The sequence below is a fragment of the Tangfeifania diversioriginum genome (genome assembly GCF_900141875.1).
GTDB lineage: Bacteria > Bacteroidota > Bacteroidia > Bacteroidales > Prolixibacteraceae > Tangfeifania > Tangfeifania diversioriginum.
In genome coordinates, this window is the sequence record NZ_FQZE01000016.1 from 1 (window position 1) to 57671 (window position 57671).

The 57671-nt window shown below is 40.7% G+C and carries 50 protein-coding genes, 1 pseudogene and 1 CRISPR repeat array (1 of these 52 running past the window's edge); of the genes and pseudogenes, 17 read left to right on the top strand and 34 right to left on the bottom strand.

Annotated features, from left to right (window positions below; genetic code table 11):
- Positions 1-90: 90 nt before the first annotated feature.
- Genes BUC07_RS11115 through BUC07_RS11130 form a run of 4 tightly spaced genes read right to left on the bottom strand, consistent with a single transcriptional unit; the run spans position 91 to position 5834 of the window.
- Complete coding sequence (locus tag BUC07_RS11115) at positions 91-933, bottom strand: sugar phosphate isomerase/epimerase family protein (RefSeq protein WP_073169383.1); 843 nt, start codon at positions 931-933, stop codon at positions 91-93.
- Between the two features lie 41 nt (positions 934-974).
- Positions 975-2303: a Gfo/Idh/MocA family protein gene (locus BUC07_RS11120; RefSeq protein ID WP_073169384.1), complete on the bottom strand. Its 1329-nt coding sequence runs from the start codon at positions 2301-2303 to the stop codon at positions 975-977.
- Positions 2304-2333: 30 nt separating this feature from the next.
- Positions 2334-4688 carry a glycoside hydrolase family 127 protein gene (locus tag BUC07_RS11125; protein WP_083578213.1) on the bottom strand — a complete coding sequence of 785 codons (2355 nt, stop codon included), beginning with the start codon at positions 4686-4688 and terminating at the stop codon, positions 2334-2336.
- Between the two features lie 15 nt (positions 4689-4703).
- Complete coding sequence (locus BUC07_RS11130; RefSeq protein WP_073169386.1) at positions 4704-5834, bottom strand: HU domain-containing protein; 1131 nt, start codon at positions 5832-5834, stop codon at positions 4704-4706.
- Positions 5835-5971: 137 nt separating this feature from the next.
- Here BUC07_RS11130 and galE point away from each other — a divergent pair, with 137 nt between their 5' ends.
- From galE to nadA, 6 genes are all read left to right on the top strand, one after another.
- Positions 5972-6997, top strand: coding sequence for a UDP-glucose 4-epimerase GalE (gene galE, locus BUC07_RS11135; protein ID WP_073169388.1), 1026 nt, complete (start codon positions 5972-5974; stop codon positions 6995-6997).
- Between the two features lie 131 nt (positions 6998-7128).
- The gene (locus tag BUC07_RS11140) at positions 7129-8052 is read left to right on the top strand and encodes an RluA family pseudouridine synthase (RefSeq protein ID WP_073169390.1); all 924 of its coding nucleotides are present in this window, start codon (positions 7129-7131) and stop codon (positions 8050-8052) included.
- A 94-nt stretch (positions 8053-8146) separates the two neighbouring features.
- Positions 8147-9199, top strand: coding sequence for a dTDP-glucose 4,6-dehydratase (gene rfbB, locus BUC07_RS11145; RefSeq protein WP_073169553.1), 1053 nt, complete (start codon positions 8147-8149; stop codon positions 9197-9199).
- Positions 9200-9604: 405 nt separating this feature from the next.
- On the top strand, positions 9605-12940 hold the full coding sequence (locus BUC07_RS11150; RefSeq protein ID WP_073169392.1) for a TonB-dependent receptor: 3336 nt from the start codon (positions 9605-9607) through the stop codon (positions 12938-12940).
- A gap of 18 nt (positions 12941-12958) precedes the next feature.
- Complete coding sequence (locus BUC07_RS11155; RefSeq protein ID WP_073169394.1) at positions 12959-14452, top strand: BACON domain-containing protein; 1494 nt, start codon at positions 12959-12961, stop codon at positions 14450-14452.
- Positions 14453-14616: 164 nt separating this feature from the next.
- Positions 14617-15609: a quinolinate synthase NadA gene (gene nadA / locus BUC07_RS11160; RefSeq protein WP_073169396.1), complete on the top strand. Its 993-nt coding sequence runs from the start codon at positions 14617-14619 to the stop codon at positions 15607-15609.
- 4 nt (positions 15610-15613) lie between these two features.
- On the opposite strand, the gene BUC07_RS11165 is transcribed toward nadA, so the two are convergent.
- From BUC07_RS11165 to BUC07_RS11180, 4 genes are all read right to left on the bottom strand, one after another.
- Positions 15614-17254 carry a S41 family peptidase gene (locus BUC07_RS11165; RefSeq protein ID WP_073169398.1) on the bottom strand — a complete coding sequence of 547 codons (1641 nt, stop codon included), beginning with the start codon at positions 17252-17254 and terminating at the stop codon, positions 15614-15616.
- Positions 17247-17699: a deoxycytidylate deaminase gene (locus BUC07_RS11170; RefSeq protein ID WP_073169400.1), complete on the bottom strand. Its 453-nt coding sequence runs from the start codon at positions 17697-17699 to the stop codon at positions 17247-17249. The genes BUC07_RS11165 and BUC07_RS11170 overlap by 8 nt, the downstream gene beginning before the upstream one ends.
- Positions 17700-17891: 192 nt before the next feature.
- Positions 17892-18392 (bottom strand): SPOR domain-containing protein, encoded by a 501-nt coding sequence (locus BUC07_RS11175; protein WP_073169555.1) that lies wholly within the window; start codon positions 18390-18392, stop codon positions 17892-17894.
- Positions 18393-18561: 169 nt separating this feature from the next.
- Complete coding sequence (locus tag BUC07_RS11180) at positions 18562-18849, bottom strand: hypothetical protein (RefSeq protein ID WP_073169402.1); 288 nt, start codon at positions 18847-18849, stop codon at positions 18562-18564.
- A 225-nt stretch (positions 18850-19074) separates the two neighbouring features.
- Between BUC07_RS11180 and amrB the strand changes: the two genes are divergently transcribed.
- On the top strand, positions 19075-20499 hold the full coding sequence (gene amrB, locus BUC07_RS11185) for an AmmeMemoRadiSam system protein B (protein WP_073169403.1): 1425 nt from the start codon (positions 19075-19077) through the stop codon (positions 20497-20499).
- Here the strand turns inward: amrB and recO are convergent.
- The 14 genes from recO to BUC07_RS11255 all read right to left on the bottom strand — a co-directional run bounded on the left by recO (position 20489) and on the right by BUC07_RS11255 (position 36548).
- Positions 20489-21217: a DNA repair protein RecO gene (recO, locus tag BUC07_RS11190; protein WP_073169405.1), complete on the bottom strand. Its 729-nt coding sequence runs from the start codon at positions 21215-21217 to the stop codon at positions 20489-20491. The genes amrB and recO overlap by 11 nt on opposite strands.
- A gap of 24 nt (positions 21218-21241) precedes the next feature.
- Entirely contained in the window at positions 21242-23572 is a 2331-nt protein-coding gene (gene porZ, locus BUC07_RS11195) for a type IX secretion system anionic LPS delivery protein PorZ (protein WP_139279546.1), read from the bottom strand.
- Positions 23573-23579: 7 nt separating this feature from the next.
- Entirely contained in the window at positions 23580-24170 is a 591-nt protein-coding gene (locus BUC07_RS11200; RefSeq protein ID WP_073169409.1) for a non-canonical purine NTP diphosphatase, read from the bottom strand.
- An 80-nt stretch (positions 24171-24250) separates the two neighbouring features.
- Positions 24251-24991, bottom strand: a complete 741-nt coding sequence (locus BUC07_RS11205; protein WP_073169411.1) for a DUF6398 domain-containing protein — start codon at positions 24989-24991, stop codon at positions 24251-24253.
- 145 nt (positions 24992-25136) lie between these two features.
- Positions 25137-26986: direct repeats of the CRISPR family, unit length 37 nt; unit sequence GTTTCAATCCTTGTTTTGCTGGAATCGGAATCTGAAC.
- A 194-nt stretch (positions 26987-27180) separates the two neighbouring features.
- On the bottom strand, positions 27181-27753 hold the full coding sequence (cas4, locus tag BUC07_RS11210; protein ID WP_073169414.1) for a CRISPR-associated protein Cas4: 573 nt from the start codon (positions 27751-27753) through the stop codon (positions 27181-27183).
- 3 nt (positions 27754-27756) lie between these two features.
- On the bottom strand, positions 27757-28047 hold the full coding sequence (gene cas2, locus BUC07_RS11215; RefSeq protein ID WP_073169416.1) for a CRISPR-associated endonuclease Cas2: 291 nt from the start codon (positions 28045-28047) through the stop codon (positions 27757-27759).
- 3 nt (positions 28048-28050) lie between these two features.
- Positions 28051-29043: a CRISPR-associated endonuclease Cas1 gene (gene cas1, locus BUC07_RS11220; protein WP_073169418.1), complete on the bottom strand. Its 993-nt coding sequence runs from the start codon at positions 29041-29043 to the stop codon at positions 28051-28053.
- Positions 29044-29053: 10 nt separating this feature from the next.
- Positions 29054-29713: a CRISPR-associated endonuclease Cas6 gene (locus BUC07_RS11225; RefSeq protein WP_073169420.1), complete on the bottom strand. Its 660-nt coding sequence runs from the start codon at positions 29711-29713 to the stop codon at positions 29054-29056.
- Positions 29704-29880, bottom strand: a complete 177-nt coding sequence (locus BUC07_RS20930) for a hypothetical protein (RefSeq protein WP_175552520.1) — start codon at positions 29878-29880, stop codon at positions 29704-29706. The genes BUC07_RS11225 and BUC07_RS20930 overlap by 10 nt, the downstream gene beginning before the upstream one ends.
- Positions 29873-30331 carry an IS200/IS605 family transposase gene (gene tnpA, locus BUC07_RS11230; protein WP_073169422.1) on the bottom strand — a complete coding sequence of 153 codons (459 nt, stop codon included), beginning with the start codon at positions 30329-30331 and terminating at the stop codon, positions 29873-29875. Before tnpA ends, BUC07_RS20930 begins: the two co-directional genes overlap by 8 nt.
- 606 nt (positions 30332-30937) lie before the next feature.
- Positions 30938-33172: a CRISPR-associated helicase/endonuclease Cas3 gene (locus BUC07_RS11240; RefSeq protein WP_073169426.1), complete on the bottom strand. Its 2235-nt coding sequence runs from the start codon at positions 33170-33172 to the stop codon at positions 30938-30940.
- Positions 33173-33174: 2 nt separating this feature from the next.
- On the bottom strand, positions 33175-33885 hold the full coding sequence (gene cas5, locus BUC07_RS11245) for a CRISPR-associated protein Cas5 (protein WP_073169428.1): 711 nt from the start codon (positions 33883-33885) through the stop codon (positions 33175-33177).
- Positions 33886-33888: 3 nt separating this feature from the next.
- Complete coding sequence (cas7i, locus tag BUC07_RS11250) at positions 33889-34806, bottom strand: type I-B CRISPR-associated protein Cas7/Cst2/DevR (protein ID WP_073169430.1); 918 nt, start codon at positions 34804-34806, stop codon at positions 33889-33891.
- Positions 34807-34808: 2 nt separating this feature from the next.
- Positions 34809-36548, bottom strand: a complete 1740-nt coding sequence (locus BUC07_RS11255; RefSeq protein ID WP_073169432.1) for a hypothetical protein — start codon at positions 36546-36548, stop codon at positions 34809-34811.
- Positions 36549-36895: 347 nt separating this feature from the next.
- On the opposite strand from BUC07_RS11255, the pseudogene BUC07_RS11260 reads away from it, so the two are divergent.
- Positions 36896-37054: pseudogene (locus tag BUC07_RS11260) on the top strand (DNA alkylation repair protein); the annotation flags it as partial.
- 44 nt (positions 37055-37098) lie between these two features.
- Here the strand turns inward: BUC07_RS11260 and BUC07_RS11265 are convergent.
- Positions 37099-37401, bottom strand: coding sequence for an ArsR/SmtB family transcription factor (locus BUC07_RS11265; protein ID WP_073169434.1), 303 nt, complete (start codon positions 37399-37401; stop codon positions 37099-37101).
- Between the two features lie 179 nt (positions 37402-37580).
- On the opposite strand from BUC07_RS11265, the gene BUC07_RS11270 reads away from it, so the two are divergent.
- Positions 37581-38555 (top strand): polyprenyl synthetase family protein, encoded by a 975-nt coding sequence (locus BUC07_RS11270; protein WP_073169436.1) that lies wholly within the window; start codon positions 37581-37583, stop codon positions 38553-38555.
- Positions 38556-38557: 2 nt separating this feature from the next.
- Here BUC07_RS11270 and BUC07_RS11275 read toward each other — a convergent pair whose 3' ends face one another.
- The 3 genes from BUC07_RS11275 to dtd all read right to left on the bottom strand — a co-directional run bounded on the left by BUC07_RS11275 (position 38558) and on the right by dtd (position 40578).
- On the bottom strand, positions 38558-38902 hold the full coding sequence (locus tag BUC07_RS11275; protein ID WP_073169438.1) for a nucleotide pyrophosphohydrolase: 345 nt from the start codon (positions 38900-38902) through the stop codon (positions 38558-38560).
- Positions 38895-40025, bottom strand: coding sequence for an ATP-binding protein (locus tag BUC07_RS11280; protein ID WP_073169440.1), 1131 nt, complete (start codon positions 40023-40025; stop codon positions 38895-38897). Before BUC07_RS11280 ends, BUC07_RS11275 begins: the two co-directional genes overlap by 8 nt.
- 97 nt (positions 40026-40122) lie before the next feature.
- Positions 40123-40578 (bottom strand): D-aminoacyl-tRNA deacylase, encoded by a 456-nt coding sequence (gene dtd, locus BUC07_RS11285; protein WP_073169442.1) that lies wholly within the window; start codon positions 40576-40578, stop codon positions 40123-40125.
- Between the two features lie 114 nt (positions 40579-40692).
- Between dtd and BUC07_RS11290 the strand changes: the two genes are divergently transcribed.
- A complete protein-coding gene (locus BUC07_RS11290; RefSeq protein WP_139279548.1) occupies positions 40693-41430 on the top strand; it encodes a hypothetical protein in 738 nt (245 codons plus the stop codon).
- A gap of 9 nt (positions 41431-41439) precedes the next feature.
- Positions 41440-43824, top strand: a complete 2385-nt coding sequence (locus BUC07_RS11295; protein WP_073169446.1) for a TonB-dependent receptor — start codon at positions 41440-41442, stop codon at positions 43822-43824.
- A 97-nt stretch (positions 43825-43921) separates the two neighbouring features.
- Here the strand turns inward: BUC07_RS11295 and BUC07_RS11300 are convergent, their stop codons facing one another.
- The 3 genes from BUC07_RS11300 to BUC07_RS11310 all read right to left on the bottom strand — a co-directional run bounded on the left by BUC07_RS11300 (position 43922) and on the right by BUC07_RS11310 (position 46685).
- Positions 43922-44851, bottom strand: a complete 930-nt coding sequence (locus tag BUC07_RS11300) for an outer membrane beta-barrel protein (protein WP_073169448.1) — start codon at positions 44849-44851, stop codon at positions 43922-43924.
- Between the two features lie 266 nt (positions 44852-45117).
- Positions 45118-46185 carry a hypothetical protein gene (locus BUC07_RS11305; protein ID WP_139279549.1) on the bottom strand — a complete coding sequence of 356 codons (1068 nt, stop codon included), beginning with the start codon at positions 46183-46185 and terminating at the stop codon, positions 45118-45120.
- Between the two features lie 14 nt (positions 46186-46199).
- On the bottom strand, positions 46200-46685 hold the full coding sequence (locus BUC07_RS11310; RefSeq protein ID WP_073169453.1) for an RNA polymerase sigma factor: 486 nt from the start codon (positions 46683-46685) through the stop codon (positions 46200-46202).
- Between the two features lie 138 nt (positions 46686-46823).
- On the opposite strand from BUC07_RS11310, the gene BUC07_RS11315 reads away from it, so the two are divergent.
- Both BUC07_RS11315 and BUC07_RS21645 read left to right on the top strand, forming a co-directional pair.
- Positions 46824-47048 carry a type II toxin-antitoxin system HicB family antitoxin gene (locus tag BUC07_RS11315; protein ID WP_073169454.1) on the top strand — a complete coding sequence of 75 codons (225 nt, stop codon included), beginning with the start codon at positions 46824-46826 and terminating at the stop codon, positions 47046-47048.
- Positions 47048-47233 carry a type II toxin-antitoxin system HicA family toxin gene (locus BUC07_RS21645; protein WP_073169456.1) on the top strand — a complete coding sequence of 62 codons (186 nt, stop codon included), beginning with the start codon at positions 47048-47050 and terminating at the stop codon, positions 47231-47233. Before BUC07_RS11315 ends, BUC07_RS21645 begins: the two co-directional genes overlap by 1 nt.
- A gap of 107 nt (positions 47234-47340) precedes the next feature.
- Here BUC07_RS21645 and BUC07_RS11325 read toward each other — a convergent pair whose 3' ends face one another.
- The 3 genes from BUC07_RS11325 to BUC07_RS11335 all read right to left on the bottom strand — a co-directional run bounded on the left by BUC07_RS11325 (position 47341) and on the right by BUC07_RS11335 (position 50447).
- A complete protein-coding gene (locus BUC07_RS11325) occupies positions 47341-48357 on the bottom strand; it encodes a branched-chain amino acid aminotransferase (protein WP_073169458.1) in 1017 nt (338 codons plus the stop codon).
- 156 nt (positions 48358-48513) lie between these two features.
- A complete protein-coding gene (locus tag BUC07_RS11330; RefSeq protein WP_073169460.1) occupies positions 48514-49320 on the bottom strand; it encodes a DUF2797 domain-containing protein in 807 nt (268 codons plus the stop codon).
- An 8-nt stretch (positions 49321-49328) separates the two neighbouring features.
- Positions 49329-50447 (bottom strand): AAA family ATPase, encoded by a 1119-nt coding sequence (locus BUC07_RS11335; RefSeq protein ID WP_139279550.1) that lies wholly within the window; start codon positions 50445-50447, stop codon positions 49329-49331.
- Positions 50448-50699: 252 nt separating this feature from the next.
- On the opposite strand from BUC07_RS11335, the gene BUC07_RS21530 reads away from it, so the two are divergent.
- Together BUC07_RS21530 and BUC07_RS11345 are read left to right on the top strand one after the other, a co-directional pair.
- Positions 50700-52922: an AAA family ATPase gene (locus BUC07_RS21530; RefSeq protein WP_073169464.1), complete on the top strand. Its 2223-nt coding sequence runs from the start codon at positions 50700-50702 to the stop codon at positions 52920-52922.
- 14 nt (positions 52923-52936) lie between these two features.
- Entirely contained in the window at positions 52937-54259 is a 1323-nt protein-coding gene (locus tag BUC07_RS11345; RefSeq protein WP_073169467.1) for an McrC family protein, read from the top strand.
- Here the strand turns inward: BUC07_RS11345 and BUC07_RS11350 are convergent.
- Complete coding sequence (locus BUC07_RS11350) at positions 54251-55723, bottom strand: M28 family peptidase (protein ID WP_073169469.1); 1473 nt, start codon at positions 55721-55723, stop codon at positions 54251-54253. The genes BUC07_RS11345 and BUC07_RS11350 overlap by 9 nt on opposite strands.
- A 165-nt stretch (positions 55724-55888) precedes the next feature.
- Here BUC07_RS11350 and BUC07_RS11355 point away from each other — a divergent pair, with 165 nt between their 5' ends.
- Both BUC07_RS11355 and BUC07_RS11360 read left to right on the top strand, forming a co-directional pair.
- Positions 55889-56278: a hypothetical protein gene (locus tag BUC07_RS11355; RefSeq protein ID WP_073169471.1), complete on the top strand. Its 390-nt coding sequence runs from the start codon at positions 55889-55891 to the stop codon at positions 56276-56278.
- A gap of 221 nt (positions 56279-56499) precedes the next feature.
- Positions 56500-57525: a TQO small subunit DoxD gene (locus BUC07_RS11360; protein ID WP_073169473.1), complete on the top strand. Its 1026-nt coding sequence runs from the start codon at positions 56500-56502 to the stop codon at positions 57523-57525.
- 75 nt (positions 57526-57600) lie between these two features.
- Here the strand turns inward: BUC07_RS11360 and BUC07_RS11365 are convergent, their stop codons facing one another.
- Positions 57601-57671, bottom strand: partial view of a glycyl-radical enzyme activating protein gene (locus BUC07_RS11365; RefSeq protein ID WP_073169476.1) — the final stretch only. Its footprint extends 835 nt past the window's final position; only the last 71 of its 906 coding nucleotides appear in the window; its start codon lies beyond the right edge, outside the window; it ends in the stop codon at positions 57601-57603.

A 57671-nucleotide genomic window follows, 5' to 3' on the forward strand; every position in this document is an offset into this window, starting at 1 on the left:
CAACTTTCGAAAGTTAGCAATGAGTCTTTTATAGGCAAACCCGTAAAACGACTCTGACCACGTTCAGAGAACGTGGGTTTCTAATTTGAACTAAAACCTTAAATTTTTCAAAAACTCTGCACTCGATTGCAAACAGCCCAACCCGTCGGGTTCGTTGTCGCGTTCCACAATGTAATGTTCGATTCCTTGTTTTTTTGCTTCTTTGAAAATGGGACCAAAATCGATGATTCCCCTGCCCGGACAGATGAAATCTTCGTCGGGTGCCATGTCTTTTACATGAAGGATTGGAACTCTGCCGGTGTATTTTTTCAGCACACCAAGTGGATCTCCACCGCCTTTTTTCACCCAGTAAATGTCCATTTCGCAATTCACCAGCTTCGGGTCGGTATTTTCCATCAGGTAATCAAAAGGCAAGCCTTCTTCCATTTCACGGAATTCATTGTCGTGATTGTGCCACAAAAATTTCAATCCATGATTTTTTGCCAGAGCACCCACTTCATTCAGCCGCTCCGCTGATTTTTTGCAATCTTCAAAACTGAATGGAACATCGCCGTACCACGGCCAGTAATCCAGCACATATTCCTGCCCATGAGCCTTTATCTTGTCGAAACTTTTTTTAAGCTCCTCGTTGGACGAACGAAAACTGACACTCCCGGCAATGGGTTGTATTCCGATTTCTTTGCAAAAACTGACAAATTCCTGAGGTGATGAGGCAAAATTGGTTCCCCCTTCCAGTTCTGAAAAACCGAACTCCACTGCTTTTTTCAGCGTGCCTTTCCAGTCGGCTTTCATGGCTTCGCCGGCAATTCCGGAGATAAAACCAAACTTTTTGAGTTTTGCACTTCCCTCTGAAGCCAGCATGTTGAGCGGATTTAAAGCCATTGCTCCGGCTCCGGCAATGCTTGTTTTTATAAAATTTCTTCTGGTATTCATTTTTTCAAATTTTACGATTCAACACACAATTTCTAAAATCTCTAAACCTCCGGTAATTTCCATGGTTTGCGGTACTCCGGGGTAATCAGCTCGTTGGCCTTTTCGCAGTTGGTAAACCTGCTCTGTTCATCGTCCCATTCCAAAACGGGTTGCCCCACGCGGGCGGCAATGTTTGGAATGTGAGCATGTAAAGCGGCGGCCCTTCCCACTTCCGGCGGGCACGAAGTTTTTTCGCGGGTTTTAATACATTCCAGGAAATTATCCACATGTTGCCGGTGCGATTCATGCCCTTTGGTATATGAAACTTCTTCGGCTTTCGGAGCGTCTTTCGCGCCATCCCATTCGGGCGAGAGATGATATTTGTAGCGGTCGGCCACGATGGTTGCCTTTTCGCCAATAAACTGCACGCCGTAAGACGAATCGAACGGGCCCTGCTGAATGCCGGCAGTCATGTCCCAATTGATCACGTAGTCTTTTTTCGGAAAAATCACATTCATAGTATCGAACGAATCTCGGTGCATGGTTTTCCGTGAAAGATTTTCAGCATAAGTAATTACTGTTTCAGGCCCTTCAGTCAGGTCTTTTGCCCAAATACCCATGTCGAGCAAATGCACACCCCAGTCAGACATCAGGCCTCCGCCGTAGTCCCAGAAATGGCGCCAACTGCCGTGAAAACGATTTTCGTTAAACGGTCGTTTGGGAGCCGGCCCCAGCCAAAAGTCATAATCTACTCCTTCGGGCACGGGGCTGTCGGGTTTTGGTGTGGAACCCAGGCCATAATTGAAGTTGGCCCAGATATTCACCTTACGAAGCGTACCAATTTCGCCCGATTTAATCAACCCCATCACATCTTTAAACACCTTGTTGTCGCGCTGCTGCTGGCCCACCTGAACCACGCGGTTGTAGCGTTTGGCAGCCTTCACCATAATATTGCATTCGCCAATGGTATTGGCCATGGGTTTTTCCACGTAAACATCCTTGCCTGCCTGGGCAGCTTCCACCATAATCAGGCAGTGCCAGTGGTCGGGAGTGCCAATAATTACGGCATCAATGTCAATTCTTTCCAGCAGTTTTCGGTAATCACTGTACAATTGGGATTCCTGCCCGTAATCGTTTTTTACCGTTTGTGCCCGTTCGTTCAGGATATTTTTATCCACATCGCAAAGCGCCAGGCAGTTTACCATTCCGGTGTCGAGGTGGTGCCGTAAAATTCCGAACCCCATGTTGCGGCAGCCAATAAGCGCCACATTCACTTTGTCGGAAGGAGCAAACTCTGATGACCAAACATTTTCAGGAACCACAGACAATGAGCTTATTGCCGATGCTGCAATAGCCGATTTTTTGAGAAAATTTCTTCGTGAAGGATTCATTTTATTTTCATTTAGTTATTACTATTTCCTTTACCTGATTGTCCGGACGCCAAACACCGGCCCGGCGCGGTGCCCTTCATGAGGGACAAACTTCACTGTAATGCTTTCTTTCCCGGAAATGAGTTGTTCCGGTATTTCGTAAACCACATCGATAAATTCACCGGGGTTTTTGTTTGAGATGTTTTCGGTGGCAATTTTTTGGTCTTCCACCAAAATATCGAACGTTTTGCCGCCGGTGTAACCGCCCCAATATTCCACAACCAGACTGGCCGGTTCATTTTGGTCCACATTCATTTTACACGAAAACCAACCTCCGCGATCCACTTCCCTGAATTTACGGTTTTTATTTTCGCCCACCCAGGTTTTCTTACCCTGAAAATGATGGTCGCGCTCGGGCTGCATTTCTCCGGGTTGAAAAAAGTCGATGGTTTTTTCTTCCAGTTCCTTTTTTCGGGCCATTTTATCCTGATAATCTGCCTGGTATTCTTTCCATGAAGCTTCATCGAACATATCGAAATAGACCGAATAGCGGCGCTCATGTGTTTTGTAAAAAGGTTTGAAAACAATATCGCGGGGCTGACCCACATTTTGTGTCATGAATGTGTTGGCCTTATTCGCAACCGGCTTCAACCACTCCGAAGGATTGCGGTTTTCGGTCATTATTACCGGCACATACATTGGGTCGTAAGCATCCGGATCATCTTCCGGTCCCAAATCGCCTGCCAGCACAAACGGACCATGAAAAACAGCCACGCGGGTTGAATCGTCGGGCATAGTTTCCAGCCGCAACGAAAATGGAAATTCTACTTCAACTTCATCTCCGGTTTTCCATTTTTTGGCGAGTTCCACAAAACTACCCTGCTGGCTTTTTACCTTTTGGGTTTTGCCGTTCAGTTTAACCGTCATTCCGTTTTCAGCCCACGATGGATACCTGATTTTTACAGTGAACTTCACCGGTTCTTCGCACTCAAATTTCAACGTTGTGCCCTGCTCTTCAGGAAATTGAGTCAGCTGTGTAATCTTTACATTTTTTTCTTCCCAGCTTACTTCTGCCGCAATAAACTGGGTTACATAAAACTCGTTTTCATTGTGATAAAAAATATTCCGGCCATATTTCGAATGGTTTTCCATTCCGGTGCCCACACAGCAGGTAAACCACAGCGGATCCTGGTACTCTTTGTGTCCGCCCATTTCAAGCGAGAGGTTGTAAATCACGCGACCGTCGTGAGGGTGCTGAGAGGAATGAATGTGATTGAACAGTGCCCGCTCGTAAAAATCGGCCACTTCGGGCGAAGCTTCCCACTGGAAAAGATGACGCGAAAGTTTGAGCATGTTATACACATTGCAGGTTTCGGTGGTTTCGTCGCTGAGCCGGTCGCGCAATGTGTCGGGCGGACCGAAATATTCGTGATTCCCATGTCCGCCGGTGACATAAGAATGGTGGTCCACCACTGTTTTCCAGAAGAATTCAGCAGTGCGCCTATCTTTTTCATTGCCGGTCAGTTCGTAACGGCGGGCCAGGCCAATTAGTTTGGGTATTTGCGTGTTCCCGTGTTTTCCCGGTAAAATGTCTTTTCCTTCTGAAAGCGGTTCCAAAATGGCTTTGTGATGAAAAACCCGCGACATTTCGAGGTATTTTTCGTTGCCGGTTTGGGCATACAGTTCAGCCAGCGATTCGTTGATTCCGCCGTGCTCGCAGTGCAGCATTTCCTGAATTTCTTCTTCTGAAAGATCATCGATAATGGTGTTCAGCCAGTCGGCAAACCGGATGTTGATTTCCAGCGCTTTTTCGTTTCCACAAAGATCGTAAGCTTCGAAAAGACCCGCCATTACTTTGTGCTGCGTGTAATAGGGAACCCAAATGCCATTCAAATCAAATCCCTGAGCACGGATTTCGCCCTTGGCCACTTCTTCTTCCAGGATTCGTTTTCCATCGGGGAAAGCTCCGATATACCCGTCGCCGTCGGCCTGCTGGCATTCATACAGCTCATCAACAATATAGTTTACGCGCTCCAGAAATCGTTCGTCGCCGGTAGTTTGGAACATCATGGCGCAGGCACTAAGGTAATGGCCCAGACTGTGGCCGGCAATAGTGTTGTCTTCCCAGCCGTGGTAATGTTCTGCCTTGGGTTCCAGCCCGGCTTCGCTTCTGAATTTTGCCAGAAACCGGTCGGGTTCGTAATTCAGCAACGATTGCACATTCAGTTCGGTAGCCTTTTTAAACGGACCATCCAGAAGTTTTACTTCAGACAATTCAAACGGGAGTACTTTAAAAGTAACTACCTCGGGGCCGCCGGTTTCAATGCGGCTTTCCTGCCGGGTGCATGCACTGGCAAATAGTAAACTGAAAATTAAAATAAAGGTTGGTTTAGTTAGTTTTGCCATGGTAGTGATTTTAAATTATTCCGGAATAAAAACCCAGACCCCCGAATCGGGATATTTGTCTAAAAAATTATACTGAGCGCCGTAAGCTTCAATTTCATTATCAAAGATGTCGATTCCTACTATATAAAAACTGCCCTGTTTTCCGAGATGGAAAGGTTCGTGACCTTCATTTTCCAGCTTCCTGAAATATTTATTGGCATTTTTTGCCTCTTTAAAACTTCCGCCCACCAGATAGAACATTGACGTATCGGGTTTTACGTAATGAGCAGAGTCAATCGTTATTTCCTGAATTTGTAAACTATCTGCCTGAGCAGCCTCAACCGAATCTGTTTGAATTGAATCCGTTTGAACTGAATCCACCCCGGCAACCGGAAGTGGTTCAGATGCTTCTTCTTCAGCAGGAATTTCTTCTGCCGGGGGTTCGTTTTCAGCAACTTCGGCCACCGGAGGTTGTTCTTTCACACCATCATTTTTAAGCAGAATAAAAATTCCGGCAGCAACTATCGGAATCAAAATCAATAAGAACCACAACCAGCCTTTTTTCTTTTTTTCGGTTGTTTCGGGTTCATCAGATAATGAACCGGGAGCAGTTTTGGGCTCAGGCTTTTCTTCAGGTTCCTGTTCAGTACTTTCGGCTTCGGCTTCGGGAATTTGTTCTTCAAAAGGTTCCTCTACGCTTGTAGTTTCAGTTATCTCTTTTTCCTCTGGAATTTCTTCGGGTACCGGTTCAGGTTCATCTTTCAGTGAAGTTTCTTCCAGCCCGAAAGTTTCGGAAAACAATTTTTTCCCTTCTGAAGGAGCAAACTGAATTTCATTGCGCTCATCCAAAAACAGTACCCCCGCATTTTCAAGAGTTACTTTTTCTCCTTTGTCGAGCTGATAGATAATTTCATCACGTTCATCTTCAACTTTTTTAAGCGCTTCAAAATGCGAAATGCCCTCTTTTTTCGCTATTGCATCTGCCAGCAAACCATCATTATTCCGAATTTTGGGATTAAAAGTAATCGCCTTCGTAGGCGGCTTTATCTCATCAGATTGCTCATCGATTTCGGCAGGTTCATAAACAGAAACAAATGCACCAAATCCTGGTACAATAACCGTTTCATTTTCCTGAAGGAGATTTTGTATGTATTTTCCTAACTTCACTTTTTCGGATTTTTACTGGTAAAATTATAAAAACATCCGTGGAAGTAAGGTTTTCGAATCATTAAAATTTTCAGAAGATAAAAGAAATTACCCCCGTGCTTTACTTAAATTTTTAATTTTACACTAAAAACTGAGAAATGAACAATAAAATATTAGTTACAGGCGGAACAGGTTACATTGGGTCGCACACCGTTGTTGAATTACAGGAAGCAGGATATGAAGTTGTAGTTGTAGATGATTTATCGAATTCAGGCATTGAGGTGCTTGACAACATCCAGAAAATCAGCGGGAAAAAACCAGCGTTTGAAAAATTCGATTTATCGGACCGGGAAAAAGCCGAAGATTTTTTTAAACGAAACACTGACATTGAAGCCATCATTCATTTTGCGGCATCAAAAGCAGTGGGCGAATCGGTTGAAAAACCGCTGCATTACTACCGCAACAATCTGGTTTCGCTGATGAACCTTCTGGATTGCCAGCTTAAATTTAATATTCAGCATATTGTATTTTCATCCTCATGCACGGTGTACGGCCAGCCCGACAAACTGCCCGTAACCGAAGACACACCGCGAAAAGATGCCGAATCGCCCTACGGGAACACCAAGCGGGTGAATGAAGATATTCTGAATGATACCATAAAAGCCCACCCACAGCTTAAAGGAATTGCTTTGCGGTATTTTAATCCCATTGGCGCGCATCCGTCGGCACTCATTGGCGAACTGCCGCTTGGCGTGCCGCAAAACCTGGTGCCGTTTATTACCCAAACTGCGGCCGGGATTCGTGAGGAGCTGAAGGTTTTTGGAGACGATTACGATACACCCGACGGCTCAGCTATCCGCGATTACATTAATGTGGTGGATTTGGCCAAAGCGCATGTGGTGGCGATTGAACGGTTGCTTCATGAAAAAAACAAACAGAATTATGAAGTCTTCAATCTGGGAACCGGCCAGGGCGTTTCCGTTTTGGAGATGGTAAATGGATTTGAAAAAGCTACCGGCGTAAAACTGAACTACAAAATTGTGGGCCGCCGTGCAGGCGATATCGAAAAAATATGGGCCGACACCACGTTTGCCAACGAAGAGCTGGGCTGGAAAGCTGAGAAAGACCTGGAAGAAACACTGCTTTCGGCCTGGGAATGGGAGAAAAAAGTGCGGAAGATTTAAGTGTAAGTTGCAGTGATTATCAAACAGTTGCCCGTTATAATTAACGGTTTCTGAATCACAATAAAATAGAACTATCTTTGTTGTGGCCGGAATTTAAACATCTTCCTGCCAATTAAATTGCATTTTCATTTATGAAACAAAAATCCAGCAACCCACGCTCCGGTTCAAAAAAGCCCCAGGCACCCGGCATAGAAGTAAAAAAGCAGGAAGAACTGATGAAATTTCTTTTGGCCAACTACCCTGACAAAAGCCGCAACAAGGTTAAATCTCTATTGAAAAACAGGCAGGTTTTTGTAGATGATAGAGCGATTACCCAGTTTAATCATTTACTGAAGCCCGGACAAATTGTTACCCTGGGAAAAAATACACCAAAGCCCGCTGCCAGACAGGTGTTCGGGATGACAATTGTTTACGAAGACAAAGATTTAATTGTGGTGAATAAAAAAGCCGGCCTGCTGACCATTGCTACCGACAATGAAAAAAGAGACACAGTTTACAGCATTCTCAGCGATTATGTGAAAGAGCAGGATGAAAAAAACAAAATTTTTATTGTGCACCGGCTCGACCGGGAAACCTCAGGCTTAATGTTGTTTGCAAAAAACAGCAAAATGCAGGGACTGCTCCAGGAATCGTGGAAACAAACCATTTCCGAACGGAGTTACCTGGCGGTAATCGATGGGCAAATGGAAAAACCGGAAGGGACTTACCGCTCATATCTTTTTGAAAGCAAAGTATTTAAAGTACATTCATCTCAAATTCCTGAAAAAGGAAAAGAAGCCATTACGCATTACTCAACCCTGAAAAGCAATGATTTGTATTCGTTGCTGAAAGTGACCCTGGAAACCGGGCGAAAAAATCAAATTCGCGTGCATTTGCAGGATCTGAACCACCCGATTATTGGCGATAAAAAATACGGTTCCACTTCCAATCCTATCGGAAGGCTTGGACTGCACGCATGGATTTTGGCTTTCAAACATCCGCTAACAGGCGAAATGGTCCGCTTCGAGACTTCCATTCCGGGAAGTTTTTTGAAGTTGTTTTCACAGCAAGCTTAAAAACTGGTTATCATTAACTCAGCGAAATATATATCGAAAAACAATTTTTCATTTCACAGGGAAAAATGTAATTTTGGTTTCAAAATATGAAAATATGAAAACAATCCTAATCACCGGCGGTGCCGGTTTTATCGGTTCGCATGTTGTTCGTTTATTTGTAAACAAATATCCTGATTATAAAATTGTTAACCTCGACAAATTAACCTACGCCGGGAACCTGGCCAATCTGAAAGACGTTGAAAACAAGCCCAACTACGAGTTTGTAAAAGGCGATATTGTGGACGGTGATTTTATCCTGCAACTGTTCGAAGAAAGGCAGTTCGACGGGGTCATTCACCTGGCAGCCGAATCGCATGTCGATCGCTCTATTTCCAACCCAACTGAATTTGTTTACACCAATGTTATTGGGACGGTAAATTTGCTGAATGCAGCAAAACACATTTGGAAAGATGATTTTTCGGATAAAAAATTCTACCACATTTCCACCGACGAGGTTTACGGTTCCCTGGGAGAAGAGGGTATTTTCACCGAAGAAACCCGCTACGATCCGCATAGTCCGTACTCGGCATCAAAAGCCAGCTCCGACCATTTTGTGCGAGCCTACCACGATACTTTCGGATTGCCTGTGATTATTTCCAACTGCTCCAACAATTACGGTTCGTACCAGTTTCCCGAGAAATTGATCCCGCTTTTCATTAATAACATCCGGAACAAAAAACCGCTGCCGGTTTACGGTAAAGGCGAAAACGTGCGCGACTGGCTGTGGGTAGTTGATCATGCCCGGGCCATTGATGTAATTTACCACAAAGGAAAAACAGGAGACACCTATAATATTGGCGGTTTTAACGAATGGAAAAACATCGACCTCATCCGCACCATGTGCCGTGTGATGGATAAAAAACTGGGGCGAGAAGAAGGCGAATCGGAAAAACTCATCACTTACGTAAAAGACCGTGCCGGGCACGATTTGCGTTATGCCATCGATGCCACCAAAATTAAAAACGAACTGGGCTGGGAACCTTCGGTACAGTTTGAAGAAGGCATCAGCAAAACCATCGACTGGTACCTCGACAACGAAGAGTGGATGAAAAATGTGACCTCAGGCGACTACCAGAAATATTACGATAAACAATATTTAAACAGGTAATAAACCGCCGCGTTTCATAAAAAATCGAAATGCTTTTGCCCCAAAGGAATAACCTGTTTATATCCTGGTGAAAAATTGTTGAAAAGTCGCCAAAAATGTTTAATAACTATTCATTGCTTATTTTGGTAGAAAAATAAGTTAATGCAAACTTTCCTTTTCTGTTTTCCGAACGGGACAGGCAAAAAATCGAAATTATAAAATATTGTTCTTCAGAAACTTATTTTAATAATATAAAAAAACAGGCCATAAAAAAATAAGCTGTCATAAAATTAATTAATACTTAATCATTAAAAAAAATAAAAAGGTTTTCTTTGCCGGGCAAATTGCATAGAATGTGAAAAATGCAACTTAAAAAACTTACATACTATTCATTTTATACAACTTCTAAATTAAAATTTAAAATTTATGATTAAAAGAATCAGGGTTTTATTAGTAGCGCTCATTATTTCATCAGCTACTATAATACAAGCACAGGTAACCACCTCCAGTATGAGCGGACGGGTTACCGATGCCGAGGGGGCTGTTATCGGTGCAACGGTGATTGCGACACACACCCCATCAGGAACTACTTATGGTACTGTAACCAACACGGAGGGCCGGTTCAACCTAAATGGTATGCGTGTAGGCGGACCTTATACTGTAAAAGTTACGTTCATTGGATATGGTGATTACACACAAAACAACATCACGCTGAGTTTAGGTGAAAACTATGTAATGAATGTTGTACTCTCTGAAGAATCATTATCAATAGATGAAGTTCTTGTTACGGCAACCCGCACAAAATTCTCTAATGAGAAAACCGGAGCAGTGACAAATATTACAAACAGCCAGATAGATAATTTGCCTACAGTAAACCGTAGCATTATGGACATTACCCGCCTTTCGCCTTATGGAGGTGATGGTATGAGCTTTGCCGGCACAGATGGTCGTACGGCCAACTTTACTGTTGATGGAGCTAATTTTAACAATAACTTCGGTTTGAGTGATGCGCTTCCTGGTGGTGGTAATCCAATCTCTATTGAAGCTATTGAAGAATTGCAAGTTGTAATTGCTCCATACGATGTGCGTCAAACCAACTTTATTGGGGGTGGTGTAAACGCTATTACAAAATCGGGTACAAACACCTTCAAAGGTAGCGCTTACGTTTATCACAGAAATGAAAACATGCGCGGAGATGCTGTTAATGGTATGCAAATACAAGGCGCACGTGAAAAAGACCGTAATACAACATACGGTTTCACTTTAGGTGGTCCGATTATCGAAAACAAATTGTTCTTTTTCGTAAACGCCGAAATGGCTGAAACACCAACAATTGCCAATCGTTGGAGAGCTTCAACCGATGGTGTTGCCGATCCGGACAATTACATTTCGCGCACAACAGAAGACGACCTTCAGACAGTTTCTGATTTTGTGAGAAATAAATATGGATATGAAACGGGATCTTACACAAATTTCCCGGCAGATGAAAGCAACACCAAACTGCTTGCTCGTATCGATTGGAATATCACAGACAAACATCGTTTAGCCTTACGTTATAACTACACAAAAAACACATCATGGAGACCTCCTAATGCATCTTCTATGGATGGCGGTACCCGTATGTCTGAGGCAAGAATGTCACAGGCTTCAATGTCGTATGCCAACTCGATGTATTCGATGGACAACCTCGTTCATTCATTCTCTTTTGACCTAAACAGTCGTTTATCGGAAAACATCTCTAACCAATTCCTGGCCACATTTTCAAAACTTGACGATGTTCGTGGAACGAAATCTGATGAATTTCCTTTTATCGATATTTTGAAAGACGACCAGGCATACCTCTCTTTAGGTTACGAGCTATTTACCTGGAACAACGGCGTTCACAATGATGTATTGAACATTAAAGATGAGATGACCTATTATTTAGGTAATCACAAAATCATAGGAGGTGTCGCATTCGAATATAAGATGGCTGATAATTCTTATATGCGTAATGGTACCGGTTACTATCGCTATAGAAGCCTTGATGACTTCTTAAACGAAGAAGCACCTGAAATTGTAAACTTAACTTATGGTTACGATGGTGAAAAGAATCCTGCAGCCCGTGTAAGAACAAACAAGATTGGAGCTTATGCTCAGGATGATTGGAGTATTAGCGAAAGATTCAAACTTTCGTACGGCCTTCGTATTGATGGACTTTTCTTTAATAATAGTGATTTGATGACGAACCAGGCTATCAAGGAACTTGATTATTCAGGTCGTAGTATTGATACAGGTGAATGGCCTTCTACCAATATCATATTCTCTCCCCGTGTAGGTTTTGTATGGGATGCGTCTGGCGACAAGAGCTTGAAAATTCGTGGTGGTACTGGTCTTTTCTCTGGCAACTTACCACTTGTGTTCTTCACCAACATGCCAACCAATGGTGGCATGGTTCAGTATCAAGCACATCTTAATGCGGACACTAAAATTTATGATGCGGAAAACGATATAGAAATTATTAAAGGTTACAGTGGTTCGTACACAACAGCCGATAATGGAGACAGGTATATTGACATGTCGCAGTTTGCCGGTGGCCTTGTAACTGATGCTGACGGCAATGCTAACATAGCAGGACTATATGATAAATTGACAGGTATCGGTTATCCTACAACTATTTCACCAGAAGATGGAACAGTTCCTTCTTCAATTGCGGGTATTTCTTCTGATTTCAAAATGCCACAAGTATGGAAAACGTCACTTGCTGTTGACTATGCATTCCAAACATCTTTCCCACTTTCTGCAACAGTAGAAGGAATTTTCAACAAAACGATCAACGGTGTTTCTATTTCCGACTGGAGTATTCCCAATGTAGGAGGTTTCGCCCGTTTTAACGGTGTTGACAATCGTCCAATTTATCCGGCAGGTTATCGTACAGGCACAAAAGCATTCGTGTTAGAAAACACAAGCCGTGGTTATGGTTGGTCAGGCAACATCACACTTAATGCCCAACCAGCAGAATGGCTCAGCTTGATGGCTGCCTACACACACACAGTTGCTAAAGATGTAACCGGCATGCCTGGATCGAATCCGGAATCTGCGTTTACATACGTTCCGACAGTAGAAGGGCCAAACCATATTAAATTGCACAATTCTCAATATACCACACCCGATCGTTTGGTGGCATCACTTACTACCAACGACAAAAGCGGCAACCACTATAGCATAATTTATGAAGCTTGGCGCGGCGGAGCGAACTACTCTTTTATGACGGTTAACGACATTAATAGTGACGGCTACAACTACGATGCAATCTATGTTCCAACTGACGATGAAGTGACAAACAACGAATTCCGCTTTGTTTCAGCAGACGACCAAACTCGTTTTATGGACTATGTGCATGCCAACGATTATTTGAAAGATCAGCAAGGCGAGTATGCTGAAGCTTATAGCGTTTACTCTCCATGGGTACATCGCGTGGACTTCAGTTACAAACATGATTTTGCTCTTAATACAGGTAATAACCAACACAAACTGCAACTTAGCTTTGATATCAAAAACATGATGAACCTGTTCAACTCCAGTTGGGGTGTAGGTAAATATCTGAACCCGGAAATTGGTTCGGAAGCTCGCATCCTCAAATACGAAGGTGTTGATGCTGATGGTGTGGCTACATTCTCTACACCCTCTTCAATCCATGGTAATACTAAAACATTCACGCCAAGCTACTCATTGGGTCAAACCTGGTATGCTTCTATTGGTATCAAATATATTTTCAACTAATTTAAAGCTCTGATAATTATGAAATTAAAAAGAATATTTCCATTTTTAGTTGCAATACTTGCCCTGATGACAAGTTGTGACGATGAAGAAACAATGACACTGCTTGATGAAATTCAAGTATCGTCGTCTTACGTGTCTATCCCTGTTGACGGTGGTTCTACACCCATTACTTTAACAGCTAACGATAGCTGGACAGTAGAGAATAATGTTGAATGGCTGACGATCTCCTCAACCTCTGGCAGTGCCGGTGAATCAACGCTTACATTTTCGGCTGAATCCGCCTTAGATGGTCGCACTGCAGAAGTCTTAATACAATGTGCAGGCAAAACCCAAAGAATAAATGTCATCCAGGGCTTGGCAACAATTTCAACTGCCACATGCCAGGAGGTAATTGACGGACCTGACAGCAAGACCTATCGTGTAACCGGAGTTTGTACGGCAATAACCAATACAACTTACGGCAACTGGTATTTGGAAGATGAAACAGGTTCTATTTATATCTATGGTACAGTTGATGACAAGGGGCAATACAACTTTTTAGATTTAGGACTTGAGGTTGGTGATGAAGTTACTGTTCAAGGACCAAAAACTACCTACTATGGAACTGTAGAGTTAGTAGATGTAACAATTGTCAATATCAATAAATCATTGGTGAAAGTTGATTCAGTACAAAACGCACAACTTCCTATCGAAGGTGGTGAATTTACAGCGTACCTTACCTGCAAAGGACAAGGCGTATCGGTTGATATTCCTGATGATGCCAAGTCATGGTTGTCAATTTCGTCCATTGAATCGGCAGGCGAAGAAGTGGTTGTGAAGTTCAATGCCGCTGCCAATACCGGCGGAGACCGTGGAACTACGCTCACATTCCGTACTACCGATGGAGAAAAAGAGTATAGCACAGAAACAACTATTAGTCAAAAAGGGGCAATCATTGAAGCTACTATTGAAGAGTTTCTTGCAGCCGAAGTTGGCGGTACTAAATATCGTTTGGCAGGTGTTATTACCGATATTAGCAATACTACATATGGCAATTTAGACATACGTGATTTCTCTGGTGAAACTTTTGTGTATGGTATTGAAGATTTCCAGGACAAAGATTTAAAAGTGGGTGACATCATTACAATTGTTGGAGAACGTTCCGCCTACAACGGTTCTCCTCAAGTTGGTGATGCCGTTTTGGAAAGCGTGATTCCTGTAGCCGAAGCTACTATCGCCGAAGTGCTGACCAAACCTGATTCCAATGATGATTATTTTATGGTAACCGGTGAAATTACAAATATTGATAATCCAACATACGGTAATCTGTATTTGAAAGACGGCGACAGTGAAATTTATCTGTATGGCTGCTACCCAGGTTATGGTGCAACTGGCGATTATAGAAAATATTTAATAGAAGACAAAGGCATTAAAGTTGGAGACATACTGACAGTTATTGCAACCAAAGGCTCTTATAACGGAGTACCTCAACTTGCACATGGTATTTATTTCAGCCACGAAAGCGCAGAATAAAATGTGATATTACTCCATTATTAGTTTAATAAAAAGGGGCTGTCTCAAAACCGAGGCGGCCTTTTTTTTTGCTCCAAAAACAAACAATTAAAAACTGAAAGGTGTTTTTTTAAAAGATTTAGTAATTTTGCGCTCTGTTTAACAGTACACTCAGGAGATTTATAATGGAACAGTTTCAGATTGATCAAATGTTGGAGGAAAAAGGATTTATTGATGAACCAATCGATCCGAAAATTAAACTTACGGAAGAAATCAATCGCTTAAAGAAAGAGAAAAATGCAGTTATCCTCAGTCATTTTTATGTGGAAGGAGAACTTCAGGATATAGCAGATTATGTGGGCGATAGCCTTGGGTTGGCACAGGCTGCGGCAAAAACCGATGCCGATATGATAGTATTTGTGGGCGTGCATTTTATGGCCGAAACTGCAAAAATTATCAATCCCGGGAAAAAAGTGATTCTTCCCGATTTGAAAGCCAGCTGCTCACTGGCCGAGTCGGCCCCGGCAGAAGCCTTTGCCGAATTTAAGGCAAAGTACCCCGAGCATAAAGTCATTACCTACGTAAATGCTACTGCAGCCCTTAAAACCATGTCCGACATTGTTTGCACATCGGCCAATGCCAAAAAAATAGTGGAAAGTTTCCCGGAAGACGAAAAGCTGATTTTTGCACCTGATAAAAACCTCGGAAATTACATCAACAGCATTACCGGGCGTAACATGGTTTTGTGGGACGGAGCCTGCATGGTGCATGAACAGTATTCTCTGGAAAAAATAATTGAGCTGATGGACAAGTATCCGGAAGCGGAGTTTATCGCACATCCGGAATGCGAAAAGCCCGTTCTGCTGCTGGCCAAACATATTGGTTCTACCACTTCGCTCTTAAATTACGTAAAAAGCAGCACGGCCGAAAAGTTTATTGTGGCCACCGAAAGCGGCATTCTGCACCAAATGAAAAAGGAGTGCCCCGATAAAATTTTCATCCCGGCACCATCGGTTGATTCAACCTGCGAATGCAACGACTGTACCTACATGAAGCTCAACAGCCTTCAAAAATTGTATGTGTGCCTGAAACACGAGCAGCCCGAAGTTACTTTGCCAACCGAAGTAATTGAAAAAGCACGGCTTCCGATTCAACGGATGCTCGATATTTCAAAATAAAAAACTATTCAACAGGCGTATCCGGCTGGGTCAGATTTTCAACCAATAGATTTTTCTCTGCAATTTCAATGGCCTTCAAAAGTGTATTGTCAATCTGGCTGATGATGGGATAAAACCCTTCTTCTCCAATAATGTTTCGTGCAATATAGGCCTTCAACTGCGTACTGATTATTCTTTCTGATTCTTTCAGCCCTGCAGCATCTTTCTGAATCCCCTTTTCTGTTGCATACTCCACAAACTCGTTCAGGATATTTTGATTGGCCAGGTAATTGTCGAACTCGCTGGCTTCAGAAAACCGTGAAAGTGCTTCGCGGTTCCTGTCGGCATAGGCGTATGCAAAGGTGTAAATCAAACCTTTCCGGTAAATTTTATTGTAATATTCTGAATTGCCGGTAGTGTCCATTGGTACAAAAATATCGGGCATTATTCCGCCGCCGCCATAAACGGTACGCCCCGAACTGGTTGTATATTTCAGCGAATCGTTAAAGTTAATACTGTCGGCCACCAACTGCTCCCGATGGCTAAAACGGGCATACAAATCATTGAAATATTCTTCGTTTCCTTCTTCGTACGATTTTTGGATGCACCTGCCGCTTGGCGTATAAAAACGGGCTACTGTGAGCCTGAGTGCGGAACCGTCCATCAGTGGGATTTGTTCCTGCACCAACCCCTTGCCAAACGAACGGCGGCCAATAACAATGCCGCGGTCGTTATCCTGCAGTGCGCCTGCAAGAATTTCGCTGGCAGAAGCTGAAAATTCATCTATTAAAACATAAACTTCCACATCCGACAATGAATTTCTGCCTGATGCATTGTAAGTTTTTCGCGGTTGATTAATTCCTTCGGTATAAAGAATGGGTTCTCCTTTATCGAGAAATTCATCCACAATTTTTAAAACTCCCTGCAGCGATCCGCCCGGGTTCTGCCGTAAATCGACAATTACTTTTTTGGCCCCGGCACCGTTTAGTTTTTGCATGCCGTTCATAAACTCATCGTAGGTTGTTTCTGCAAAACGGCTCACTTTAATGAATCCGGTTTCCGGGTTAATCATATAAGACACATCCACACTGAACAGCGGGATATCGTCGCGGGTAATTTCAAATTCCAGTTCTTCATCAGCACCTTTTCTGATGACACCCACAGTAACTTTCGAGCTCTTTTCGCCGCGCAGCAATTCCATTACGGTGTTGGTTTCCACATCAACTCCTGCAATCAGCGAATCGTTTACCCGCACAATTCTGTCGCCGGGCAAAATACCCACTTTGCTTGAAGGGCCTCCGGAAATTACTTCAATAACGCGCACTGTGTCTTCCTGAATGGAAAACTGAACGCCGATACCTGAAAAATTCCCCTGCATTTCTTCCCGCACTTCCTGCATGCGTTCAGCGGGAATATAGGCCGTATGCGGGTCGAGTTCATTTAATATATCAGGAATAGTACTTTCGATAATTTCATTTGTATTTACGCTGTCAACATAGCCTTTATCAATTAACTCGAGTATTGTAGTCAGCTTGTTGGTATTGCCGTAACTCATGGGGTTAAATGCAGGCTGGCTGTTTTGTTTCAGTAAATTTCCAATGAGAATACCTGCTGCTACCGAAACGGCAATCAGCAAGGGAATTATAATAATTGTTTTCTTATTCATTTACACCTTTAATTTTTTCCAGTTCCACTTGTTCCACTTCAACATTTGCTCTTTTCAACAGATTTATGCCATCGTCGAGCCGGTAGCTCTCGGTAAAAACCACGCGTTTAATTCCGGCCTGAATTATAAGTTTTGAACATTCAAGGCAAGGCGACGAAGTAACATAAAGTGTGGCACCGTCGCTGCTGTTGTTCGATTTGGCCACTTTTGTAATGGCATTGGCCTCGGCATGTAAAACGTACGGTTTGGTGTGGTTATTCTCATCTTCGCAAATATTTTCAAAACCCGACGGAGTTCCGTTATATCCGTCAGAAATTATCATCTTTTCTTTTACAAGCAATGCGCCCACCTGGCGGCGTTTACAGTAAGAATTCTGTGACCATATCATGGCCATTTTCAGGTAACGCTGATCGAGCAGCATTTGCTTTTTTTTATCGTTGTTCATATTGTGTAGTATAAGTACTTTATTCAAAAATGGATTACAAATGTAATACTCATTTTCTACAAAATGTTCATTTTAAAAAGGATAAACTCCAGGGAGGTGCAAATTTTAAAAACAGCGGTGTAGAGCAAGGCTGAAAAAAAGCAAAAAAAAAGCCGCTCAACAGCGACTTTTCATTTTTTTGATTTACAAGCCTTAATCTTTAATTAACAGCCAGACATCTGAATATTTCGGATAGGTCTGACGTATTTGAGCTACCCGGCTACGGGCATCTGTTTCATTCTGATAGGAATTTACACATACGCGGTAATAGCCTGTTTCGCTGTGTAAAATAATTGGCGTAAAGCCTTGATTTAATAAATCTTCGCGGTAATTTTTAGCATTGTTAAGGTTGCTGAATGAACCCAAAATTACAAAAAATGTGTTGCTCTCGTTATTTGTTCTATCATCCTGCGAGGTAAAACTCACCTGTTCTTTCCTAACCGCAATGGGCTTTTCAGGCTCAGCCGGAGCTGCTGTTTCTGGCTCTTTAACTGTTTCCTGCTGCTTACGGGCTTCATCGTCACCCGGAACTGTAAACACTTTTGATTGTTCTGTGGGGTCAGAAGTATATTGCGATTGTGCCATCTGTTTTTTCGATTTACAACCGCCTAATGCAAGTGCTGCAACCAATGCAAAAAATACTATTTTTTTCATTTTTCTGTTCATTTTTTTATCATGCCAAAACCAAAGAAATATTAAAGCTCCCAGGTTTTCAGATAGTTTATAAATTCACATGGCAAATATACGTAAAACCACCCCCTTTTATTGTTTTAAAAGAAGTAAGTTTTGCACAGGCAATTGTTTGCAACCGCAGGAAACAGCATTAGCGTCTTCTTTTTTTTGCCCCGGCGCCACCGCCTCCAAAAAAGAACATTACGCCCAGCAAAAAGCCAAAGTTATACCAGCCACCTGAATTGGGGAACGCATAAATTTCATAATCAGTAAACAAGCTGATAATAAAACTAAAAAAGATAATAAACCCGTGCAACAGCCCGTAAAGGAAACCGGGAGGGTCAGCAATCTCTTCGGGTGAATGTGTAGCACAGCCTGTCGCCATAATTCCCACCACAATTACAAACAACAAAAAAAGCCATTTCCTATTTGGTTTCATCTCAAATATTTTTAAAATTCAATCCAATTTAAAGGAAAAAAACGAATGGGTAGCAGCATTTTGTGTAAAATTTTTATCCACAACTGACCTTCGTCAAAATAAAAGTCAATAATTACAAATTCCTTTGGTGAGTATTTCTTCCTGGAAAATGTTTTCAAACGAATTGGAAAAATGTGCGTAAAAAACCATAAAAGGAATCAACTCAATTATAAAAAGTAAAAAAACATGGAACACATTCCGTTTCAGAAGAAAAAAAACAGGGCCCCTGCTTTTGCCGGAAAATTTTATCCCGGCTCGAATAACGCCTTAAAAAACCAACTGAAAGAACTCTTTGCTGTAGCCCGGCCAAAATCAAACAACCAAAGACCAAGGGCCATTATTGCGCCCCACGCCGGTTATGTTTTTAGCGGAAAAACAGCTGCGTCAGCTTTCAACCAAATTTCGCAAGATGCATATTTTAAAAGGGTCTTTGTGTTGGCCTCGAGCCATCAAGTTACTTTTGGCGGAGCAGCAGTTTTCAGCACCGGCAACTACGAAACTCCATTGGGCGAATTAAAAGTTGATACTGAACTGGTAAGTGAACTGATAAAATCAGATGAAATTTTCCGCGAATACAACGAAGCCCATGAGTACGAACACAGCCTCGAAGTGCAGCTTCCACTTCTTCAATATCAACTGAAAAACGATTTTTTGCTGGTTCCCATTGTTTTGGGAACAAACAACCCGGATGACGCTGAAAAAATTGCAAAAGCACTTGCTCCTTATTTCACGCCAGAGAACCTATTTGTCATCAGTACCGATTTTTCGCATTATCCTGAATACAACGATGCCATTGAAAATGATTTGGAAACCGCAGAAGCCATTTGCTCCAATAACCCCCGGGAATTGTTGCAGGTTATTGAAGAAAATAAGAAAAAACGCATTGATAATCTGGCTACCTCACTTTGTGGCTGGACCTCGGTATTAACGCTGCTTTACTTAACCCAAAACAAAAAACTGGAGTACAAAAAAATTGACTACAGCAACTCCGGTGATTCTGCACCCTACGGAGACAAATCGTGTGTTGTGGGTTACTGGGCACTGGCAGTTTACCCCAAAGATATGACATTTCAGGTTTCAGAAGAGGACCAAAAAGAGTTGCTCGAAAAGGCCAGAAATTCAATACTTAATTTTCTGAAAACCGGCAAACGAGATAAACCAGAACCTCCTCAAACCAACGGAATAGTAAACAGCAAGGCAGGCGTTTTTGTGAGTATTTATGTAAATGGTGAACTGCGTGGCTGCATCGGTAATTTCGCACAAGAAGAAAACCTGAATGACCTGATTCAGCGAATGGCCGTTTCAGCAGCTTGCGACCACCGTTTCAAAAACCTTCAGCCCGACGAAATCGCCGATATGGAACTGGAAATTTCGGTGTTGTCGCCACTGCAAAAAATTGAATCGGTAGATGAAATCGAACTGGGAAAACATGGCATTTATATTAAAAAAGGACTGAACTCGGGAACCTTTCTTCCACAGGTAGCCAAAAAAACCGGTTGGAGTCTCGAAGAATTTCTGGGCCATTGCGCGCGCGACAAGGCCGGCCTGGGGTGGGACGGCTGGAAAGATGCTGAAATTTATACGTACGAAGCTTTTATTTTCAGAGGCTGAAAATCTCGTGCAACACCTTCAACGATTTTACTTTGCCCAGGTGTTCAAAATGCAACTGGTAGTATTCCACCAATTTCGAGGTGAGGTAGCCCCGTAAATTCCGGGATATTTTTAATTTGCCTATTTCCTGAATTTTAAGTGATGCCAGGCTTCCCAACATTTCAGTAGCCTCTTTGTGAAAGAAAAACGGGTGAGAAGGTTCAAATGGCACCACAGCTCCACTGCGCATATCGAACCAGCCTTCGAAGCCGGTCTTTTTTGTGTCGGGCATAAATCCCAGGTATTCAGTAAGCCGGAACAAAAACCAGAGGTGGAAATTGGCAATTCCCTCATCTGCCAAATCGAAAAACAGCAGGGAGTTTTGAATAAAACTGAACATTTCGGGGGCACTCTCCTGTTCACGCAGGGTTTTCGAAAGCATTTCGGCAAGGAACATGGCTTGTGTCGATTTTGTTACATCAAACGGAATATTCTGATAAACGGGCTGGTTTTTAATCTCTTTGATGCGCTGCACTTCGCGGGAATATTTTTGGTAGGCCACCAAATCGACCAGAAAAAGCGACTGTAAAATATTGGATTTGACTTTTGCTTTTCTGCTGCGTGAAATATTCAGCATATAAGCCTGCCGGCCAAATTCCTTTGTATAAATATTTACAATAACAGCGTTTTCACCGTATTTCAAATAATGCAGAATGATTCCTTCAGTAGAGACAAGCATTTGACAATTTGAAATTTAAAGTTGTCAATTGATAAAAAGTAATTTTTCGATATGGGTTTCTTCGCCGTATTCATCGTTACAAAAAACAAGGTAAACGCCGGTTTTTACGCGGTTACCGTTCAGGTTTTTGCCATCCCACACCGCCTGGCCACCCAGCGAAGTTCCCTGGTAAACCAGGTTCCCGCTGATATCGGTAATTTTCACGTCGGTGTCTTCCACCAAACCGGTAATGGTAACCGGGCCATCGTAGGTTTCCCGAACAGGATTTGGATACACATACACATTGGCGTAGGCTTTTTTCCCTGCAATAGCATCGCCCTGGTACGAAATTAACCCTTCGCTGGTGCCAATAAACACTTCGCCCGAAACCTGGTTGATGGCAATATCCATTATATTGTTGGAAAACAACGGACTATTTTCAGTGGTAAAATGCATGATTTCATTTTCGCCGTTTTCTGAAACAAGATAAACTCCTGAATTACGCGTACCCAGCCATTTTCGATTGGCACCGTCAACAGCAATGGCTGTAACTGTTTCGGTTTCCAGCAGTGGGTGAAAAAGCCCGTCGTTCAGGTCGAGACTTGGACGGATGGCATAAAAATCCTCTGTATCCCAAATCCGGTTGGGATTGTTGTAAACAGCCACGCCAACAGACGTGCCAATCCAGATAGCTCCATCCAAATCCTCTGCAATGCAGTAAACATCGTTCATCCGCTTAAATTCTTCAAAAACGCCATTGTTGAAATAGGAAGTGACAAGCAATCGTTTTTTCTGTGTTCCCGACTTGTCCACCACGTAGGCATCGTGTCCGCGGGGCACAAGGATCCATTTATCGTCGTTATCGGTAACCAAAACCTGGCCAATATTAAAGTTGTTGGCAACTTCAGGCAGAGTGATTGATTCCCATTCCCCTGAGGGTGTAAGTTTTACCAGATTTTTGGCCACTTCGGAATTGGTCATCCACAAGTTCCTTTCCGAGTCGAAATCAATACCGCCAATTCTCACGTAAGGTTGACTGGGATTATTTGGAAGGGCCGTTTCAAGCGGGCTGTTCTGGTTAGTAAAACGGTTTACCAGTTGCCCGTTTTCAAACTCGAGCAATCCGCCGCCCCAGCTGGCTACAAAAATATGATCCGGATTTGCCGGATTTGCCTTTATATCCACAATATCATAAAAACCATCCAGCTCCGGATAATCTTTTGGAGTGAAATAATTCCATTGTCCTTCGCGAAACAACTGAAATCTGGGCGTTTGCCAGATGTTACTCCATGAATCGCTTCGACCGCCCGGAGTTACCCACAAGTCTCCATCGTTGGTGTAGAGCGAAAAAATCCGGTTATCCATTGGCCCGTTTGGAAAAACCGATTCATGATTTTCGGATGCTATTTTGATTAACCCGTTTTCATAGTCGGCAACCCAGTAGGAACCATCCTGTGCCACGCCCACACTCCGGGGCCTGATTGGCGACACTTCTTCTCCGCTTAACCGGTAAGAATTTACTCTTGCAGCAACAGATAAGTTTTCGTCAATAACATAAAATTCTGATCGGCCGGAAAGGGTCAGCATTCCCTGATTTACCATTACATCATCTGCAAAATAAACACCATGCAGATAGCGCTGCCAATCCTCTCCGTTAAAGCGGTAAAATTCACTATGATTGACATTTTCTGGAGTGTAATTGGCCAGCAATACACTGGCGTGAACGGCCAGATGGGTAAACCTTCCGTTAAAATTTGGTATGTTTTCCACCTTGTTCCAGCTTCGGTAGTCGAGCAAATTGGGATTTGTCAAATCAGCTTTTAACAGGCCTTCGTTTGTGGCAGCATAAATATTTTGTTCAAACACCTCCACATCGTTCACCTGAATCATTGCACCACCTTCGCCAATAAAATAGGTATCTTTTACTTCCTGCCTTGCAAGGTTTAACACCACAACACCAAATCCGCAAGAAAGGTAGGCTTCATCTTCAGAAAAGGAAATGTTGTAAATATTCTTATCTCCTGTAATTTGTTTGCGCTTGATATCGGAAAGGTTAACCACGCCCGACTCGGTAATCAAATCGATATTACTGTTTTTATAAGCCACTACCAGCACCTCGCTGTTTTCGTTCCATGCAATGGTTTGAATGCCAAAATCGGTCAATCCGTTCACCCCCGAAAATTTTTGGATGCTGTTGTCGTCGCGGTCGTAATAGAAGAGCCCGCCTTCGGTGGCGCAGTAGATTTTTGAGCCGGCTACCGCAATTTTGGTAGCATTTGAAAAGGAAAGGTAATCCTGCCAGCTGCCCTGCCGGCGCTGCGCGTTCAATTGAAATACAATTGAAAAAATAACGATTGAAAGCAAGAGTTTTCGCATTCCTTTTCTACTTGTTGGGTTCTATTGTTTTCAGGTGGCCAACCAGTTTTTGAACGGCCCTGCCCCTGTGGCTGATTTTATTTTTCTGTTCCAGATCCATTTCGGCAAATGTTTTGGTAAATCCTTCGGGCAAAAAAACAGGGTCGTATCCAAAACCTGAATCGCCTTGCTTTTGCCGTGTAATTTCACCTTCCACAATTCCTTCAAACTGCATTTCATCTCCGTTGACAACGAGCGAAATCACGGTTCTAAAACGTGCTTTGCGGTATTTTATTTTGGCCATATTTTCCAAAAGCTTGTCCATGTTGGCCTGCGGATTTTTTTCCTCTCCAGCGTACCTTGCCGAAAATACCCCGGGTTCATTATTCAATGCTTCAACCTCCAGGCCTGTGTCATCCGCAAAACAGTCATACCCAAATTTATCGTAAACATAGAATGCTTTTTGCCGGGCATTTCCTTCAAGTGAGGGCTGATCCTCCGGAATATCTTCGTTGCAACCAATATCTTTCAGGCCGAGTAATTCAAACTCATCGCCCAGAATAGCCTGTAGTTCTTTTAATTTATGCGGATTATTTGTAGCAAAAACCAGTTTTGTCATAATTCAGAATTTCGGGTAAAAATAATGAAAAAGATGGTGCGGGCTAAACCGGAAATTTTTAGTGAAACTTTTAACCCGGATTATTTTATTTCAGTATCCTCCAGCGATTCAACATCGTCGCTGTAATAAATCTCCGCAATGAAAAAATCTGTATTTTCACAATGCACCTGAATTTTTTCCATGGTTTCCCACCATCCAAAAAACAGAAACCTGAAATAGCCGTTTTCGGTGATTCCAGATTTGATGTATATTTCGTCTTTTCCAAAAAATTGTTTTAGCTGGTACTCGAGCTGATAATAAAGTGCCCTTGCCACTTTTCTTTCGGGTTTGAAAAATACCAGGTAATATTCGGGCGAGGCATTTTCTTCTATTTCAATAGTATCTGAATCATCAAGCGGATTATCATCCAGCCTATCGCCGGGAATGATTATCCCGTCATCGGTCATAGTCAGCGAATCGAGGAATTCTCCAACTTCAGAGCCGGGCAACCTGTATTCGGGATTGAAAATATTCATATCAATAATCTCTTTTATTTTTCCTGATTTCTGCCCAACCGACGAGGAATTGGCGTTAAAAAAACCGCAAACATCACTCAGTGTTGCGTAGGGTTCAAACGATTTGTCGCCCAGGAAATTTGTTCCTCCAACCGCCCAAACAATAGCAGCAGACCAAATTTCAGTTTTGCCTCTTTTAAAAATGAGTTTATCTTTTTTGAGCAAATCAGTAAACACTTTCGTGCATATTTTTAAATAGTTCTCATCGAGGTGGTTTTTGCAATAGGTGGTAACCAGTTGTTTTACATCTTCGTTTTTTTGCTCCATTTGAATTTACTGTTATTTTACCAATGCAATTATGTCTTTTCGGAAAGGCATTAAAATTAATGTTTTAAAGTATTGGCACAAGATAACAATTAACGAAAACAAAATTAATTTCCGGGGAGACGCGATTAATCGCATCTGTACAGATGTTTCAATCCTTGTTTTGCTGGAATCGGAATCTGAAGGGTAAATATTGAAAGCCGGGAAAAGCCTGCAGTCGAGTTTCAATCCTTGTTTTGCTGGAATCGGAATCTGAAGGCCGAGGTAATAACCCAGCGACGAATTGCGGTGAAGTTTCAATCCTTGTTTTGCTGGAATCGGAATCTGAAGCCAGGCTTTATTGAATGCTTTTTCGGCACTCTTGTGTTTCAATCCTTGTTTTGCTGGAATCGGAATCTGAACCAAGTCCTCGTTGTTTTGGCGGTTGAATGTCGGGTAGTTTCAATCCTTGTTTTGCTGGAATCGGAATCTGAACTAGTAATTTCTTTTTGTGTGTTGGCAAAAAAAACTAGTTTCAATCCTTGTTTTGCTGGAATCGGAATCTGAACGTGCTCATGATGGCCGAAACAAAAGCCATGGAACGTTTCAATCCTTGTTTTGCTGGAATCGGAATCTGAACAAAACCGGCAGGCGCTTGTTACCAAATGCACCGAGTTTCAATCCTTGTTTTGCTGGAATCGGAATCTGAACTCACCGAGGGGGCGGGCTCGGAGTCAATCGTTAGATGTTTCAATCCTTGTTTTGCTGGAATCGGAATCTGAACTTTATGGCGTGTTAGCTCCACGCGGCTTTCTCAAGTTTCAATCCTTGTTTTGCTGGAATCGGAATCTGAACCCCAGTCGGGCGAAAGGAACATGGTATCGCCGTCGAGTTTCAATCCTTGTTTTGCTGGAATCGGAATCTGAACTTTGGATTGTTTTGGAGTTGTATTCCATAGGTGTGTTTCAATCCTTGTTTTGCTGGAATCGGAATCTGAACGGTCGTCGCCCCCTATTTTTACCTTCCAGTTTCCTTTGTTTCAATCCTTGTTTTGCTGGAATCGGAATCTGAACGATGCTTTGGGGGAATGTGAAGGGCTATGAAGTGGGTTTCAATCCTTGTTTTGCTGGAATCGGAATCTGAACGAATTTTAGTTCACCTTTAAAACTATTTGAAGGGTTTGTTTCAATCCTTGTTTTGCTGGAATCGGAATCTGAACAACACTTTACCCGAATGTTCAGGGTGCTGTAATTTTGTTTCAATCCTTGTTTTGCTGGAATCGGAATCTGAACGGCGACATCTGTTGAGGCAACTTTCAGGGAATCCCCGTTTCAATCCTTGTTTTGCTGGAATCGGAATCTGAACATTAAACCGCGGGAAGGCGTTTGCCTGACCTTTGGGTTTCAATCCTTGTTTTGCTGGAATCGGAATCTGAACCCCACAATGTCCACCTTATAGCCATGCAAAAGGATTGTTTCAATCCTTGTTTTGCTGGAATCGGAATCTGAACAACTGCAGTTGCGTTTATTACAAGCTGCTCGCCAGGGTTTCAATCCTTGTTTTGCTGGAATCGGAATCTGAACCATCAGTTTTCAGAATGAAAATTCCGTCAACGTCATGTTTCAATCCTTGTTTTGCTGGAATCGGAATCTGAACCGGACAGGGGTTGCAGGAATGTTGACAATATTATCGTTTCAATCCTTGTTTTGCTGGAATCGGAATCTGAACTTTTTAAGCTGATAGAGAAATTCAGATTCGGTACTGGTTTCAATCCTTGTTTTGCTGGAATCGGAATCTGAACCCGGCTACCTCGACCACGTGGTGAACGACGAGTTTGGTTTCAATCCTTGTTTTGCTGGAATCGGAATCTGAACAACTTTCAGAAGAGATAGGGTCATTAAAGGAACAAAGTTTCAATCCTTGTTTTGCTGGAATCGGAATCTGAACGCACATTGAACAAAAGAAATGGATTGTTGATGCCTGTTTCAATCCTTGTTTTGCTGGAATCGGAATCTGAACGCGTTAATCGCTGTAAATTCCTGAACACAAATCTACTAAAAGTTTTTTATCTACTATTATATTTCCTTTTTTCAACATGTCAAAGAACTTTTTTTGGCTTTTTTTGGACCATTTCCGAAAGCATAAAATTTTAGTTATCAAACTTTTATTATTCATTTCTGTGCTATTATAAATAAATTACAACCCGGAATACACTATTTTGTGCAAATATTCCGGTAGGTGCAAGTTAAGCAACGTTTCTTGTATTTGGTAGCTTTGGGATAAACATTTCCTTCAACAATTTTATTTATTTCATTGATACATCTTTTCACTTCCTGTTTATCGGTATCCGAAATATCAATTTCAACCAGTTTGTTATTACTGCGGGTATAAACCAGAAATCCTTTTTTTACTGTATTCCCAAAATTTTCTTCTATCAGACAGGCGTAACAATAAAGCTGGGTTTTGTAGGTGGAATAAATTTTCTCTTTGTACTGTGCAAATTTGTAATCGAGGGGTGCCATGCTGCCGTCGTCGAGCAACAAAACCTCATCAACTTTTCCTCTTATCGAGTCGTTTGTAAGATACTGGTCGAGCCATTTCTGTTTTACGCCAATCCGCTTGCGCAGGTATTCTTTATTTTGTGCCAGTTTTAAATCATGAACATTTCGTCCTTTCTCTACTTTAAAGTGCCGTCCTTCGTATTGCGGTATGGCCAACACGTATTCAAACCAGGTAAAACGCGGGCAAAACAAGTATTCGATAATATGTGAAGGCGTTACAACCATATCTCAGAAAAAAAGGGCTTTTACCTCGTCGGTAATTAGTTTTTTATCGAAAGCCTGCCCCAGCAGGGCCGATTGTTTCAGTTCGTTTTTGCTCATCGGAAAAATATAAACCGAATCGTTTTCGGTGTCTATCCATTCTTCAATTTGCAAATGGAGTGTATCTTTTTGGTTTTCGTCGAGCGAGCCAAGGAACACGCTTTTTTGCACGCGGTACAACCCGGCCTGCTGGCAGGCTTTGGCAATTTTGGTGCGGGGCTTTGTTTTCTGAATGTCGTAAATTACCCAAACAATCATATTTTATGCGTTTAAAATTTGTTGCGCCAGTGCATGTGCATCTAATTGCAGAATATTGCTACGCGACTGGTTTCTGTTTTTATAGCGGATTTTTTCTTCGTCGAAAAACTTAAAGAAGTGCTGAACCAGCAACGCCTTGCCTTCTGTATTCAGGGTTACACCGTTGGTAATGGGCGATGTGTGACTGTCGTTTACTTTTTTGGCCGAAAACAGTTTGAAAATTACTTCGTCGGCCCAGGTGCGGTAAGGTTCAATAAAATCGAACACCATGCTTTTTTTGTTGTAATCGTCGCGGTGAAGAATGCCCACAAACGGGTCGAGTCCGGCCACAATCAGCGCTTTTTCTACGCGGCTGTACAAAATTCCGTAGGCATAATTCAGAAAAGCGTTGAACGGGTCGGTTGCCGGGCGGAAGCTGCGCCCGCTGAATCGGTATTTTTTGGCAAGTAATTTACTTAGCACCCCAAAATAAATGCGCCCGGATGTTCCCTCAATTCCGCGGAGGGTATCGGCTATTTCGTCGGTTTTTTCTGCTTCGAGTGCCTGGATTTTTCCGGCCAGTTCTTCTATCCTGTCAATTTCCGGCTGCAATTCATCTGCTTTTTGTTCGCGGTGTTTTTTCAGGCGTTTCAAAAATTCAGACTGGTTTTGAAGCTTGCTCCCCACCAGGTGTTTGATTATTGTTACACCCTGTTTCCCCATGCTGGTTTCCAATTGTTTTTTGCGGATGCGCGTGGTACTGCCCAACCGGCTGTGCCAGAAACGCCCCACCGGGAACCCATCGCGTTCGAGCACCACTATATCGATGTTGTTTTTCATGGCCAGAATAATAGCATCGGAACTGACTGCCGCTCCTTTCGACAAAAGAATGGACGTGATTTTTTGGGAAGCGACGCACTGTTTCCGCGGCGGATTGTCTTCCACCGGCACACGTACCTCGAACATGTCGTCTTTCACATGTAGGTAAGTTCCCCAGGTATTAATGATTAGTTGCATAGTTATTATTTTACGGTATTTGCATTACTGTTCCAAAACCGCGGCTAACCGCTTTGCCGATTCCGGCATAACCCGGCAAAAAAGCGTTACACGAAAAGCGTCCTGCAAAAGCAATCATTTTTTTGTCTTTAAACAGGGTTTGTTTTTCGGTAAAAGCCCCGTTCACCAGAATCCGGTCTTCCACCCTGAACCCAACACCCTTGTAAAAACTGAGGATATTGTTTTGAACCGTTTTATCGAGAAAACCTTTTTTCTCCGGTTCAGGTAATTCAAGGTAGTGCTGAAAATTTTTCTGGTTTAGCCCCATCCACAACGTTTTAAAAGTGAAGTTGTATAATCCTTTGTTCACCGAAAGTTCATGGTTTTTCTGGCTGATGTTTTTTGAAAAAACAGGATAAGTTTCTGCCCCTATTCTGATTTCCTTAATTTTCAGAAAAAGTTCGGTGAGCAGATGGGCGCCTTCGGAAAATCCAATTAGCGCCGGCATGTTATCCACTACTTTGTATTGAATTAGCGGATAGGCATACCGCAACCGGCCATCTTCGAAGTGGTTGTGCAAAAGGGGAGAATGTTCGCGGAACAGATCACCAAAGTAACCGCGCAGTTTGTGGGCATCGCGCGTGGTTAACGAAATTTCGGGGAACCGGATAATAGTTTGAGTTAATTGCATAGCAGTTTGTTTTTGTCAGGCTCGCGCCTGATGATTGGCCTGGGACGATGCCCCAGGTTATGATATGGCAGGCTTTCAGCCTTACCCGGGGCTGTGCCCGACTTGGGACGATGCCCCAAGTTGTGATATGTCAGGCTTTCAGCCTGTGGAATGAATTTTCTATTCATTCCAGAAATAGTTAGGATCATACTCAATGATATCATATTGCCTGACGAATTCTTCAACTTCTTCACGGAATGTATGTATTCCGTGATGTTTCTTTTGATTTGCAATGTAGCGTTTTACTACATCGACTTTTGAGCTGCTAACCGAAAAAGCGCCGTAGCCTATCTGCCATTTGAACAGCTTTGTGCCGCCCTCGATGGTTTTTATCCATTTTGAGGATTCTTTTTTGACTTCTTCCACAATTTTTGCCAGTGCATAATTCTTTGATAACCTGAAAAGAATATGCGCATGATCGGGCACGGAATTGATGATTAATGCCGGACTTTCATATTCCTTCAGTGTTCCTGCCAGGTAGGCGTGTACTTGTTTTTCGATGGCCGGAACAAGGTAGGGAATTCGTCTTTTTGTGCCGAAAACGAGGTGAATATACATTTGCGAAAGCGATTGGCCCATAACAGGTGGATTTTATTTGTATTTATGATATTTTCTGCAGCATGGCAGGATAACCGTAATGATAGTTCGATATGGGAAGATGTTCAGACCCGGATCGGCAGGCAGACCGGGCCGCAGTGCGCTTACTGCGGGTAGCAGACAGCCTTGGGCGATGGACAGTCATGAAGGAGCGTGCTGCCATGTAGAGGTGCGTTGACATAAGATAGGGATCTGGCCTAGAGTGGTTCCCCGGCCTGGGACGATGCCCCAGGTTATGATATGTCAGGCTTTCAGCCTGAAGGGAAATGGAGAGCACCCGGACCAGATACACTGCTCTGTAACCCAAAAGGCTGAAAGCCTTTGACAGCAAAACTATGGGCATCGCCCATAGCATAACCGGGCTAAAAGCCCGAAACTCCCCGCCCGGCGCCGGCCCACTTACATTACCGACCATCATCTGATAATCAGCCTGAAAGGCTGAAATAATAATTGCTCTTTTTAATCGCATCTCTTTCATTTTCTCATCCAGGTTTTCCCGGATATTATAACATAAACACCGCCTCGTCTTTTTGCGGGGTGCGGATGAAGCCGGTTGTTGTGTTGTAATAATCATCTATGAAATATTCATTATATGATTATTGTAGAATTATTACCGTTCTGATTATTAAACACTAACCCAACGTCATTAAAATATGTATAGTTAACATACTTAAATCCATCAGAATCGGAAGGCGCTTTAGCTGCCATATAACGTTTTCTGTTAATCGACAATTCAAATTTCACTTTTTCATGCTTTTGTAATTTCTTAGTCTGAAGTTCTTCATAAAACTGAAATGGAATAACACTTACAGTATCCAATCCATCTCTTGTCATCGCTTCCTCACTATTTGAAGGGCAGTCTCCTAAAAAATAATAAGTGGATTGAACGTTGTAATAAGCCTTCCAGCCATCCTTAAATGATAATCTTTGGGTGACATCGATATCTTTGTAAACTTCATCCACAAGGTTTAGAAATTCACCTTCTGTTATTTTCGAATAATGATGCTCTGATAAAACTCTAAATGTTTTATCTAGAATGTCTGTTTCTGTATAAACAAATTCTTCTGAAACTTTTGAATGTTGATGGACAATTACTTTGCTATCTTTTTTAGAATTTCTTATTCGGTTGATTCTTCCTGCTCTTTGAACAATTGCATCAACTGGGGCATTTTCTGTAAAAAGAATATCAAAATCAATATCCAAAGAAACTTCAACAACTTGTGTAGCTATTAATAAAACTGGTTCTCCTTTATCTTCTATATATGAAATTTGACTTTCAATATTCTTACGGTCTTTCTGAATGAATCTCGAATGAAAGCAAATGCAATTCTTATTTATTTTCTCTGCCATTGGCTTCAATTGTTGATAAAGTTCAATAGCCTGATCCACTGTGTTTACTACCACCAATACTTTTAAATAATTTCTTAATGCAATTTTTATTTCATGAATATTTTCCTGAATGGTAATTTTACGTATCTCAAAAAGGTTTCGACTTGATTGCAATAACTCAGCATCCTGAATCAAAGAATAATTGCTTTTTCCGCCAAGTGCTTCGTTCAACAAACTCCTTAACTTCGACGGCATTGTTGCCGACATGATGAAAAAACGGGCATTTAGTTTTTCCCGCAAGAATTTTATGGTTTGAAGAATTAATGCCAGCGTATAAGGAGAATACAAATGTATCTCATCAATAATTATACTGGCATTTCTGCAATGGAAGCTTTTAATCTCCCAAAAACCTAAATTAAAACCTTGTGTAAGCAATTGATCAATAGTGCAAACAGTAATATTACTGAAAAATGTTCTATCTCTGAGGTATTTTCTTGTATCGTAATTATTGTCAATTTCTTTTTGGTACAAAAGAGCAGAGGAATGAACTACCGAACAATTTTGATTCCCAAAATAACCTGCTAGACGTTTGTAAATCGCATTGGATGTAACACGAGTTGGAAGGCAATAAATAATTTTATCATATTCATTCTTTTGCGACGCCCAGATCAAACTGGCTTCCGTCTTACCACTTCCTGTCGGTGCTATAGCTAGAACATTTGAATTTTTTTTACTTTCAAGTTGAAATTTTCGGAAAGAGAGTTTATCGATTTTCTTTCCTTCTTTTTCTAACTTTTCCTGCAAAGCATCCAGAAGTAAAGTTTCATCAAAAAGAAATGATTTTGATAAATTAAAATGACCTGATGCTGACCAATCTGAGATATTAAGTACTGCTTTTGCATTGATATATTCGAGGCGAGATTTTTCGTTCCATAGTTGCTTATTTAAATCATAAAAAGGCTGAAATACTCTCGACTTGTAATCATCCGGATTAAAAACTGAAAGTTTCTGTAATGTACCTTCTCTTATTTGCGCTTGTATAGTGTCCTTTTCCTTTAACTTAAACGCTACATATTCAAACCATGCTTTAATAAGTTCATAATTTAACTCAAGCTTTTTAAATTGATGGTTATCAAAAAGTTCACTATTTAAATGTTTATGATGTGAATAAATAGCTGCTGCAAATTGTGATTCCTGTTTTAGAAATGACTTACAAAAATATAGGCAAAAAGCTCCTGACAATAATTCATGCCTCACATTCTCATATTTATGTCCACTCAGCATTCGCTGGAAATTATCAGAAATCTTTCCTGCGTCATGAAACAAACACATAATAAATGCACTCTCCCAAAAAGTTTCAGGAAGTTCTGGATATCGCTCCTGCAGTTTCAGTAAAGATCGCAAAACATTTTCAGTATGTTCTACAAGTGTTTCAGATTCAACTTTACCCGAATTTTTATCCTTTTTGTATTTTGCTAAAACGTGATCAAGCATGATTAAATTGAAAATAATGGAATTTGTATTTCTTTGTATATCACACCTCGTTTTGATAATCCTTTAATATGTACTCCGGAACCTATAAATGAAAACTCTTTTCGCTTGACAACTTTTCGTACTCCATAATTTGAATCGTATTCAAAAGCTACCGGAATTTCGTAACTTAACGGATCTATTCCATCTTTTAATGAAAATTCCAATCCATTGGGTTGGTCCAAAACTTCATTCATTATATTTCCTTCTACCAGACAGTTTTTTAGTTCATTACATTCTATAAAATCTTTGATAACAGAAACTTGTATCACTTTTGCCAGTGAATCTGAATTACCTAATGTTAATGCGAAAACTGGGTTTTTAAAAGCCTGTTGTAACTTTTCGATTTTAGATTGATTCTCAGAGACAAGAGCCAGAACGAAAAGACCATTAAAAAGTATTTCACGAGTCAATATATCCGAAATAAATGCTTTACCTTTTAATTTTTGGTATTTCCATAAATCATTTGATTTGCCACGTGTATAACCGCTTATTCCAAATTCGAATTCCGATTCAAAAAAATCCTGACTTTCTTTAGGGCTCAAACCTAAAGCTGCTCCTGCCAACCCAATTAATGTGGTTGGCGGAGGCAGCTCATACGTTTTATGGAAGTTTTGAAATTCCGGATTTCGAAAAGAACAGCTTTGACATGCTAATTCAATTATTAAACATTGCATTTTTTATTCTTTGTAATGTTTGTCTATCCAATTTCTGATCCTTTCGAAACCTTCACTTAACGATTGCATTTCATCGCTATTCCTAAAGATGGCAGATTGCCCAGCTAAAACATACTCTTCTACAAATCGATCATAGTCCGATGCCACCTGATTAAGTTCTGCTATGTTAATTTTATTATTATCAACCACTTGCACTGCTTCAAGAAAAATCGGATTTTTCGCTTTCATGTAAGCTGCAGCCACAAATTTTGGAGAAATATCAGCCAAAAAACGTGTTTGCCTTCCGCTTGACCATAAATTTTGAAATGCATCTAAAAACCCCAGAACTCTTTTCTTTTTTTCTTCTGAAGAGAGTTCACCATCCTCTTCAAATCCCTGTCCACTGCCAATCCGGTCTAATTCAATTAAAACGGTTCCTTTGTAAAAACCGGAATGAATTTCAGTTTCAAAAATATTGGGTTGAATATCTTCCCCTTTGGCTGTTTGGTGTCCCTTACCCATAAAATTGGTAGCATAATCCAAATCACCTTTGTATGAAGAAAGTCCCAGCAAACTTTCAACCCGAACCGGAGAAATTCGGATGGTGGATTTTCCCTTCTCCCCATCTTTACCTGGTGAAGCATCCATATAACCGAATAAATCATCATCAATGAATTCAACGGGATTCATCATGGTTTTTGGAGCTCCTTTTTTAGCGCTTGCTTCCTGGATGTTTGAAATATTCCATCCCAAAGATTCAAGCTGGTTACGAATTGCTCTTCTTATTGCCTGCGAAGAAACATAAGGAAGTTGTTCTTCATTGGCTAATGTTACTTTTTTAATGGGATTGATGTTGTCCACTTCCTTATCTGCTCCATTCAAAGAAGCAAAGGATACTTTACTTAAGTAAGTAATTGTAATACTGTTTGGTTTTAATTCCATGATTATGCAGTTTTTTCGGTTTTTTTAATTGGCTGAATGGCCGGATTTAAAATATTTAATGCTCCTATTATTAAGAATTGTTTAATGCTGTAATAATTCTGTTCATTGATTTTACCGGCTAATTCTTCGTTAACAGTTAAACCATATTTAAAATCAATGCGAATGAGTTCATCCAAAAACTGTTTTTGGGTTCTGGCTTTGCGTAGGGTAATCAAATCCCCACGTCCTCTTTTTGCATTTGCAGCTTCACTTTGAGAAGCATCCTGGTGTCGCATTTTAACACCAATTTGCTTTCCAAGTGTAATGGCCGCGTTCTGAAGTGATTCTTCCATAGTTTTAATTTTTAATTCATATAATTGGGTAAATAAAAAAAGTTGTTTAAAGTCTTTAAATCCTATTGGTTCATTAATGCAGAGGTAATTATAACTTCTGAAAAACAAATCTTCAATTGATGGCAGGATACTTTTAAGTTCCAGAATTTCCCTGCTTATTTGATTACGTAAAATCCGTTCAAGCCGATATTTATTACTTGCTGCCCTCTCACTTGGTTTTAATAGTTTCAAACTCGATAAAAAGCGACTAAAAACAATTCCGCTTTTTTCGACATCATGAAATAATTTAAACAGGGGTGTGAGCCTGTTAAGATTTTCGTAAGTATTTGGTCTCATTGTAGAAGCGAAACTTTCCGCTTTAAAAGATTCAATTGCAAGTGGTGGAATTTTTGTCATTACTTCTCCAAATAATTCATCGTCTGCAAATTGATTTTCTGAGATATTACCATATTTTAATATCGCTTTCTTGTACATGGAATATATCAATGCAATTGCAACTTCAAACTGTTCAGTAAATGAGTCTTTCTCAATTTCTTCAGCAAATTTTATATTGCTAACAAATTCCTTTTTCCTTAATACTGGTGTTGAATCCTGAATTTCTATTTTACTGATTAATTCATTAAGATTTTTTAGGTTGTCAGAAGAAACTAAATAGATATGAATTGTGTCACGCAATTTATTAGAGTAATGATAGTAAGCATTTACAGGAGAAAACATACTTAGGTATCTGGTTTTCCAACTTATTTTTTTGTCACCTGCTGACAAATAAGAGTTAAAATTAAATAACCCCGAAAAGAAAGGAGAGATATTTGTAACATCAACAAGTTCATCGTAAGACTCTCCTGTAAGATAGCATTTTCTGTCCCCTTCATTTAAAAAACTTTCCTTTAGTTTTGGTATTCTGGTAATCTTTGTATAAGGCTCATAGTAAAGTTTACTCAGTATTTTTAATCCAGAAGTTTCAAAAAAATTTACAAATTTTGCGAGTTCTTCCGGATCGCTTTTTTCCAATTTTTTAGCATTTGTCCAACCTTTTTCATGCCTTGTTACACCTTGCGCATTGTTGGTTAACAAATGAGTTAATCCATAGGTGTACATTCTGGGAAATGGAAAGAACTTATTTTCTGCACGATCATAAAAGATGTTACATTCTTGAAACTTTTCAGCATTTTCTTGCTGTTTTATTGTATAAGTATCATACACTTCTTTTCCCATCCAATAGTAAATATCATCTAATAACTGTGGAAGCTTGTCAGAAGTAATCGTCAATTTATTATTTGTAAGTTCAAATTCAAATGGGAAATCGAAAAAATCTTCATTCTTTGCTTTAACGAGATATTTATATAACCCTATTATCCCATTGTTTAAAAGTGTGTGTCCGGTTCTCTTAAATTCAATCTCGGTTATCATAGTTTTATCAACTTAAAATGTTTGATTCGTGGTGCTGTATTTTAATTTCTTCAAAATAAAAATTCTCTAAAAATCATTTACTTTTCCCCTCACTTTGCCATTCGCCGATTTTTAGAAGTGTATTTAGCATGATGCTTATTATTTATTGATTCAGTTATTAAAACTTTGCTGCTCAACTTCCTCTCAAATACTTTGCTGTTCCCGGTGCCTGGTCGAAATTCGCTCAGCCTGCCGGGGGTTTATTTTCGTTTTGAACAATAAATTTATAAAAACAAAATAAAAAATCAAACTTATGTTGATAACTTTGAAAATTGATTACTAAAGACTTATAGTACCATGACCGGCACGATATGATTGTAAAAGCCCTTTCGTGGGCCATGCGCGAATTGTCGAAACACGACAAACCAGTGGTGGGAAATTTTATGGAAAAGTATAATGATGTACTTGCAGGAAGAGTGCGGCGTGAGGTCAATACAAAATTAAAAACCGGAAGAAAAAACGGGTAAACGGGAATTTTTTCAGCAATTTTTTTACCCGCAAAAAAAGGAAACTATTCACACGTACAGGTTTCCAAGCAATCAACAATCTGGCTTAAAACTTCAAATTTTAAATAGTAGTATGTGTTTTTGCCCTCTCGTTTGGAACATAAAACACCTTTATCCCTGAGAATACCGAGATGATGAGAGGTAGTTGACTGCTCAATCCCAAGCAGTTCATGTATTTGAGTAACGGTCAGTTTTTTACCTCCCTCGAGATGTTTTAAAATGGCAATGCGCATTGGGTGCGCAATGGCCTTCAGCATATTTGCAGCGGTCTCCAACCGATTTACATCTAACTCTCTGATTTCTACCATCCTTAGTAATAGTTTTAACAATGCAAATATATAAATATTTAAGGATAAAACTATGCGGTTTTGTTATTTAACTTCATTTTTAATAAAGGGCCGGAATTTTTTTTCATTTTACCGGCAAATATTCAACCAAATTATTCTATGTTCGTTGTTTAATTGCAAAATAAAGGGGTTTAGGCTGAATGAAAACTTTAAAGAAAATTAAATTACCCATAGAGCAGGAACTAAATAATTTTGAACCATATTTCAAAAAATCATTGCAAAGCGATGTTCCCCTTTTAGGCACCGTACTCAACTATTTATACCGCACCAAAGGCAAACAAATACGGCCGATGTTCGTGTTTTTGTCGGCTAAATTACATGGCGAACCCAATGAGTTTTCGCAGCTGGCAGCCTGCTCTGTAGAGTTGCTTCATTCGGCTACGCTTGTTCACGACGATGTGGTGGACGAATCGTACGAGCGGCGCGGCACTTTCTCTATAAATGCACTTTGGCGAAATAAAATGGCGGTTTTGATAGGTGACTACATCCTGGCCAAAGGACTGCTCCTCCAGTTAGAGCACAAAAAATACAACTTTCTGCACCTGATTTCAAAGGCTGTGCAAGACATGAGCGAGGGGGAAATCCTGCAGGTGAAAAAAAGCCGCAAACTCGATATTGACGAAGAGACCTATTTTGAAATCATCCGGAAAAAAACTGCTTCGCTCATTGCCACCAGCATGGCCATTGGCGCGGCTTCGGTCACCGACGATGAAACCATTCCCGAAAAAATGTACCGCATTGGTCAGGATGCCGGAATTGCCTTCCAGATTAAAGACGATATTTTTGATTATCAAAAAAAAGGAATTATTGGTAAACCTACCGGGAACGACATCAAAGAGAAAAAAATTACCCTGCCGCTGCTGCATCTGCTCAACACTTCCGAACCCGGGGAACGCAAACGGATTTTACGGTTGATAAAACGTAAGAACAAAAATTCGGCTGTAGTGGAGGAACTCATTCAGCTGGTTACCGAAAAAGGGGGACTGGAATTTGCAACTGAAAAAATGATTGAGTTTAAAGATAAGGCGGTAAAAGCGCTCGAAGAATTTCCGGAAAGTGAAGCCCGCACCTCGCTGATAGAACTAATGAACTACGTTACCACTCGTAAAAAGTAAGTTTACTCTTTCAGTTTCTGATTATTTTGATGACGCTCTTTGTCGCGGCTGGTTTTCTTTTCCAGGTTTTTGAGAAATGCCTGGTTTAAATCCACACCGGTTTGGTTGGCCAGGCAAACCAAAACCCACAGCACATCGGCCATTTCGTCGGCCAAATCGTATTTTTCATCCGATTTCTTAAACGACTGATCCCCGTATTTCCGAGCCATAATTCGCGCCAGTTCGCCCACCTCTTCGGTTAAAACGGCCATATTGGTAAGCTCGCTGAAATAGCGGACTCCATAAGCTTTTATCCAATCATCAACCAGTTGCTGGGCTTCATATATAGTAGTTTGTTTCTTATTCATGCTCAATAAATTGATAAAAATTATTATGACTGATTATCGCTGACCTATTTATCTTATACACATCTGAAAACGCCTTTGGAATTTTAAATTTTAATTTCTGATTCCATTTAAACTCATAAATATCAAGCTCCCCATCACACTCTTCAATATAATCAATTTCACTTTTTTGATGAGTTCTCCAAAAATAGGTATTTGCCTTCCTAAGATTGTAGTGATTTGATTTCTGTCTTTCAACAATAATGAAATTCTCCCACAAAGCACCTTTGTCATTTCGTAAATCCAACGGCCTGAAATCATTGATTAATGCATTTCGGATTCCTGTATCCCAAAAATAGATTTTAACTTTTGAAGATAACTCTTTTCTTAAATTTCGGCTGAAAGGTGGGAGCCTAAAAATAACAAAAGCTTTTTCAAGCAAATCAATATAATGAAGAATAGTTTTTCTGTCGATTTGTAAAAGATTAGACAGCTCATTGTATGAAACTTCACTTCCAATCTGAAAAGCAAGAGCTTGTAATAATTTTTGAATAAACTCAGGTTTCCTTATTTGCTGATATTCAAATATATCTTTATAAAGATAACTTTCTGATAAATTAAACAATATTTCTTTTTCAGCTCCCAGGTTATTTATTACATCCGGATACATTCCAAAAATGATACGCTGATTAAGCTGAGAAACAGATTCTAAAAAATTGGTGTGAACGACCAGCTCATGCCATGAAATGGGGAATAATCGGTATTCAAATTTTCTTCCCGTTAATGGTTCATTTATATTACTGGAAAGCTCAAATGCTGAAGAACCTGTAACAACAAGCTGAATATCTGTAATCTCATCAACAATAATTTTCAGCAACATTCCAACATCCTTAATTCGTTGGGCTTCATCAATGAATATTAGCTTTGCTTTGCCAAAAATTTGCTTTAGATAATTTATTGAGGGCTTCGCTAATTGTTCGCGGATATTCGGAATGTCAGCATTCAAAAAAAGTGCATCGGCTTTACTGCTATGAGAAATTTTTTTGATCAAGGTTGTTTTCCCAGTTTGACGAGCACCTAAAATAATTATAGCCTTACCTTTGTTAAGCTTCCTTTTGATTATTGTTTCAAGAGATCTGTCAATCATTTTTTAAATATTGGGATTATATTCCCAAAATTATATATAAAAATTGGGATTATATTCCCAAAAATATGCTAAAATGCGACAATATTGTTAATAAATGTTAAAACCCCTTCTGTTTCGAATCGATAATGATGGTAACGGGGCCATCGTTAACAAGCTCCACATCCATCATGGCACCAAACTTTCCGGTACCCACTTTTTTGCCCATTGCGGTTTCAATTTTCCGGATGAATTTTTCATACATCGGTACCGCAAAATCAGGTTTCGAAGCCCGGATGTACGACGGCCGGTTTCCCTTTTGGGTATTGGCGTGGAGCGTAAACTGGCTAACCACAATAACTTCGCCTCCAACATCTTTCACCGAAAGATTCATCACCCCGTTTTCATCGTTAAAAATGCGAAGCTGGGTTATTTTTTTTACCAGCCAGTCAATATCTTCATCGGTGTCAGCGTCTTCAATACCAAGCAAAACAACTAATCCTTTTTTTATTGAAGAAATAACTTCATTTTTAACCGTAACCGATGCTTTCGAAACTTTTTGAATTACTACTCTCATCTCATATTTTTTTGTACGAATTTAAAAATATTGAGTAACTTATCAACTTTTATTAATCAATTTTGTTTATTGATTAACATTGAAAATTGAACAAAAATCACAAATTAACCGACCATGAAAAAGAAATCATTATTTGGTCTTTTAGTATTCATAGTTATGGGTTGTGCTTCGCAACGGGGGCTCGATACCGACAGCATTACCATACAAACATCACCGGAGAATCCTTACAGTTCTTTGGAAATTGAATTTATAAAAGGAGAAGCTTTCAATCATCCATCGTTTGCTATCTGGACCGAAGATTTGGAAGGAAATTATATTGAAACACTTTATGTTACACAATATGTGGCCAAAGGACAATACGGACATAGCGAAATTGAACCCGGACGCTGGACAAACGAACCCGGCGAAGCCCGGCGCCCTGCCACGTTGCCCTACTGGGCACATAAACGCGGGATAAAAGCTCCTGACGGATTATACATTCCATCATCGGAAACTGAGGTGCCGGATGCACTGACATCGGCCACCCCAAAATCCAACTTCATGTTGGAAACAGCCACCAGTTATTCCGGAAACAAAAAATTCAGAGTGCTTATGGAAATCAACCAGGCATGGGATTCGAACCGCTTCTGGACCAACAACAAATTTCCGGGTAACAACGACTATTTTGGCTCGCTTCAGCCGGCACTGGTTTATGCCGTTACCATCGATACGCAAAATCCGGAAACCGAATACCATCTCAATCCCATTGGGCACAGCCATCCGACAGGAGAAAACGGCAAACTGTTTACCGACCTCACCACCCTGACCACAGCCAGGGAGATTGCCCACAAGATTGTAGTACGCTTTAAATAAAACTTCGTAATGAAAACAATGAAATACCTTCTTTTAACACTATTCATTTTGCCATTTTTTGCACAGGCTCAGGAAGCTTCTCTGAAAGGGCGGGTGGTTGATGCAGCCAACAACGAACCACTTCCGTTTGTAAACATAATTGTTTCGGGAACTGATATCGGGACAATTACCGATATGGATGGCAATTTTCTTATCACCGGACTTAAGCCGGGGTTTATTCGGGTTGAGGCTTCTTTTGTGGGTTACAAACGCGCTGTTTCTTCTGAAATTGAAGTGAGCGTAGCCAGTACTAATTCGGTTGAGATTCAACTGGAAGAACAGCAGGAACAGATAGAAGAAGTAACCGTAACAGCATCGCCTTTCCGGAAAACAGAAGAAAGCCCGGTATCGCTCCGGACAATTGGTATTGGCGAAATTGAAAAGGCTCCCGGTGCCAACCGCGACATTTCAAAAGTGATACAATCTTTCCCCGGGGTACAGTCCACACCGGCTTTTCGCAACGATGTAATCATTCGCGGGGGAGGCCCTTCCGAAAGCCGGTTTTACCTCGACGGGGTGGAAGTGCCGTTCATCAACCACTTCTCAACACAAGGCGCATCGGGCGGGCCGGTTGGTATTATTAACGCCGATTTTTTGCGTGAAGTGAACTACTATTCGGGCGCTTTTCCAGCCAACCGCGGAAATGCCCTCAGCGGGGTGCTCGAATTTTTCCAGGTAGATGGAAACGACGAAAGGCTTAAATTTCAGGGAGCAGTTGGTGCTTCGGAAGTTGCGGCCACACTCGACGGCCCATTAGGCGAAAAAACAACTTTCATTTTTTCAGCCCGGCGGTCGTATTTGCAGTTTCTTTTCAGTGTTCTCGAACTGCCATTTCTGCCCAACTTCACCGATATGCAATTTAAAGTACGCACCCGTTTCGACAAAAAAAATGAACTCACTTTTATTGGTCTGGGCGCTATCGATGTTTTCGATCTTAACCTGGGCATTGAAGACCCTGACGAACAGCAGCAATTTATCCTCAGCCAGATTCCCGTAAATGAACAGTGGAACTATTCACTCGGCGCGGTTTACAAACATTTCAGGGACAATAGTTACCAAACGGTGGTTTTGAGTCGCAGCCACCTGAACAACGGTGCTTACAAATATTTTGATAACGACGACAGTTCGGAAGAAAATAAAATTCTGGACTATTCTTCAGAAGAAATTGAAAATAAGCTGCGGGTTGAAAATACCACGCGTGTGAACGACTATAAAATTAATTTCGGGGGTAACCTCGATTATGTAACTTACACAAACGCCACACAGCAGAAACGTTTTTACAATGACGAGATTCTTGAAATCGACTATAATACCGGGTTAAATTTGGTGAAGTGGGCTGTTTTCGGACAGGTGAGCAAAAACCTGTTCAGCGAGCGGCTGTCGCTTTCGCTGGGCGTGCGTGCCGATGCCAACAACTATTCCACCGGCATGAGTAATCTGCTCGATCAGTTTTCGCCCCGTTTTTCTGCCTCGTACAACCTCACCACGCAGTGGAGCCTTAACTTCAACACTGGCAGATACTATCAGCTTCCGCCATATACCACGCTGGGATTTAAGCAAAACGATGTTTTTGTGAATAAGAACAACAACCTGAAATACATTTCGGTTGACCATTTGATTGGCGGACTGGAATTCAGGCCAGACCAGAATATTTTATTTACACTTGAAGGATTTTGGAAAGGTTACGACGATTACCCTTTTTCAGTGAAAGACGAAATAAGCCTGGCCAACAAGGGCGACGATTTTGGCGTGGTTGGCGACGAAGAAGTAATTTCGGCATCCGAAGGCCAGGCTAATGGTGCCGAGTTTCAGGCCCGTATTACTACCCGCAACGGTTTAAACGCCAACCTTTCTTACACACTGGTTCGCAGCGAGTTTAAAAATACTGAAGGAGAATACATCCCCACCAAATGGGATTCAAAACATCTGCTGAACCTAACAGCTACCAAAGAGCTTAAAAACGGCTGGAGAGTTGGTGGCCGCTGGCGTTTTGTTGGCGGGCTTCCTTATACTCCGTACGATTTGGAACGATCTTCGATGGTACAGGCATGGAACCTGTCGGGTGGACCGTACCTCGATTACGACCGGCTCAATTCCGAGCGGTTCAAACCATTTCACCAACTCGATGTACGCGTTGACAAATCGTTTTACCTCGATAATCTCACCGCAAAGTTTTATATCGACATTCAAAACCTGTATAATTTTCAGGCGGATCAGCAGGATATTATTGTGCGCGAACAAAACGAAAATGGAGAATTTTTACTCACCGACAACGGCACACATTACCAGTTGCGCCGGGTAGATAACACCACCGGAACGGTGTTACCCACTATCGGAATAATTTTGGAGTTCTGATTAATTCGGATCAAAAAAATTCCCCGGCCGAAACCAGGGAAATATTGTTTTGAAAATTGGTCTTGATACTTGAGTTTAAATCTCTAACAATCTTTATTCAGATATTCGGAAATGAAAAACCAAAAGTGACCGGATAAAGTTCCGGTCCGCGGTTGGTTTCAAACAACGGAACCATGCTGTAATTTACGAATACGCAGAAATCGCCGAACCCGATACGGCCTGTGAGGTCGTACTTAAACTTGCTGATGTTGAAACTGCTTTTGTTTTTTTCCTTGTCGTTTTTGTATTTGAATTTGGTATGCGAACCGATGTTCACCCCGCCAATTACACCACCTGCAAGGTAAAGCCGTTTATGCCCCATGCGCAGTGGCGTTTTTATTTCGAGCATTAGCGGAGCTGTCAGGTAACTCACATTCAGCTTCGTTTTTTTCAACCCGTCCGGATCCAGATCCACTGGCATTATTATTCCGTTTCCACCTGCTTTCTCAATAGTCAGCGGCTGGTCGAAAGTAAAATCCATAAAGCTGAACCCCAAGCCGGTTACCAGGCCAAAATTGTTGGCTTCGTTTTTAAACGCCCATTCGGCGAAATTCAGGTTCACCGTAATTGATTTGGCGTTGTGCAACTCCATAAAATCGGGAGGAACAACCGTATTGATGGTGTTGTAAAGCGAATAGTCGGTTTGATGATAATAGTTCATTCCTAATTCGAGACCGGCCCAATGGGGATTGAAACTGCCGGTCCATCTACTATCCCGTGATTCTTTATTTACGCTGATATGAGTTCCTTCCCAGCCTTCCACCACATCGAATGTACGGCGTCCTATACGAATGTGCGTGGTATCGCCCCATTCATCGGTAATCACTTCCACGCCATTGTTATTGCCCACTTTTACCTGCACTTTTTCACCGTCTTCGATAACAGTTACCACATTTTTATTTTTGGTTCCCACTTTTGTGGTATCGGTTTGTGCAGAGAGGTTCACCGCAAAAACAATGCATAAAATAAAGGTTGTTAATCGTTTCATTTTTTCTGTTTTAAAAGTTCTGTTGCTCTGACGGAAGGTGTGTCGGAAAAGTTACAGATGAAGTAAAAATTGTTCTTTTTGAGGGAAAGTGATTGAACTTAAATACCAATGATCAATTTTTCAAATAACAAATAAATCACAAATTCCATTCTTCAATCTGCTACTTCAGTTTGAAATTTGATTTTTTTGAAAAATTGGCATTTGTTTGTCCGAAGGACTCCAATGGAGATAGTTGTTTTTTGGGCATTTGGAGTTTCAAATACGATTTATTCCGTAACAACCGGTTCATTGTTGGTGGGAATGGAAAAAGCCAGCAACCGCGAATCATAACTGAGTTCTGTCACTTTCCCTTCTTCGTTGGTTTCGTAGTCGAAATTATCTTTTGAAATGCTGGAAATCAAATTCAGGCCAGCCAGTTTAATTTTGTTGAATGAAAAATTATCCAACCCGGTTTTTTCTTTCACCACATCGGCCAGAAAGCGCTCTTCTTCAATAACCTGGTAATTTTTGGGCAGAGTGATTGTCATAGCTGCCAGTGTGACTTCTGGTTGTTGCCGGGCTTGCAACGCAGCATCCCGGCTGTTGAGTTTTGGTGGAATTTCAACAGGCGTTCTGATTTCTTCAATGGTTTCCATATTTGAGTTTTCCTGAACCGGCTCGCGCAACGTTGGGGTGGCTTTGGGTTTTACTTCATTTTTCCTGTCCGCAGGAATTGCTTTTATCTCCTCAATCGGTTGAATATCGTAGGTTTCAGCTCCGGCAGAATTATTTCCTTTTTTGACCGGAACTTCACTGCCCTCCGGACTTTCAACCACGGCTACCCGGTTTTCAGAAATGCTAAAATCGGTTTGGTTGAAAAGAGTATAAAAGGCGAGCGCAACAACAAAAACCGCTGCCACACGCAACGACCACATATAAATTGTTCTTCCCGGTGAGCGGCGGTACAATTTATTTTTGTGCGCAAATACCACTGTTTTATCGGGTTGCAGTTTGGTATGCTGAAACAGTTCAATTTCTTTTTGTTTTTCCGGGTGTTTTAAAAGATAATTGTCAAACTCTTCTTTTTCTGAATCTGATAAATCACCTTCAACCAATGCAACTGCAGCCCGGTTGAATTCCTTTTCCGAATCGAATTTGTTTTTATATAATTTTTCTTTCTTGCTGAAAAATATGGCATCCGCATCCAGCGGGGCCGTGTCCATCATCGACAATTCCTCTTTTAAATCAGGATTCTCCTTCAAAAATTCCAGAAATTCATCCACGAGATTTTCATCCAGGTTTCCTTCCAGGTAATCGAGAAAATAGGGTTCGTAATTGCTTCTTGTAATTTTCATTTTCATCCTCCTCACTAAATTACTGTTTCCGGTTTTCCGATGTACTTTTTCAAAAATACCCGCGCCCGGTAAATGTAAACTTTCACCTGCGCTTCGCTCAGGCTGGCCATTTCGCCAATTTCTTTGTACGAGTAGCCTTCGTAATCGCGCAGCAACAACACCATCCGCTGCACTTCCGGCAATTTGTTGACGGCTTCTTTCAGTATTTCACTTAAATCTGAATAATTGTTTTCATGGCTTTCTTCGGGCAGGGACAAATCTTCTGAATAGGCTGATCTTTTTTCTTTTCGAATACGGTCTATCATGGTATGGTAGGCAGTGGTAAACAGGTACGATTTCACTTTGGCACCGTCAACATTCTCCACATTTTTCCAAAGTTTTTCGTAGCTGTCCTGCACAATATCCTCCGCTTTGTGCGCGTCTTTAATGCTTTTCACCACAAACCGGAACAACCGGTCGGAGTACTGTTCAACTGCCTCGTTGTATTCGTTTACTGTCATTTGCTTTTCAGTGCACTGTTCATTGGATAGGACGAACAAGTGGCTGAGATGTTACAGTGGTGAAAAATATTATTCGCAAATTAAAAAGGTTAAACTTCATCCCAACTTTATTATCTTTATATTTGAAAAAAATTGAAAATGAAAAAAATAAATTATACAGCAATTATAGAAAAAAGCGATGATGGTTGGTATGTAGGTCAGGTACAGGAAATTCCGGAAGCCATTGCACAAGGTAAAACGATTGATGAATTGAAAAAAAACCTGTTAGATGCACTCGATCTTGTAATCGATTATCACCGGGAACAAACCAACAGTCTCTATCAAGGACGCAAAATCATAAAACGAAAACTTAATCTCGCCTGATGAAGCGCAAGGCTTTTATAAAACACTTGAATGAAAACAACTGTATTTTAGTTCGTGAAGGATCCAACCATAGCTTATATATGAATTCAAAAAATGGCAAGAAATCTACTGTTGGACGCCATTCTGAATTATCAAATCAAATGTGTAAGATTATTTGTAAACAACTGGATATTTCACCAATCTAATAAACCCTCTTTTTGTAAAAAACCTTTATAGCCCCGGAAAATTCCCGGAGCTTCAATTTCTTTTCCTCTCCTTTGGAGAGTCCCGATAGCTATCGGGAGAGGGGCTCTTATACAATTTCCACCCAGCCGTGTTTATCTTCCTCTTCACCGTATTGAATGGCGCGCAGTTTGTTGTACAGTTTCGTACTCCATTCGCCAGCTTCTTCCTGGTTGCCGTATTTGAACCATTTATCGTTATCAGAATCGTAAATTCCTTTAATCGGTGAAATTACTGCAGCGGTTCCGCAAGCACCCACTTCTTCGAATTCGGACAGTTCTTCGTAAGGTACTTTGCGTTGTTCCACTTTCAAACCCATTTCTTCAGCCAGCACCATCAGGCTTTTGTTGGTGATTGACGGCAAAATTGAATCTGATTTTGGTGTGATGTACGTATCGTTTTTAATGCCGAAAAAGTTGGCCGGGCCGCATTCATCTAAGTATTTTTTCTCGCGTGCATCTAAGTAAAGCACTGCCGAAAAACCTTGTTCTTTGGCCAGTTTTCCTTCGTACATGCTAGCAGCATAGTTCCCGCCCACTTTGTATTTTCCGGTTCCCTGCGGCGCTGCACGGTCGTATTCGCGCATAATCACCAGGTTGGTGGGTTTGAAACCTTCCGGGAAATAGGGTCCAACCGGCATTACAAAAACGGTGAAGAGGTATTCATCGGCAGGTTTCACGCCAATTTGCGGACCTGTGCCAATGAGCAATGGACGAATGTACAACGCGGCACCGCTTTCATAAGGCGGAACAAAACGCTCATTCATCTTAACTGCACGTCGCACCGCTTCTGTGAACTTCTCCACCGGCAGTTTGGGCATCAAAATACCGTCGCATGAACTTTGCATGCGTTTGGCATTTTCATCCATTCTGAAAATGCGGATTTTACCGTCTTTCCCTTTAAAAGCTTTCAAACCTTCAAAAGCTTCCTGCCCGTAATGAAGTGCCGTAGCCGACATGTGAATATCTATCCGCTTTGATGAGCTGATTTCCAGTTCACCCCATTGTCCGTTGCGGTAGTAACAGCGGATATTGTAATCGGTATCGCGGTAGCCAAATCCTATGTTTTTCCAGTCTAAGTTTTCCATTTTGATTGAAATTAAATCGATTTATTATTTGAAGTCAGCTCAAAAGCTGATTGCGAGAACAAATTAAGAAAATTTTGCGGTATTGAAGTACGAGAATTGTCAGGTAAAACGAAAAATAACCGGAGTTTCATTTTCGTTTTCTCCCATTTGGGGAGATTAAGAGGGGCTTTCAATTTCCAAAAAATAACCATTGTGTTTCCGGATATTCAGCGCGGTGTTGTTTTCAAAAATCAGGTACTGACCTTTTATTCCTTTCAGAACTCCTGAAATATCGGGCGTTTTATCAAAACTCAGGCTTTTAACTTTTGAAGGATATTCCAAAACCGGATATTCTATTGAGGTGACATCATTTGTTTCAGTAAGATAATTTTGAAGCTCCAAAGGAAGCAGCTTACGAACTTTTCGTTTTTCTTCTGCAAGGTCGATATTTTCAGCCACTTTGTTTTTTAACATGGCCTGCCAGTTGGTACGGTCGGTAAAATGTTTTTTCAGGAAAACTTCCATTACACCGGCGATGTGGCGGTTGGGCGTGCGGGCAATTTCGATGGCAAAGCTGGCGCCCTGGTCAATCCAACGGGTGGGAATCTGGTGGTTGCGTGTCACCCCGATTTTCAGTTCGCTGGCCACGGCAAAATAAACCACATGCTCAATGAGGTCGTGCTTTTTGGCCCACTCCATATCGCGGGCAATGCCAAACTGCGATTTCGACAACTCGGGCCGCACCACCGACTCACTGGCTTCCGGAGCCGTTTGCAGGCAGTTGTAGCAAAATCCCTGGTTGAAAGAGCGTTTCGTCACCTTCCCGCACGAAATGCAGTTAATTTGCCCCGTAAAATGCATCGAAATTTCTTTGCCAATCAGCGCATTCATTTCAATTTTTTCATCGCCTACAGGCAAAAAGTAATTGACCGAACTGGCGAGTTCGGTGCGCATTTTCAGGATGTTGCCTTTGTATTGTGCCATAGTATTTTTCAATTGTATTTTCTTAAAACGTTTATTTCTATCCAGTGTTTGAAAAGGGGATCGCTAAATTCGTATTTTGTTTGCTTTTTTATAAGCATACCATTCATAGTCAACGATTTTAGCGATCTTGAAATATTTATTCCACTGTTTTTCAAGCTGGAATAGATATTTCTGTTATTCTCCGCGACAACCAATGCCGTTTTAAGTAACTCTTTTCTTTTCGAGAGCTCCTCCCATGATTTTTCGAGATAATTTTTTTCTGCATTGAGCATTGAATCAATTATTTCTTTAAAGTCAGGATTTTTGTTATTCAGGGCATTATAAATAATAATTTCCTGAAGAGCCAATTGCGAATAGTAAGGATGTCCATCGGTAAAATCAAGAATTTTGGTCAGTAATTTTTCATCATAATTTATCTTCTGAGCATCTAATTGGCTTTTATAAAACTTTAAAAATTTATTCTTCCCAATTTTCCCGAGATGTATGATTCTGGCAAACCTGTAAAATGGCGCTTTTTGCTCAATAAACAAACCCGACATGACAGATTCATAACTACCTGAGAAAATATAGGTGGAATTTTTATGTCGTTGAAGCCTGGAGCGAAAAAGCTTCACAATTTTGTTTCCGTCAAGTTTTTTTACGTCACCAAATTCATCAAAGGCGCAAACCATGTTCAAACCATATTTTTCCGGGAAATGATCAATAAAATCGATACTTTTTTCCAACAATTCCCAGTCATTCTCTTTCTGATTTGAAAATTCAATAATGAATTCAAAATCTTCTATCGCAGCTTTCATTTTTAAATTTTGAATCATTGCCAGGGCACTGTTCTTTGTTTTGGCAAAAATCTTATCGAGCCTACGATTTTTAAGCACGGATTCTGTAATCTGCGACGACAATATTTTCAACGAAGGAACCGAGAAGAAATCAATAAACGACGTGTATTGGTTTTGTTCATGAATTTTTGATAATATTTCGAGAACCAGCGATGTTTTTCCGTAACGCCGGGGCGCAATTAATACAATATTTTGGCCCAGCTGCAAAAGTTGAATAATGTACTTTATTTCTTCTTCTCTGCCTATAAAATTTTTACCTGTTACCGGATTACCCACCTTAAGTTTTACCATTGCATTCTTTTTATACAACAAATATAGTACAACACATGTATGATACAAAATTTGTATGGTACGTCTTTTGTATCATGCAAGATAATAATGAACACTGGATAAACTCCAGGGAAATCCGTTTCATATCCTAAGGATATCACTTGAACATGAATCGTATTTCACTATTTTCCCATTTCTTTAAACATTCAAATCCGCTGGATTTTGCGAAGAAATCGTTCTATCTTTAGACTTTAAAATCAAAATACTCCAAAAATGATTAATAATCCGAATCAAATTATTGAAGCTTTTTTGAAATGGTATGAAGATGATCCTCATAGATTAGATGAAGATGCCTATTCTGAATTACGTAGCAAAGATTTTCTTGAAAAATTAAGTCGTAATGACTTTATTGATTATTTCTTTCAATTTAAGCATGATGGCGGCAAAGTTCAATCATTAGGTTATCGGTCAGCTCCAAAATTTAAAAAGATGCTTGAATCGAAGTATATCGATTTTAGAGAATTTGCGCTAAAACCTTATGATGCTAATTTTAATTTGGATGATTGGCTTAACCAAGTATTTAATTTTCAATTTTTTGGCAAGGGTGGTTCCACTATTTATTTAAACAGAATTGATAAAAATAAGTATACAATTGTCAATAATAAGAGTCATGAAGCTTTAAATAAATTGGGATATAAAGTTTATGGGGATTTTGTATCAGAGTACCATGCAATAGAAAATGCTCAAAAAGAACTAATTGAGAAATACCCTGATTTAAAAAATTTTTACATAGCTGATTCGCTTACACATTTTTTAATTGGCACAAAAGAGGGTAAAAACTTTTTACCTGATGAAGAAAGTGGGTCACCCAAGAAATACTTTGGTGTTGAAGAAGGTGAATCCCAGGCGAATGAACAGAATAGTACTTCTAATCGTAAAGCCAACGTAAATAACATCCCCAAAAACCTCATTCTTTACGGCCCTCCCGGAACAGGAAAAACTTATAACACAATTAATCTGGCACTGGAAATTTGCGGAGTTGAAATTCCGGGAGATAGAAAACTTGCAGTGCAAAAATTCAAGCAATTATTAAATACAGGCCAGATTGTTTTCACCACTTTTCATCAAAGCATGAGCTACGAAGACTTTGTTGAAGGTATAAGACCTGTTTTAATTGAAGATGAAGAGAATACTGAGAAAACAGAAATGATTTACAGAAATGTGGAGGGTATTTTCAAATTGATATGTGAGAAAGCTAATGAAAAAGAAATTATTCAGGAAAATTCATTTTTCAAATTATCCGCTAAAAATCAGGTTTATAAAATATCTCTAAAAAGTGATAACCCATCTTATGATGTAAAGAAAAAATGTTTTGAAAAAGACGAAATAAGAATAGGTTGGGACGATACAGGAGATTTAGATAATATCTTTTTGAAGGGACAACAAAATGAAGTTTTCGAAAAACTAGGAAAAAATGATAAGAATTCTATCAAGTATTTTTATGAGTTAAAACAAGGCGATGTGGTTCTTGTTTTTCACGACCTAAAAACAATTGATGGGATTGGTATTGTTGAGGACGATTCTTATTTTTTCAATGGAGATTATCCTGAATTCAAACATGTTCGTAAAGTTAAATGGCTTTCAAAATTCAAGCCAATTCGTATTTTTGAATTGAATAACGAAACGAATCTAACACTCCCTACGGTTTACAGATTAAGCAGAATTTCAGTTGACGATATAACAAAATTGATTCAGGAAAAAGAAATTATTAAATCAGAACAAATAGAAAAAAGTGAAAAGAATTTTGTTTTAATCATCGACGAAATCAACCGTGGAAACATCTCCAAGATTTTTGGAGAGTTGATTACACTCATAGAAACCGACAAACGGCAGGGCGGCGAAAACGAGCTGGAAGTGGTTTTACCTTATTCCAAGTCGAGGTTTTCGGTTCCGCAAAACCTGTGGATTATTGGCACCATGAATACCGCCGACCGCAGCATTGCACTTATCGATACCGCATTGCGCCGCCGTTTTCATTTTAAAGAAATGATGCCACTTCCGAAAATTCTGGCTGAAAATGTGGAAGGAATTAATTTGCAACATCTTCTGACAATAATCAACGAACGCATCGAGTTTTTGTTAGACCGGGACCACACCATCGGGCATTCTTATTTTATCAGGGTTAAAACAAAAAATGAGCTTTGTGAAGTTTTCCGCGACAAAATTATTCCACTGCTTCAGGAATATTTCTACAACGACTGGGAAAAAATTCAACTGGTACTGGGCGACAAAGAAAGCTGGGAAAAACCCGAAGATCAGAAACTCATTCAAATTAAGAAAAATTATTCCGTTGATGAAGAGATAAAGCTTTTTGGAGTTGATGTGGAAGATTACGAAGACGAAAAAATTTACACAATTAACCCAGCATTAAAATCTGGAAATTATAATTCACTGCCAGCCGATTCATTCATCCACATTTACCAAAAATCTAAATAACAGGCATTGTAAAAATGGCAGCAGTCAAACATATCTGCGAGTTTGGTACAATCTGGAACAACCGGGAGTTTTACCCTGAGAAACCAACCGATAATTTTAACGAAGTTTATTTGGATGCCAAATCATTTGAAAGCCTGAAAAATTTTGTAGCCGAAAATAACGACCCCAGCTGCGAAATTGAACAGGCATTTTCGATACACCGTCGGAAAGGAAAAGATTTTATCCGTGTAAAAAATTACGTGGGCGTTATTGAAACTCGGCAGGGAACCGTAATTGAAATACTGCCCAAAATCCATCAGCCCTCAACTTCAAACGATTTTGAACAGATAAGAAAAAGCAAATCTTTGCTGCTAAAAATGCTGCGTACCTTCCGCAATTCACCATTTAAAAGCATTGATCAGGCCCATATAAAAACCGCCCGGTTGCCGGTTATTGAAATTTTCATTTCGGTTTTTTTGAAAGAAATGGAGGTTTTGCTCAAGCGTGGAATCAAGCATTTTTATTCATCGGTAGAAGAAAACCAGAAATACCTGAAAGGCCGGTTGCTTTTCAGCCAGAACTTAAAAAGCAACCTGGTTCATCGCGAGCGTTTTTATGTAAATTTCGATGAGTTCCGGGCCGATATTCCCCAAAACCGAATTTTGAAAACTGCATTGGTTTATCTAAAAAGAAAGAGCAAATTGCCCCGGAATGTCCGGCAGATAATCAGTTTGATTGATCTGTTCGATGAAGTAAAAATCTGTTCAAACCTCGAAAAAGATCTGCAACATTTGAAAGGACAAAACCGGTTGTTCAATTATTACGAGAATGCGTTGAAGTGGGCAAAGATATTTCTTCAGAATGAGTCGTTTACCAGTTATAAAGGTAAAAACCTGAATACCGCCATTTTATTTCCGATGGAAGTTTTATTTGAATCGTATGTGGCTTCAAAACTGAAACAATTTCAACCTCGCTGGGAAATCTCGGTTCAGGACCGAGGCCATTATTTGCTGACAGACCTGAATATATTCAGGAAAAAATTCAGGTTGAGGCCCGATCTGGTTATTCAAACCGGTTGCAAAACGATTGTTGCAGACACAAAATGGAAAATGGTCAACCAGCACCTGTCAAAAAACAATTATAACATTTCGCAGGCCGACATGTACCAGCTTTATGCCTACGGGAAAAAATACCAGGCGAAAAACGGCAGCGTTCAGTTAGCATTGATTTATCCGCATTGTGAAGATTTTTTCAAGCCACTGAAATTTAGGTACGAAGAAAACTTGTTAATAGATGCCATTCCCTACGATTTTGAAAATGAAGCTTCTTGTATGTTATTTTTGAATGATTTAATTTAAACCCTCGTCATTCGCCACACCCAAAATCCCCAAATAAAGCAGTTTGGCGGCATCTTCCATGATTTCGGGAGTGAGCACTTCCGGTGTGTCGCGCGGATCGTGGTAATACACCGGGTGTACCGAATTGCGGGTCCACAATGAAAAGGTGGGAATGCCGGCGTTTTCAAACAGTGAAGCATCCGAACGTGGTCTGCCGTAGTTTTTTCGCTGCTCCGATGCTGCCATTTCACGGTGCAGGTAATTGTTGTTGGCTGATTCAAAATGCTGAAACAGCTCGGGGTAACTTTTCCCGTTCGACACAAAAAATCCGGTGCCGTTGCCCACCATGTCGAGGTTGATCATCATCACGGTTTTATCTGTGGGAAACAACGGATTTTCAGTATAAAATTTACTGCCGTACAAGCCGCACTCTTCGCCGCCCAGCAAAATGAAAAGGATGGAGCGTTTTGGTTTTATTTCCGAAGTGGCGAACGCTTTTGCCGCCCCCAGAATATCGGAAACTCCCGAAGCATTGTCGAGCGCGCCGGGAAATATTTCACCCAAATAACCCTGGCCGTCGAGGTGGCCGCCTACAATAACCACTTCGTTTTTAAATTCAGGATCAGAACCTTCAATGAGCCCCACCACATTGCACGACCTTGCATTGGGGAAATACAGCGTTTCGGCGGTGATTGTAGCTGTCTGGTTTTCAGTAAATTCAAACGATGGAATTTTTTGTTCAGATAGCTCTTTTCTCACCGTTTTGTAATCCTTTCCGGCATCTGCGAAAATGCGATCTGCAATCTCTTCGCTGATATGCGCATAAACAAATCCATCAAGATTGACGGTGTTAGGGTTGGCAATTTTTCCGATGTAAAGCAAGCCGGCAGCACCGTGTTTTACTGCATTTCTGAATTTGTAGCGATGATAGGCATAAGGTGTCCATTTTGAAAGTGTGGTGTCGTTTTTTGAGTACGGAATTCCCGATTCCATCAAAACGATTTTTCCTTCCACATCCACATTTTTATAGTCGTCGTAACCCAGTTCGGGAGCAGTAATTCCGTGCCCCACATAAACTAGATTGCCGGAAACAGAACCAGACGCAGAATTGGAGCCTGGGTAATAGTCTTCCGGAAAATTCAGACTGATTTCCTGACCGGTTTCAGGAGAATAGGTGACGCTTCCTTCCGAAAAAACGTTGGAATATTCATTTGGGAAATACTGGAAATAACTGCCATTGTTTGCAGGCTGTACTCCCCATTCTTCAAATTTTGAGACACACCATTCGGCCGCTTGCAAATATTCCGGAGAGCCCGATAAGCGGCCTTTGTATTTTTCGGAACTCAGCTCTTTGGCAAAATCCAGGATTTCGTGGCTCGAAATGGAATGGAAACCCCGCAACAATTCAGCATTTTCATCCTGTGCCAGCGAATTAAAAAAGGAAAAGATGATAATTAAAATCAGAAGCCCAACTTTATGTTTCATTTTGTGTCAATTGTAAAAGGTTCAAAAATAAAAAACCTTTACCGAAAAACGCAGTTTAATCAGGCATTCGTTACTAAAACCCAATTGTAGAAAGGCGATTGAACCAAAATATCGCAAATGTGTTAATGAAAATGTTTTTGCACTTAAATTGAGCTTGACAAACAGATGGACAAAAGAAAAATACATTTTAACGGTTTGTTGGTAGGGACGATATTCCTTACCATTTTTGCATTGTTTCCCTGCGATGTAAAAGACCCTCTTTTTAAGGCAATTGACATTGAATACAACCGGCCGCTAAATAAAAACAAAACGGCCCTTTTTGAAAAAAACAGTTGCGAAAATGACTTTTCAGACGAATTAAATGCCATAAAAGCGCAATCCACAGGCAACAATCAACTCTTTATTTTTGGTGAAGAGTCGATTTTTTCCGCTCCATTTTACACTAATAATCAAAATACTACAACCAAAAGCATTGCCGTTGAAAATCCGTACAACTATCCTGCAATGTATATTCTGTACAAACGCCTGAAATTTGATCTGTTTCTTCGGGCCTGAAAACAAAAATATCCCGATACTTTTATCCTTTCAGAACCAACATTTTCTGGCTGCCAGGCAAATTAACTTTTGATACCTTTGATTTGTTGTTTTTGCTTCTGAGAAGTTGATTTACAGGAAGTACTGAAAGTTTAAAACCTTAACTTTTTTAGCAGCCAGATAATTTTAATGAATGAACAAATATTGATAAAAAATTTCTTTTAACATAAAAACAAATCAAAATGAAAAACGATATAAAATCACACTCAACCGATTTAGCCGGTCTTTTCACACTTTCCATTCGTTTGGTGGTTGGCTGGACCTACTTTTCCGCTTTTTGGCGCAGGGTTGTTCTGGCCAACAAATTAGATCCCGAACTGGCCGGTTACATTGGCGAAAAGTTTAATCACTTTCTGCCCAACGCGTTGGGTATAAAACCAATGATTGAATATTTGGTTACCAACCCGGATATGCTTTGGCTCGCCATGGTGGTTTTTACCATTATTGAAGCCATTGTTGGCCTGTTTGTCATGCTGGGACTTTTTACCCGGTTAATGGGAATTGGCGTTTTTGCCCTCGCTATGGGAATCCTGATGGGGTCGGGCTGGATTGGCACAACCTGCCTTGACGAATGGCAAATAGGTATTTTAGGGATTGCAAGTGGTTTTGCCCTGTTTTTAAGCGGAAGCAGCTACTATTCTTTGGATAAATACTTTATGGACAAAAACATGCCGTTTACCCGTTCAAAATGGTTTAACTGGCTTGGATCAGGTGAATTCCCTGTAAAAAATCCAAAACGATTGGTTTTAACCGGAGCATTGGCTATTTTATTTTTAACACTGCTGACCAATCAGATTTTTCACGGCGGAGTTTTTGGTACACTGCACAACAAATCAGTTCGTCCAAAAATTGAAATCAACAATGCTGCAATTGAAAACAACTCCCTCCAGTTTGAGCTTTACCGCACAGAAGGAGCTGATGTTTATGGTTCGTTTGTAACCGGAATTCAATTGCTCGATGAAGACGGGAATGTAGTAATTGAAAAAACCGCAACCGACCTTGCCGAATTCCCTGCTGAAAATATTAATAATCATTATGTAGCTAAAATTCAACCAGGCAAGTACAGCATGGTTGTGCCTCTGGGTGCAAAAGCAGATGTAACGATTGATTTAAATGAGATAATTACCGGAACCGATGGGAAATACACCCTAAAAATTATCGATATCAGCGGCCTGGAATGGGAAAAATCAGTGTCCGTTGTTCCTTGATCAACTATTGTTTAAAATCAAAAATGAAAAGAGGCTGGTTCAAATATATGAATCAGCCTTTTTTCGTTATCAGGTTTATCCGCCAACCTCTGTTTCAAGTCCAAAAGAATGAAATATTTCAACAGCCTTCTGAATCTCTTTTTCTG

What these genes read in the sequence shown, in the direction of transcription:
- BUC07_RS11115 (WP_073169383.1), bottom strand. Translation starts at nt 933, where the DNA reads ATGAATACCAGAAGAAATTTTATAAAAACAAGCATTGCCGGAGCCGGA.
- BUC07_RS11120 (WP_073169384.1), bottom strand. Translation starts at nt 2,303, where the DNA reads ATGAATCCTTCACGAAGAAATTTTCTCAAAAAATCGGCTATTGCAGCA.
- BUC07_RS11125 (WP_083578213.1), bottom strand. Translation starts at nt 4,688, where the DNA reads ATGGCAAAACTAACTAAACCAACCTTTATTTTAATTTTCAGTTTACTA.
- galE (WP_073169388.1), top strand. Translation starts at nt 5,972, where the DNA reads ATGAACAATAAAATATTAGTTACAGGCGGAACAGGTTACATTGGGTCG.
- BUC07_RS11140 (WP_073169390.1), top strand. Translation starts at nt 7,129, where the DNA reads ATGAAACAAAAATCCAGCAACCCACGCTCCGGTTCAAAAAAGCCCCAG.
- rfbB (WP_073169553.1), top strand. Translation starts at nt 8,147, where the DNA reads ATGAAAACAATCCTAATCACCGGCGGTGCCGGTTTTATCGGTTCGCAT.
- BUC07_RS11150 (WP_073169392.1), top strand. Translation starts at nt 9,605, where the DNA reads ATGATTAAAAGAATCAGGGTTTTATTAGTAGCGCTCATTATTTCATCA.
- BUC07_RS11155 (WP_073169394.1), top strand. Translation starts at nt 12,959, where the DNA reads ATGAAATTAAAAAGAATATTTCCATTTTTAGTTGCAATACTTGCCCTG.
- nadA (WP_073169396.1), top strand. Translation starts at nt 14,617, where the DNA reads ATGGAACAGTTTCAGATTGATCAAATGTTGGAGGAAAAAGGATTTATT.
- BUC07_RS11165 (WP_073169398.1), bottom strand. Translation starts at nt 17,254, where the DNA reads ATGAATAAGAAAACAATTATTATAATTCCCTTGCTGATTGCCGTTTCG.
- BUC07_RS11170 (WP_073169400.1), bottom strand. Translation starts at nt 17,699, where the DNA reads ATGAACAACGATAAAAAAAAGCAAATGCTGCTCGATCAGCGTTACCTG.
- BUC07_RS11175 (WP_073169555.1), bottom strand. Translation starts at nt 18,392, where the DNA reads ATGAAAAAAATAGTATTTTTTGCATTGGTTGCAGCACTTGCATTAGGC.
- BUC07_RS11180 (WP_073169402.1), bottom strand. Translation starts at nt 18,849, where the DNA reads ATGAAACCAAATAGGAAATGGCTTTTTTTGTTGTTTGTAATTGTGGTG.
- amrB (WP_073169403.1), top strand. Translation starts at nt 19,075, where the DNA reads ATGGAACACATTCCGTTTCAGAAGAAAAAAAACAGGGCCCCTGCTTTT.
- recO (WP_073169405.1), bottom strand. Translation starts at nt 21,217, where the DNA reads ATGCTTGTCTCTACTGAAGGAATCATTCTGCATTATTTGAAATACGGT.
- porZ (WP_139279546.1), bottom strand. Translation starts at nt 23,572, where the DNA reads ATGCGAAAACTCTTGCTTTCAATCGTTATTTTTTCAATTGTATTTCAA.
- BUC07_RS11200 (WP_073169409.1), bottom strand. Translation starts at nt 24,170, where the DNA reads ATGACAAAACTGGTTTTTGCTACAAATAATCCGCATAAATTAAAAGAA.
- BUC07_RS11205 (WP_073169411.1), bottom strand. Translation starts at nt 24,991, where the DNA reads ATGGAGCAAAAAAACGAAGATGTAAAACAACTGGTTACCACCTATTGC.
- cas4 (WP_073169414.1), bottom strand. Translation starts at nt 27,753, where the DNA reads ATGGTTGTAACGCCTTCACATATTATCGAATACTTGTTTTGCCCGCGT.
- cas2 (WP_073169416.1), bottom strand. Translation starts at nt 28,047, where the DNA reads ATGATTGTTTGGGTAATTTACGACATTCAGAAAACAAAGCCCCGCACC.
- cas1 (WP_073169418.1), bottom strand. Translation starts at nt 29,043, where the DNA reads ATGCAACTAATCATTAATACCTGGGGAACTTACCTACATGTGAAAGAC.
- BUC07_RS11225 (WP_073169420.1), bottom strand. Translation starts at nt 29,713, where the DNA reads ATGCAATTAACTCAAACTATTATCCGGTTCCCCGAAATTTCGTTAACC.
- BUC07_RS20930 (WP_175552520.1), bottom strand. Translation starts at nt 29,880, where the DNA reads ATGAATAGAAAATTCATTCCACAGGCTGAAAGCCTGACATATCACAAC.
- tnpA (WP_073169422.1), bottom strand. Translation starts at nt 30,331, where the DNA reads ATGGGCCAATCGCTTTCGCAAATGTATATTCACCTCGTTTTCGGCACA.
- BUC07_RS11240 (WP_073169426.1), bottom strand. Translation starts at nt 33,172, where the DNA reads ATGCTTGATCACGTTTTAGCAAAATACAAAAAGGATAAAAATTCGGGT.
- cas5 (WP_073169428.1), bottom strand. Translation starts at nt 33,885, where the DNA reads ATGCAATGTTTAATAATTGAATTAGCATGTCAAAGCTGTTCTTTTCGA.
- cas7i (WP_073169430.1), bottom strand. Translation starts at nt 34,806, where the DNA reads ATGGAATTAAAACCAAACAGTATTACAATTACTTACTTAAGTAAAGTA.
- BUC07_RS11255 (WP_073169432.1), bottom strand. Translation starts at nt 36,548, where the DNA reads ATGATAACCGAGATTGAATTTAAGAGAACCGGACACACACTTTTAAAC.
- BUC07_RS11265 (WP_073169434.1), bottom strand. Translation starts at nt 37,401, where the DNA reads ATGGTAGAAATCAGAGAGTTAGATGTAAATCGGTTGGAGACCGCTGCA.
- BUC07_RS11270 (WP_073169436.1), top strand. Translation starts at nt 37,581, where the DNA reads ATGAAAACTTTAAAGAAAATTAAATTACCCATAGAGCAGGAACTAAAT.
- BUC07_RS11275 (WP_073169438.1), bottom strand. Translation starts at nt 38,902, where the DNA reads ATGAATAAGAAACAAACTACTATATATGAAGCCCAGCAACTGGTTGAT.
- BUC07_RS11280 (WP_073169440.1), bottom strand. Translation starts at nt 40,025, where the DNA reads ATGATTGACAGATCTCTTGAAACAATAATCAAAAGGAAGCTTAACAAA.
- dtd (WP_073169442.1), bottom strand. Translation starts at nt 40,578, where the DNA reads ATGAGAGTAGTAATTCAAAAAGTTTCGAAAGCATCGGTTACGGTTAAA.
- BUC07_RS11290 (WP_139279548.1), top strand. Translation starts at nt 40,693, where the DNA reads ATGAAAAAGAAATCATTATTTGGTCTTTTAGTATTCATAGTTATGGGT.
- BUC07_RS11295 (WP_073169446.1), top strand. Translation starts at nt 41,440, where the DNA reads ATGAAAACAATGAAATACCTTCTTTTAACACTATTCATTTTGCCATTT.
- BUC07_RS11300 (WP_073169448.1), bottom strand. Translation starts at nt 44,851, where the DNA reads ATGAAACGATTAACAACCTTTATTTTATGCATTGTTTTTGCGGTGAAC.
- BUC07_RS11305 (WP_139279549.1), bottom strand. Translation starts at nt 46,185, where the DNA reads ATGAAAATTACAAGAAGCAATTACGAACCCTATTTTCTCGATTACCTG.
- BUC07_RS11310 (WP_073169453.1), bottom strand. Translation starts at nt 46,685, where the DNA reads ATGACAGTAAACGAATACAACGAGGCAGTTGAACAGTACTCCGACCGG.
- BUC07_RS11315 (WP_073169454.1), top strand. Translation starts at nt 46,824, where the DNA reads ATGAAAAAAATAAATTATACAGCAATTATAGAAAAAAGCGATGATGGT.
- BUC07_RS21645 (WP_073169456.1), top strand. Translation starts at nt 47,048, where the DNA reads ATGAAGCGCAAGGCTTTTATAAAACACTTGAATGAAAACAACTGTATT.
- BUC07_RS11325 (WP_073169458.1), bottom strand. Translation starts at nt 48,357, where the DNA reads ATGGAAAACTTAGACTGGAAAAACATAGGATTTGGCTACCGCGATACC.
- BUC07_RS11330 (WP_073169460.1), bottom strand. Translation starts at nt 49,320, where the DNA reads ATGGCACAATACAAAGGCAACATCCTGAAAATGCGCACCGAACTCGCC.
- BUC07_RS11335 (WP_139279550.1), bottom strand. Translation starts at nt 50,447, where the DNA reads ATGGTAAAACTTAAGGTGGGTAATCCGGTAACAGGTAAAAATTTTATA.
- BUC07_RS21530 (WP_073169464.1), top strand. Translation starts at nt 50,700, where the DNA reads ATGATTAATAATCCGAATCAAATTATTGAAGCTTTTTTGAAATGGTAT.
- BUC07_RS11345 (WP_073169467.1), top strand. Translation starts at nt 52,937, where the DNA reads ATGGCAGCAGTCAAACATATCTGCGAGTTTGGTACAATCTGGAACAAC.
- BUC07_RS11350 (WP_073169469.1), bottom strand. Translation starts at nt 55,723, where the DNA reads ATGAAACATAAAGTTGGGCTTCTGATTTTAATTATCATCTTTTCCTTT.
- BUC07_RS11355 (WP_073169471.1), top strand. Translation starts at nt 55,889, where the DNA reads ATGGACAAAAGAAAAATACATTTTAACGGTTTGTTGGTAGGGACGATA.
- BUC07_RS11360 (WP_073169473.1), top strand. Translation starts at nt 56,500, where the DNA reads ATGAAAAACGATATAAAATCACACTCAACCGATTTAGCCGGTCTTTTC.